41 protein-coding genes (1 of these 41 cut by a window edge) are annotated in these 50079 nt (G+C 55.9%); 25 read left to right on the top strand and 16 right to left on the bottom strand.

The features are described from left to right. Positions 1-737 (top strand): tetratricopeptide repeat protein (locus VPK24_RS16950; RefSeq protein WP_393015139.1); only part of this gene is annotated, 737 nt, incomplete at its 5' end. A 44-nt stretch (positions 738-781) separates the two neighbouring features. Here VPK24_RS16950 and VPK24_RS16945 read toward each other — a convergent pair. Together VPK24_RS16945 and VPK24_RS16940 are read right to left on the bottom strand one after the other, a co-directional pair. Beyond that, complete coding sequence (locus VPK24_RS16945) at positions 782-2746, bottom strand: GAF domain-containing sensor histidine kinase (RefSeq protein ID WP_393015137.1); 1965 nt, start codon at positions 2744-2746, stop codon at positions 782-784. A gap of 795 nt (positions 2747-3541) precedes the next feature. Then, on the bottom strand, positions 3542-7312 hold the full coding sequence (locus tag VPK24_RS16940; RefSeq protein WP_393015135.1) for a GAF domain-containing protein: 3771 nt from the start codon (positions 7310-7312) through the stop codon (positions 3542-3544). Here VPK24_RS16940 and VPK24_RS16935 point away from each other — a divergent pair. Then, complete coding sequence (locus VPK24_RS16935; protein ID WP_393015133.1) at positions 7311-7526, top strand: hypothetical protein; 216 nt, start codon at positions 7311-7313, stop codon at positions 7524-7526. The genes VPK24_RS16940 and VPK24_RS16935 overlap by 2 nt on opposite strands. 565 nt (positions 7527-8091) lie before the next feature. Here the strand turns inward: VPK24_RS16935 and VPK24_RS16930 are convergent. Next, positions 8092-8829: a DUF554 domain-containing protein gene (locus tag VPK24_RS16930; RefSeq protein ID WP_393015131.1), complete on the bottom strand. Its 738-nt coding sequence runs from the start codon at positions 8827-8829 to the stop codon at positions 8092-8094. Between the two features lie 425 nt (positions 8830-9254). On the opposite strand from VPK24_RS16930, the gene psb32 reads away from it, so the two are divergent. The 9 genes from psb32 (at position 9255) to VPK24_RS16885 (ending at position 19172) form a co-directional block, all read left to right on the top strand. Beyond that, on the top strand, positions 9255-9983 hold the full coding sequence (gene psb32 / locus VPK24_RS16925) for a photosystem II repair protein Psb32 (RefSeq protein ID WP_393015129.1): 729 nt from the start codon (positions 9255-9257) through the stop codon (positions 9981-9983). Positions 9984-10622: 639 nt separating this feature from the next. Beyond that, positions 10623-11324, top strand: coding sequence for an aldehyde oxygenase (deformylating) (locus tag VPK24_RS16920; RefSeq protein ID WP_393015128.1), 702 nt, complete (start codon positions 10623-10625; stop codon positions 11322-11324). A gap of 380 nt (positions 11325-11704) precedes the next feature. Further along, positions 11705-12736 (top strand): long-chain acyl-[acyl-carrier-protein] reductase, encoded by a 1032-nt coding sequence (locus tag VPK24_RS16915; protein WP_099535008.1) that lies wholly within the window; start codon positions 11705-11707, stop codon positions 12734-12736. Positions 12737-12834: 98 nt separating this feature from the next. After that, positions 12835-13839 carry an acetyl-CoA carboxylase carboxyltransferase subunit alpha gene (locus VPK24_RS16910; RefSeq protein WP_393015127.1) on the top strand — a complete coding sequence of 335 codons (1005 nt, stop codon included), beginning with the start codon at positions 12835-12837 and terminating at the stop codon, positions 13837-13839. A 233-nt stretch (positions 13840-14072) separates the two neighbouring features. After that, positions 14073-14504, top strand: a complete 432-nt coding sequence (gene psb28, locus VPK24_RS16905; protein WP_393015125.1) for a photosystem II reaction center protein Psb28 — start codon at positions 14073-14075, stop codon at positions 14502-14504. Positions 14505-14735: 231 nt separating this feature from the next. After that, entirely contained in the window at positions 14736-15653 is a 918-nt protein-coding gene (thyD, locus tag VPK24_RS16900; protein ID WP_393015124.1) for a thylakoid membrane protein ThyD, read from the top strand. Between the two features lie 220 nt (positions 15654-15873). Next, positions 15874-16557 (top strand): class I SAM-dependent methyltransferase, encoded by a 684-nt coding sequence (locus VPK24_RS16895; protein ID WP_393015122.1) that lies wholly within the window; start codon positions 15874-15876, stop codon positions 16555-16557. Between the two features lie 85 nt (positions 16558-16642). Then, positions 16643-17635 (top strand): methyltransferase domain-containing protein, encoded by a 993-nt coding sequence (locus VPK24_RS16890; protein WP_393015120.1) that lies wholly within the window; start codon positions 16643-16645, stop codon positions 17633-17635. A 103-nt stretch (positions 17636-17738) separates the two neighbouring features. Beyond that, positions 17739-19172 (top strand): cytochrome P450, encoded by a 1434-nt coding sequence (locus VPK24_RS16885; protein ID WP_393015119.1) that lies wholly within the window; start codon positions 17739-17741, stop codon positions 19170-19172. Positions 19173-19208: 36 nt separating this feature from the next. Here the strand turns inward: VPK24_RS16885 and VPK24_RS16880 are convergent, their stop codons facing one another. Further along, positions 19209-20618 carry an FGGY-family carbohydrate kinase gene (locus VPK24_RS16880; protein WP_393015117.1) on the bottom strand — a complete coding sequence of 470 codons (1410 nt, stop codon included), beginning with the start codon at positions 20616-20618 and terminating at the stop codon, positions 19209-19211. 61 nt (positions 20619-20679) lie between these two features. Between VPK24_RS16880 and VPK24_RS16875 the strand changes: the two genes are divergently transcribed. The 8 genes from VPK24_RS16875 to VPK24_RS16840 all read left to right on the top strand — a co-directional run bounded on the left by VPK24_RS16875 (position 20680) and on the right by VPK24_RS16840 (position 31928). Continuing rightward, positions 20680-22080, top strand: a complete 1401-nt coding sequence (locus tag VPK24_RS16875) for an aldehyde dehydrogenase family protein (RefSeq protein ID WP_393015115.1) — start codon at positions 20680-20682, stop codon at positions 22078-22080. Between the two features lie 219 nt (positions 22081-22299). Beyond that, positions 22300-23880, top strand: a complete 1581-nt coding sequence (gene serA / locus VPK24_RS16870; protein WP_393015113.1) for a phosphoglycerate dehydrogenase — start codon at positions 22300-22302, stop codon at positions 23878-23880. Between the two features lie 849 nt (positions 23881-24729). Then, the gene (locus tag VPK24_RS16865) at positions 24730-26460 is read left to right on the top strand and encodes an ABC transporter ATP-binding protein (protein ID WP_393015111.1); all 1731 of its coding nucleotides are present in this window, start codon (positions 24730-24732) and stop codon (positions 26458-26460) included. A gap of 107 nt (positions 26461-26567) precedes the next feature. Continuing rightward, the gene (gene gpmI / locus VPK24_RS16860) at positions 26568-28166 is read left to right on the top strand and encodes a 2,3-bisphosphoglycerate-independent phosphoglycerate mutase (protein WP_393015110.1); all 1599 of its coding nucleotides are present in this window, start codon (positions 26568-26570) and stop codon (positions 28164-28166) included. An 81-nt stretch (positions 28167-28247) separates the two neighbouring features. After that, positions 28248-28478: a preprotein translocase subunit SecG gene (gene secG, locus VPK24_RS16855; protein ID WP_099534985.1), complete on the top strand. Its 231-nt coding sequence runs from the start codon at positions 28248-28250 to the stop codon at positions 28476-28478. Positions 28479-28491: 13 nt separating this feature from the next. Beyond that, complete coding sequence (locus VPK24_RS16850) at positions 28492-29343, top strand: peptidase (RefSeq protein WP_393015108.1); 852 nt, start codon at positions 28492-28494, stop codon at positions 29341-29343. 76 nt (positions 29344-29419) lie between these two features. Beyond that, positions 29420-29764 (top strand): DMT family protein, encoded by a 345-nt coding sequence (locus tag VPK24_RS16845; protein WP_393015107.1) that lies wholly within the window; start codon positions 29420-29422, stop codon positions 29762-29764. Between the two features lie 76 nt (positions 29765-29840). Next, the gene (locus VPK24_RS16840) at positions 29841-31928 is read left to right on the top strand and encodes a thioredoxin domain-containing protein (protein WP_393015105.1); all 2088 of its coding nucleotides are present in this window, start codon (positions 29841-29843) and stop codon (positions 31926-31928) included. Between the two features lie 60 nt (positions 31929-31988). Here VPK24_RS16840 and VPK24_RS16835 read toward each other — a convergent pair whose 3' ends face one another. From VPK24_RS16835 to VPK24_RS16815, 5 genes are all read right to left on the bottom strand, one after another. After that, a complete protein-coding gene (locus VPK24_RS16835) occupies positions 31989-32486 on the bottom strand; it encodes a DUF937 domain-containing protein (protein WP_393015103.1) in 498 nt (165 codons plus the stop codon). Between the two features lie 174 nt (positions 32487-32660). Beyond that, on the bottom strand, positions 32661-33179 hold the full coding sequence (locus VPK24_RS16830) for a tetratricopeptide repeat protein (RefSeq protein WP_393015102.1): 519 nt from the start codon (positions 33177-33179) through the stop codon (positions 32661-32663). A gap of 265 nt (positions 33180-33444) precedes the next feature. Continuing rightward, positions 33445-33804: a 50S ribosomal protein L20 gene (gene rplT, locus VPK24_RS16825; protein WP_099534980.1), complete on the bottom strand. Its 360-nt coding sequence runs from the start codon at positions 33802-33804 to the stop codon at positions 33445-33447. Between the two features lie 126 nt (positions 33805-33930). Continuing rightward, on the bottom strand, positions 33931-34128 hold the full coding sequence (gene rpmI, locus VPK24_RS16820) for a 50S ribosomal protein L35 (protein WP_099534979.1): 198 nt from the start codon (positions 34126-34128) through the stop codon (positions 33931-33933). 157 nt (positions 34129-34285) lie between these two features. Further along, entirely contained in the window at positions 34286-34519 is a 234-nt protein-coding gene (locus tag VPK24_RS16815) for a DUF3134 domain-containing protein (RefSeq protein WP_234407086.1), read from the bottom strand. 151 nt (positions 34520-34670) lie between these two features. Between VPK24_RS16815 and VPK24_RS16810 the strand changes: the two genes are divergently transcribed. Next, entirely contained in the window at positions 34671-35258 is a 588-nt protein-coding gene (locus VPK24_RS16810) for a PAP/fibrillin family protein (RefSeq protein ID WP_393015099.1), read from the top strand. A 27-nt stretch (positions 35259-35285) separates the two neighbouring features. Here VPK24_RS16810 and VPK24_RS16805 read toward each other — a convergent pair whose 3' ends face one another. After that, positions 35286-36371, bottom strand: coding sequence for an ABC transporter permease (locus VPK24_RS16805; protein WP_099534977.1), 1086 nt, complete (start codon positions 36369-36371; stop codon positions 35286-35288). 136 nt (positions 36372-36507) lie between these two features. Here VPK24_RS16805 and tatC point away from each other — a divergent pair, with 136 nt between their 5' ends. Continuing rightward, positions 36508-37305, top strand: coding sequence for a twin-arginine translocase subunit TatC (gene tatC / locus VPK24_RS16800; protein ID WP_099534976.1), 798 nt, complete (start codon positions 36508-36510; stop codon positions 37303-37305). 111 nt (positions 37306-37416) lie between these two features. Here the strand turns inward: tatC and VPK24_RS16795 are convergent, their stop codons facing one another. The 4 genes from VPK24_RS16795 to VPK24_RS16780 form a co-directional block, all read right to left on the bottom strand. Further along, on the bottom strand, positions 37417-37956 hold the full coding sequence (locus VPK24_RS16795) for a COP23 domain-containing protein (RefSeq protein ID WP_099534975.1): 540 nt from the start codon (positions 37954-37956) through the stop codon (positions 37417-37419). A gap of 496 nt (positions 37957-38452) precedes the next feature. Then, positions 38453-39100, bottom strand: coding sequence for an anti-sigma factor family protein (locus VPK24_RS16790; RefSeq protein ID WP_393015096.1), 648 nt, complete (start codon positions 39098-39100; stop codon positions 38453-38455). 359 nt (positions 39101-39459) lie between these two features. Next, positions 39460-40116 (bottom strand): sigma-70 family RNA polymerase sigma factor, encoded by a 657-nt coding sequence (locus tag VPK24_RS16785; RefSeq protein WP_099534973.1) that lies wholly within the window; start codon positions 40114-40116, stop codon positions 39460-39462. A gap of 193 nt (positions 40117-40309) precedes the next feature. After that, on the bottom strand, positions 40310-40864 hold the full coding sequence (locus tag VPK24_RS16780) for a late competence development ComFB family protein (protein ID WP_393015094.1): 555 nt from the start codon (positions 40862-40864) through the stop codon (positions 40310-40312). Between the two features lie 595 nt (positions 40865-41459). Here VPK24_RS16780 and ftsH2 point away from each other — a divergent pair. The 3 genes from ftsH2 to VPK24_RS16765 all read left to right on the top strand — a co-directional run bounded on the left by ftsH2 (position 41460) and on the right by VPK24_RS16765 (position 46422). Further along, entirely contained in the window at positions 41460-43352 is a 1893-nt protein-coding gene (gene ftsH2, locus VPK24_RS16775; protein ID WP_393015093.1) for an ATP-dependent zinc metalloprotease FtsH2, read from the top strand. Between the two features lie 592 nt (positions 43353-43944). After that, the gene (gene mraY / locus VPK24_RS16770) at positions 43945-45060 is read left to right on the top strand and encodes a phospho-N-acetylmuramoyl-pentapeptide-transferase (protein WP_393015091.1); all 1116 of its coding nucleotides are present in this window, start codon (positions 43945-43947) and stop codon (positions 45058-45060) included. Between the two features lie 399 nt (positions 45061-45459). Further along, positions 45460-46422, top strand: coding sequence for a glycosyltransferase (locus VPK24_RS16765; protein WP_393015221.1), 963 nt, complete (start codon positions 45460-45462; stop codon positions 46420-46422). A gap of 74 nt (positions 46423-46496) precedes the next feature. On the opposite strand, the gene argS is transcribed toward VPK24_RS16765, so the two are convergent. Both argS and VPK24_RS16755 read right to left on the bottom strand, forming a co-directional pair. After that, the gene (gene argS, locus VPK24_RS16760; RefSeq protein ID WP_393015220.1) at positions 46497-48251 is read right to left on the bottom strand and encodes an arginine--tRNA ligase; all 1755 of its coding nucleotides are present in this window, start codon (positions 48249-48251) and stop codon (positions 46497-46499) included. 218 nt (positions 48252-48469) lie between these two features. Beyond that, positions 48470-49000 (bottom strand): pentapeptide repeat-containing protein, encoded by a 531-nt coding sequence (locus VPK24_RS16755; RefSeq protein ID WP_393015089.1) that lies wholly within the window; start codon positions 48998-49000, stop codon positions 48470-48472. A gap of 442 nt (positions 49001-49442) precedes the next feature. Here VPK24_RS16755 and VPK24_RS16750 point away from each other — a divergent pair, with 442 nt between their 5' ends. Continuing rightward, positions 49443-50079, top strand: the 5' portion of a protein-coding gene (locus tag VPK24_RS16750) for a tetratricopeptide repeat protein (RefSeq protein WP_393015087.1). 170 nt of this gene lie beyond the right edge of the window; 637 of the gene's 807 nt are visible here — the first part of the coding sequence; its start codon is at positions 49443-49445; its stop codon lies off the right edge, out of view.

The following is a 50079-nucleotide window of genomic DNA, read 5'->3' as shown; positions in this document are numbered from 1 at the left end:
CCCAAGCCGCCCAAGCCGACCAGCGCGATGCTCCCACCTTGCAAGCCTGGGCGCTGATGGAAAAAGAGCAAGGGCAAATCGAGCGCGCCCGCGAGCTGTTCGCCCAAGCCGCCCAAGCCGACCAGCGCAATGCTCCCACCTTGCAAGCCTGGGCGCTGATGGAAAAAGAGCAAGGGCAAATCGAGCGCGCCCGCGACCTGTTCGAGCGGGCCCTCAAATACGCGCCTAAAAATAGTTTCGTGCTACTGCCCTTGGCGGAACTGGAACTGGAATGCCAACGATTCGCGGAGGCGCGGGCCTATGCCGATCGCGCGATTCGGGCCATTCGTTCCACCCCCAAAACGGAGTTTTATCGCATTCGCGCCCTCTGGATTCGCGGCTCGGCCGCTGCGGGCCAACAGGACATCGAAACCGCCATTGGCGATTGGCAATTCGTCGATCGCTACTTCACCGCCGAAATTCAAAAGCAGCCCCGCAAAGGCATCCTTCAAACACAACGGGTGCGGCTACTGATCGATTGGGGTCAGGTCGATCCGGCCCGCTGGGAAGAAGCCGATCGCCTGATCAGCCAAGCCCAAGCCCAGTGCCCCTACCGCCAGCGGATCTATTGGCAAGACTTAGCGGGGGATTTGGCCTGGGCCAGGGGCGAAAAAACCTTAGCCCGCAAAATTTGGCAATCCATTCTCGCTCACCAAAAGTCGATTCCGGGCCTGGCCGCCAAACTCGATCGCCCCTAGCCGGTTGAATGGGGGATGTGGTTTCTGCACCGCAACCCGTGAGCCTAGATCGGAATTTCCACGGTGAACGTGGTTCCCTCCTGGGCCGTTGAATGGCAACCGAGCGATCCTTGGTGCTGTTCCTGCACAATTTGGTAGCTGATGGCCAAACCCAGCCCCGTGCCCTGGCCGATCGGCTTGGTGGTATAAAACGGCTCAAAAATCTTCGATCGCAGCGCTTCGGGAATGCCCAAGCCGTTGTCCTGGATGGAAATTTGCACCCGATCGGGCTGGCTGAGGCGCGTGGCGATGCGCAATTGGGGCACAAATCCGGCTCCCTCGTGGGCCCAGCGATCGGTCAAGGCATCGATCGCGTTGCTCAACAGATTCATAAACACCTGATTGAGCTGATTGGCATGGCAAGTGACCGGGGGCAAAGGGCCATAGTCCTTGGTCACTTGAATCGCCGGGCGATCGCCCTGATCAATCAATCGGTGATTCAAAATCATCAATGTGTTGTCCAGCCCTTCATGCAAATCCACCGCCTTCATGCTGGACTCATCCAAGCGGGAAAAATTCCGCAGTCCCAACACAATGTTGGTGATCCGTTGGCAACCGGATTGTAAGGAGCCGAGCACTTGCGGTAAATCGGCAATGAGGAAGTCAAAATCCAATTCTGCCAGGCGATCGCGCATGGCCGGCGAAAGATTGGGATATTCCGCTTGATAGGCCTGAATAATGCTCACCAAATCCTGGAAATAGGTTTCCATGTGGTACAAATTCCCCGCAATGAAAGCTGTGGGGTTGTTAATTTCATGAGCAATTCCGGCCACCATTTGCCCCAAACTCGACATCTTTTCCGCTTGGATTAATTGGGCTTGGGCCTGGCGCAATCGTTGAAGGGTGTCTTGAAGCTTGGCGGTGCGCTCTTCCACCTTTTGTTCCAAGGAGAGATTGGCGGCTTGCAAGGCTTCGGCCCGGCGGTGGGCTTCCATGGCGATGCTGGCCAAGCTGGCGGCGGTGTTGATCACCTCCCGGTGATAGGCCGTGGGCTGGCAGGGAAACCGGTGCGACAGGGCAAAGGTTCCCAACACCTCGCCGTTGGCGGCCAAAAAGGGCGACGACCAGCAGGCACGGATGCCGTGGCTGAGGGCAAAGTCTCGAAAGGATGACCAAAGGGGGTTGGTGGCAATGTCCGTGGCAAAGACTGGCTCGCCGCGATAGGCCGCCGTGCCACAGGATCCCGCACATTCGCCAATCATCAGCCCATCAACCCCTCGGGCAAATTCGCTGGGCAGGCTGGGGGCGGCCCCGGCGCGCAGGCATTTTTGCTCCGGATCCAACACCAAAATGGAGCAATAGGCTCCGGGAAGTTCCTGCTCTAGCAGTTCACAGAGTTGATTAAAAACGAATTGCAGCTTGGCTCCTTGGGCGATCGAACCGAGGACACGGCTTTGGGTGTCAATCAATGCTTCCGATCGCCGCCGTTCGATCGCCCCCGCCAGCACATTGGTCACGGCTTGCAGGAAATAAACGTCATCTTCCGAGAACGATCGGGGCTGTTCGTGGTGAATTTCCAGCAGCCCCAGCAGTTGATCGCGTCCCACCACGCCCAGCAGCAAACCGCTTTGGCTGTTGGCGGGCAAGGGAAGGGGAAAGTTCTGTAAATCGTGACCCAAGGGCACATTCGCCGCCAGCAACTGCGATTCCACGCTGAAGAGCGACTGCACCAGGGGCACGTTAGCCACGGTCACTTCCATGGGTTCGTTGGCGGCGGCGGGAATGGTGGCCACGCGCCGCAGGGATTGGCGATCGGACAACACGCGCCAAATGCTGCTGTAGGAGACTTTCAGCACCTCTGTCACCGCCTGCACGGCCCGCTCAAACAGGCGATCGAGCTGATTTTCGAGCAAGGCCCACTGGCTTAAGGCTGTGATCACCATCTGTGCATTGCGATCGCTCAAGCAAGAGTAGGTCGCGCGATCGGGAGCCATCAAAGGAGAGTGGATTGCAGGATTCGCAAAGCTCATAGGGATTAAATGCGGTGGAGTTTCGGTCAGAGTGCTAATGAAAATCTGTATTCACGAAAACGCTAGTTACGAAAACGCTAGTTACGAAAATGCCATCTATAAAAACGCCCAAGAAACCAGTGATTCGCCTCAGGCATTCTTGTGCTCAATCGGAGCTTGAATCCTGTTATAGGATGGCTCAAAAACCGAATTTCAAAAGTCCGCATTGATACTCAATTTGCCCTAGCAGTAGTAGCGCGACAGGCTTAATACATTGGGTCAAAGTTGCGGAGCCAGTCGTGGTAACAAGGGGCTTAAGCATCTTGCTGCTTAACGATCAGGTGGCGGTAACAGCCATATTATTTAACCCAGCGAATTAAGGCAGCCACGCTAGTAGGTTGGGTTGAGCTTTGCAAAATCCAACGCAATCCATGCAATTTTTGCAATCTTTGTGGTTGTTGGATGACCCTGCGGGAAGCAAGCCACGGGCCTCAAACCAACCTACCAGTTGAGCAATTTTGACAATTTTGTCAGTCAGCTAGCCTGATGGGGGACAGAGATGTGGGTGCGGGTCTTGATTGGTGCAAGAAACCGCATGGCGATCGCTCGCAAATCGTGTTGTTTGCGAACTGCGAACTAAGGGTCGGGATTGCCCTGATGGGGGCCTACGGTAGCGGCTAAAGGCGAAAAACTCGGGAATAAGCTCCCAAAAACGCGAAATTCCCGAATGTGAAGGGTTTTCATGACAAATTAGTTACGAAAACGACCTAATTCGGCTTGGTTAGCGAGCGATCGCCTAACGGATTCGGGTGAACCCTAGCGATTGAGTAGCCATTTTTGGATTAATTCCATCAATTGCTTCAGGCGCATGGGCTTGCTGAGGTAATCGTTGGCCCCCGCTTGCAAGCAACGCTCCCGATCGCCCGGCATGGTCAGGGCCGTGAGCGCAATAATTGGCACGTCCGCCAGTTCCTCATCATTGCGAATTTGCCGCATCGCTTCAATGCCATCCACCCCGGGCATTTGGATATCCATCAAGATCAGGTCGGGCCGCTCCAGGGTAGCCAAAGTCACGGCGGCGGCTCCGTCCCGGGCCACCAATAGCCGATAGCCCTTCGTATCCAAATAGGACGACACGGTGACGATGTTCGCTTCGTTGTCTTCCACCAGCAAAATCAAGGGCGCTGATGCGGGCCCCTCCAGCAGCGATGTGGTTTCCGTTACCTCAGCGCCTTGGCCGCTGACCGCTGCTGCTGGTACGGCCTGCGTGAGGGGCAGTGTGAAGAAAAAGCAACTGCCTTGACCCAAGGTGCTGGTGACGTTCACGATGCCTCCGTGAAGGTTCACAATCCGCTTCACCAGGGCCAGGCCCAGGCCGGTTCCTTCGTATTGACGGTTCAAGGCGCTATCCACCTGAATGAAGGGCTGAAAGAGCCGTTTCACGTTTTCTTCGCTGATGCCGATGCCGGTGTCAGTGACGCTGAACCGCAGGGCTTCGTAAAGGTTTTGGCCGTTGGGGTCGGGCTGGTCGATCGAGCCGTCCAGGTTGGCATAGCCCACCTCCAGCAAAATTGAGCCACCTTCTGAGGTGAACTTCACCGCATTATTTAACAGGTTGATCAACACCTGCCGCACTCGCCGTTCATCAATGCGGATGGGCGGAAAGTCCCGGGGCAATTTGGTGCTCAGGCGAATCCGTTTTTCCAAAGCCTGTTGTTTCACAAAGGCCAAACTGGAATCGCAAAGGGGGCGAACTTCCACGTCGTTGTAGACCAATTCCACTCGCCCCGCTTCAATTTTGGCCAGATCCAAAATGTCGTTAATCAGGGACAACAAATGATTGCCGCTGCGGTCAATGATTTGCAGCACTTTGATTTGTTGCTCGGAAACGGGGCCAAACACATCCTCTTGCAGCCCTTCCACAATGCCCAAAATGGCATTGAGCGGGGTTCGTAATTCATGGCTCATATTGGCCAAGAATTCATCCTTGAGGCGGGTGGCTCGGGCTAATTCTTCGTTGTTGAGGGCAAGCTGTTGGTTGCGCTCGGTGAGTTGTGCTTGGGCGGCTTGCCGTTGGGTCAGTTCCTGTTTCAGTCGATCGACCAAGGTAGCTTGCTGAATGGCGATCGCCAATTGGTTAGCAATTTGTTGCAGCAATTGAGCTTCAGATTCTTGCCAAACCCGCTTTTCATGGCAAGCATGAACCACCAAAACTCCCCAGAGTCTGTTGGGTGCGGTGGGGGCAACCCAGCGGTGATCTTCGTGGGAAAAGGCTTCCTGCAAAATCGGAGCCACAATTTTGGATTGAATTTGGCCCTCTTGGGAATATTCCCGCAGGCAATCGGTCCAGCGATCGTCCATCACGTCGGCCACAATTCTGGCCTTGCCTTGCCAATACAATTCCAAAATTTCCGAAGACCAAACTTCATCTTCCCAGTGGCGATCCTTGAGGTGGACTAATCCTTCAAGGACGGCTTCTTCGACAATTGCGCTGCGGCCATCATCAAACAGTTGAAACACAATCACCCGATCGCACTGCATCACCGCTTGCACTTGCTGGGTTACGGTGTTTAAGATTTGGTGCAAATCTAAGGACTGCCGAATGCGTTCGGTAATTTGTGCCAGAACGGTTTGTTCCTGTAACTGGCGGCTGATGCGTAATTCGGCCTGTTGACGCACCTCCAATTCCTGCTGTACTTGGTAATAGAGACTGGACTGTTGAATTGCGATCGCTAATTGATTCGAAAGCCGGTGGGCTAATTCCACCTCATCCGGCAGCCAATGGCGCGGGCGATCGCACTGATGAATGCACAGTAAACCCCACAGTTCTGAACCACAAAGCAGCGGCATCACCAAATTAGCCCGCACTTCAAATTGGGCCAGAATATCGCTGTGGCATTGGGTGAGACCGTTGTTGTAAATGTCATCCACCACAAAATAGCGACCATTGGCATAAAGCTGGGAGTAGTTATCTCCAAAGCAATGGTCATGAATGCGAAGACTGAGGGCGGAAGAATAGGGTGGAATTACCGATTCCGCTACAAAGCAACCATCGTCATAGTCCGTTTGGGGATAGAACTGAAAAATTCCAACCCGATCGGCTTGTAGCACGGCTCGAATTTCATTACAAGCCACATCAAAAATGGTTTGCAAATCCAAAGATTGCCGAATTCGTTCAGCAATCATGAGTGCTAAGTGCTCACTTTCGGCTTGTTTTTTTAAAGTAGCCTCAGCCTGCTTCCGTCTTGTAATTTCCTGGGCTGTTCCCAAAATGCCCAAAATTCGGCCATGAGCATCTTTGAGTGGAATTTTGTTGGTTTCTAACCAAATCGTCGAGCCATCAACTAAGCCATATTCCCGTTCGCAGCGGAGGGTAGCTCTTCCCGATCGCAAAACTTGTCGATCTTCTTCTTGGATCCGTGCCAGGGTTTCTGGATCCCAAGGTAGTTGATCGTCTCCGACTCCAATTAATTCCTCGGCAGAACTTAGACCAATGGTTGTGGCGCTGTAGTTATTAATGCCCTGATATTTCAGGCGTTGATCCTTCCAAAAAACAGCAATTGGAACCGTATCCAAAATGCCTTGCAGGAGCTGTTGGGAGGCGTGGCACTCGCGCTCGGCCTGTTTTTGGGCGCTGATATCACGACAAACGCAAATTAATAATCCATCGTCCGTGACGGTGAGGGATAACCCCTCATCAAAACTACTCCCATCAGACCGTTGGGCAATGGCTTCCCCTTGCCAAGCCCGATCGCGGAGCAAAATTGGAAAAATTTCTCGTTTAAAGCGATCTAATTCTGCCTCGCTATAGAGACTGCGCCAAGACTTTCCCAAGAGCTGTTCTGAGCTGTCATACCCAAACATTTCCAAATGGGATTGGTTGAGGTAAACGTAAGTATCTTCCTTGAGAATGGCGATCCCATCTTTGGCGCATTCAATAGCAGCCAGTTGCTGCTTCAAAATTGCGTTGAGTTGTTGTTGATCGTAAATATCAAGGGAGAGATAGGGATGTGACTCAGTTAATAACTCAGAAGATGCAAAACAGGAAGCTGTCAAGGGCTGAGCACGTTTAGAGATCGGTGGCTGAGAAAGTTCCAGATCTAGCTTGGGTTCTGGTTCAAGCTTTTGTTCGATCGCCTGCTTAACCAAACTGCGATGCAACAGCACAGCGGCCACTGTTTTGCGGAGGGCTAAACTGGTTAGATGCTCTTTCACTAAATAATCCATGGCCCCCAGCTTCAGGGCCTGTTCTGCCAAGGATTCTTGGTGGGCTTGAATTAACACAATCACCGGCAGTGGCAATTGGTGTTTGATGTCCCCGTGGAGACTTTCGAGCACTTGAATGCCCGCGCGATCGATCAAATCTAACAGCACCACATCGGGCCGGTGCGATCGCCACCAATCAATGCCCTGCTCTCGACTTGGCGGAACCAAAATTTCATATTGCCGGTGAAAATCACTTTGCAAGATTGCTTGCAAATAACTGGTATAAACTTTTACTTCGCTCTTGGAAGCCCCAATTAATAAAACTTTTGTCGGTGATTGCATCGGCGGAGTGACAGCGGTGTTGAGGCGTAGTTGGCTCATGGATCAAGATAGCGCGGTAATTCAGGGAGAACGAATTGATTGCACTGATGCTTGCAAAAGCTACACAGAGCAAAATCTTCCCACCCCAACCGAATCGGGCGAATATAATGAAATTCCAAAGGACGTAGAAAAATCAAAAAAAGGGTTAAAACTGCGCACAGCTTGCCCCAATTCGTCATTTTCTGCTTTCAGGGTTTCTTATCCCTATTTCTAGGATAGATGAATTTTGATTGGTAATGGTCTGGAAATGAGAGAGAATCAGGGTTAGATCAGGTATTAATTTACACAAGTATAGTTTTCTTGAATATTCGTTAAAGACTTAATTCTGAAGAGTATGCTCCCTGCGCAGGGGCTGATAATTAAAAATCTTTCTTGATCAATTCCCGCAATCAGGGCTTTGAAAGCACTAATCACAAAAAACTTAATGAGTGAAACAAATCACGCAAACTCAATACTTTCAATAATTCCCAATTTCTAGTAATCCCCAACTTCTAGGCTAACAGGGCGAAAAGGCGTTGTCTACCATGATGAAGATGTTCTGGATTTTCAAAAATATCTGTTTAGAACAATTAGAACTTAAAAAAAGTTGAAATACTTGAAAAAAGCTGAAATTATGGGCTGTCTGATTTCTACTCTTGGTTTTGGCTGTTGTTGACGGTGAGTATTAATACCTCTCGGGAATCGCTGATGCAACCAAAATGGTCCAGCTCTGGAAGGCTCATTTTGGTTGCATGATTGAAAAGCATTTCCCAGTCCCTGTTATGACTTTTTCCACAGGGTTAGCTGATCGTCCGGAGCAGGGCATACATAGCCGGAGCGATCGCCAGGGCCGGCAAGAATGAACCGACCCGAATTTGAGTCACCGCCAACAGGTTCAACCCAATCGCCACAATGGCCAAGCCGCCCACACCAGTGAGGGCCAACACCTGGGGATCGGTGGCTGGGTTGGGCACAAATTGGGTCAGCAAGCCCGCCGCCAGGGACAGGGCCCCTTGATAGATCCCCAGGGGCAACACCGAAAAGGCCACCCCCAACCCGGAGCTACCGGCCAGGGCGATCGCCGCCAGGCCGTCCATGGAGGCCTTGAGAATCAAGATTCGATCGTCGCCGGTGAGGCCGTTGTTCAGGCAGCCCACCAGGGCCATGGGCCCCACGCAGAACAACAAACTGGCTGCCACAAAGCCTTCGGTGAATTGACCGTCGCCCTTGACTTTGCTCTTGAGCCAGTCGCCCCACTGTTGCAAGCGGCGTTCGATCGCCAAGGCTTCTCCCACCAGGCCACCCACCACCAGCGCCACCAGCCCCAACACAATCCCATCGATCGCAATACCCTGAAGTCGGCTCAGGCTTTGGGCCATTTGCAACCCCACCAAAATCACAATTAGCGCCACGCCTTGGGTGACGATTTGCAGCATGTTGGCAGACCAGTAGTTGCGCAACAACAAGCCCAGGCCGCTGCCAACCAAGATGGTGGCAATGTTGATGATGGTTCCGCTGAGGGGATTAAAGGGGGCCATGGGGCGATCGGGGAAGGTTAAGCGAGCAGGTTGAGAAGACGGGGGTGCGAACGCCCCGATCACGCAACACAATCGACCAGCGTAGTAGCATGACATGCTGAATATATTGGGTCAAAGTTGCGGAGCCAGTCGTGGCAACAAGGGGCTTGAGCATCCTGCTGCTTAACGATCAGGTGACGGTAACCGCCATGTAATTTAACCCAGTGAATTAAGGCAGCCATGCTAGTAGGGGCATTTCAGGCGATCGCACGGGGCTGATTTGCGGGCTGATTGGGATTCGTTGGGGAGCCATTAGACCTCATCATTTGAATTATTTGAATTAGTTGAGAGCAATTTGGCCGCGCCAGGGGAAACACCGGCTTTTAAAATGGGCCAGGGAGCCAACTATCAGCGCTACCAATCTTTGTCATAAATTCTGATCATCCATGACCCCACTCAGCTCTTTTAATGCCCCACCCCGTCGCTCACAGCACTCGTTAGTTCGCCGTTTGTGGGCCCTGACTCTGGCGTTGGTGGCCGCCGTTGGCCTTTGGTTCAGCGCCAGCGCGCCTGCCGCCGCCACGGGGGTGTATGACATGCCGCCCTTTGACCCGCAAACTTGGGTGCTCGATCGCGCCGATTTGTTCAGTCGCCTCACTAAAAGTAGTCTTGAAAAGTCCCTGCGTGATGTGGCCCAGTCTACGGGATCAGAAGTTCGGTTTGTGACGTTCCGCCGCTTGGACTATGGCGAAACGATCGATAGCTTTGCCCAAGAATTATTTGAAACCTGGTTTCCGGAAGCCGAAGACCAAGCCAACCAGGTGCTGATGGTGTTGGATGCGGTCACCAACGATGCGGCGATCGAGGTGGGCAGCAACGCCCAAGCAACCCTCACCGCCGACATTGCCACCAGCGTGGCCCAGGAAACCCTGCTGGTACCAATCCGCGATGGCAACTACAACGAAGCGTTCATCGCAGCCAAAGATCGGCTGGCAGTGGTTTTGGCCGGTGAACCGGATCCCGGCCCGCCGGTTGTCGTCAGCAAAATTTCCGTAGAAAGCACCTTCAAAAAAGCTGAGGAAACCGATCGCAATGGTTCCACCATCCTGGTGGTGGTGCTGTTGATTTTGGCCACCGTGATCCCCATGGTCACCTACTTCGCCTACGTGCGCTGAGGCCGAGGTTTTTGGGCCCGTGCTGGCGGAGATGTCTTCAGACCTAGACCTGCGGTTGGCTGGGTGCTTCCGAGTTGCCAGAGTTTCTGGGGCCCTGGCAAAAGCCGTAACCTTGGCTATGGTCGTCTTTCAAGTCATCTCGCGTTGCGGGGGCTGGCCTGGGGCAGTCTAATGGGAGGGGCAAAAATTTCCTGCCCTTCCCCAATCAAGACCAATTTCGCCGAAATTCAGGCACGATTACGGGCACAATTAATAAAACCATTAACACTCTTGATAGTAGTAATTCCTTCCGGTTAGTTCTGCTCATCTTTAGGCTCAGCTCTAGGAAGCTTCCTGACCAATTCAAGGGGCACTGACCCATAGCCCGCCATCAGCCCGAATCAACACAGACCGGCTCGATCAGCCCCCACCCTGGGCCAGATGCTTGCAAAATTCAATCGCTGATTACCCCCCATCCTGACTTCCCTTCCCCCCTGGGAACCTATGGCTAGGGTGATAGAATTTCAAATATTTGTTCGGGACAGCGCCGGAAAGCAGCCGCGCGTAGGTGTTGCAGCTCTCAGTGCAGCCCTCCAGTGATGAGCAACCCGATCTCAGTCAACGTTTTCCGACCGTTACCCACGAGGAGAAAAACTACCTATGCCGCAACTCGAGGCACCCGCTGCGATCGACTACCAAAGTGAAACCTACAAAGATGCCTACAGCCGCATCAATGCGATCGTGATTGAGGGCGAAGACGAAGCCGCCAGCAACTACGTGCGTCTAGCCGAGCTGATGCCCACCCATGCCGAAGAATTGGCTGACCTGGCCAAAATGGAGGCCCGCCACAAAAAAGGCTTCACCGCCTGCGGCAAAAACCTGAACGTGACCCCCGATATGGACTTTGCCAAGAAGTTCTTTTCGGATTTGCACGGCAACTTCCAAAAGGCTGCGGCCGATGGCAACATCGTCACCTGTCTGCTGATCCAAGCGCTGATTATCGAAGCTTTTGCGATCTCGGCTTACAACGTCTACATCCCCCACGCCGATGATTTTGCCCGCAAAATCACGGAAAGCGTGGTCAAGGATGAATATCTGCACCTGAACTTTGGCGAGCAATGGCTTAAGGCGAACTTTGAAAGCGCTAAAGATGAGCTAGAGCGTGCCAACCGCGAAAACCTGGCGATCGTCTGGCGCATGTTAGACGAGGTGGCCGCTGACGCACTGGTGCTGGGGATGGAGAAGGAAGCCTTGATGGAAGACTTCACGATCGCCTACCAAGAAGCGCTGCAAAACATTGGCTTCACCACCCGTGAAACCTTGCGAATGCTGACGGCCGGCTTGGCAGCCGCTGCCGCCTAAGGCGGGGGCGGGCTTGTGGGGTTCCAGTTCACGCTGGGGCCCCCAGCCCAATTCCCGCTGATCGATCGCCTTGGATTCGCGCCCACCGTGGGGCCATGATTTCCCAAGACTGTTGCTGTGCAGTCTCCGACCTCGATCGTGATGATTTGGCGATCGGGGTCATGTTCTTGAACGCAGTCACCCCAGCCCGGCCCGTCCTGACAAGGCTTGCAAAAGGGCAGAACCAGTAAAAGGCCAAATCAGTAGCCAAAGCGGCTGATTCTGGCCCAAACCGCTGCTTTGATGACTCTGTGATGGGCTTGTGCAATGGGTTGGATTCCTGCGCTTCCCTGTTCGTTCCCTTCGCTTCCTTATCCCCCTTCAACCCGTTTAGCAAAGAGATGTTTGGTCTTATCGGTCACTCCCCCAGCTTAGAAAGAACGCACGAAATCGCGCGCGAGTTGGGTCTTCCCGAATGTGCCGATCGGGATTTGGAGTTTTGGTGCAGTGCGCCGCCCCAAGCGGTCGATACCGTGCGGGTGAAGAGCGCCACTGGACAAGAAATCGAAGGTCAGTATATTGACTCGGGATTTTTGCCGGAAATGCTCACCAGCAATCGCGGGAAAACCGCTGTGCGCAAGGTGCTGAATGCGATGGCCCATGCCCAAAAGCTGGGGTTGTCGGTGACGGCGCTGGGGGGCTTTTCCTCGATCGTGTTTGAAAATTTCAATTTGTCTCAAACCCGTTTGGTGCGGAATGTGGAGCTAGATTTTGCTCGCTTCACCACCGGCAACACGCACACGGCTTACATCATCTGCCGCCAAGTGGAAGAGATGGCCAAGCGGTTGAATCTGGAACTGTCCCGAGCGACCGTGGCCGTTTGCGGAGCCACGGGCGATATCGGCAGCGCCGTTTGTCAGTGGCTCAATGCCCGCACAAATATCCAGGACTTGTTGCTGATTGCACGCCAGGAAGATCGCCTGCAAGCGCTGCGGGACGATCTGGGACGCGGCAAAATTTTGTCCTTGGAAGAATCTTTGCCCCTGGCAGACATTATCGTTTGGGTGGCCAGTATGCCCAAGGGTGTGGAAATTGATCCGACAATGCTGAAAAAGCCTTGCCTGATCATCGATGGTGGCTATCCGAAAAACATGGGCACCAAAATTCAAGCGCCGGGTGTGCATGTGTTGAGCGGTGGTATTGTGGAGCACACCCTAGACATTGACTCGCGAATCATGCGGGCGATCGGGATGGTGAATCCGAAGCGCCACATCTTTGCTTGCTTTGGAGAATCGATGCTGTTGGAATTTGAGAAGTGGTATACGAATTTTTCGTGGAACCGCAACCAAATCACCATCGAGAAGATGCTGCAAATCGGAGAAGCTTCGATTAAGCACGGTTTCAAACCCTTGTTGCTCGATCCTGTCGGCTAAAGACCCCATGCGCCACTTTCGGGGGCCCCGTTGCCCACCGGGGCCCCTACCGAAGTTGGCAATCACGACCGTTGCGCGATCGCGCCTGTGCTTGACCTATGGCTACTGCAAATCGAAAACCCCTGTATCTGGACTTTGAAAAGCCGCTCGTGGATCTGCAAGAGCGCATTGAGCGGATCCGTCGCCTCGCGGAGGAGAACGGGGTGGATGTGAGCGATCAAATCCAGCAATTGGAGGAGCGATCGAACCAGTTGCGCCAAGAGGTCTACGGCGGTTTGTCGGCGGTGCAGCGGTTGCAAGTGGCTCGCCATCCCCGCCGCCCCAGCACCTTGGACTACATCAACGCCATGACCGATGATTGGCTGGAGTTGCACGGCGATCGGCGCGGGGGAGATGACCCGGCGATCGTGGGTGGTGTGGCCAGTTTGGACGGAATGCCCGTGGTGATTTTGGGCCACCAAAAAGGCCGCGACACCAAAGACAACGTGGCCCGAAATTTTGGCATGGCAACCCCCGGCGGCTATCGCAAGGCCATGCGCCTGATGGAACATGCCGATCGATTCGGAATGCCGATCATTACCTTTATTGACACGCCCGGTGCTTGGGCGGGGGTCGATGCCGAGCGGCTGGGCCAAGGCGAGGCGATCGCCTATAACCTGCGGGAAATGTTCCGGCTCAATGTGCCCATCCTTTGCACCATCATTGGCGAAGGCGGCTCCGGCGGGGCCCTGGGAATTGGCGTTGGCGACTGGCTGATGATGTTTGAGCACTCGGTCTACACTGTGGCTTCGCCGGAAGCTTGCGCCTCAATTTTGTGGCGAGATGCGGGCAAAGCGGCCCAAGCCGCCGAAGCCTTGAAGATCACGGCGCGTGATCTGAAGGATTTGGGGATTTTGGATGAAATTTTGTCGGAACCCTTGGGCGGGGCCCACTCCAACCCGCTGGAAACGGCCGAAACCCTGAAGCAGGCGATCGTGCGGGCCTTGGAACAACTCCTGAGCCTGTCGCCCCAGGCCCGGCGCGATCGCCGCTATCAGAAATTCCGCAAAATCGGTCAATTCACCGAAGGGCCGATCGAATCGCTGGCAACCTCCGTTTCGTAGCCGTTGCCGTGGGCAGATCCAATTAGGCAAGGGGTTGAGGGCCGATCGCCCAATTGCCTGAAACCCTGATTCCACCGTTGTCAGATCGTGGGGAACAAGGGGCTTAAGCCCCTTGTCGGGGGTGGTTAGGGTATGGCAAATCGACAGTTTTCCCTTGATTGCGGGAAATGAAAATAGACCCTAAACTCCTTGTCTCTATCGGATCATAGAAATGAGCACCCTGTATTTTTCCCGTGGGGATCAGTCTCGCAGGGGCCTTGGAGGTATCTATGAGCGATGCGACCAGCGGCGCGATCGACAGTGCGATCGCCCCATCTATGGAATTTTTTGATGGGGTGGTTGAAGATCCCAGCAACGTGAGCCTGCGACGGGATCCCGCCACGGGTGCAAAGATCGTGATGATGGTTTTTGAGCAACTGAACTGCATTGAGCGCTTTCGGGCCGTGACCAATCGGTTTTCCGGGAGTCTGCGCCTGCGAGATGAGGAAGGTGACATTTTGGTAGAACCTTCCAGCGTGCGGTTTATCTTCGGCGGGCCCGAAGGTGATGATTTTGAACGGTTTGAATGCCAATTTCGGATTGAAATCCCGGAACAGTGGGATCGGTTCATGCGGTTCATGAATCGCTATGCCGATGCCAATGGAATGGGCTATGCCCCTCGCTAGGAGATCGCCATGGCCGGCGATCGGGTGGGTGAATCAACGGCTAATTCATGGGGGCCGATCGACAAATCGACAATGGATCGACAATAGGATGAGTCGATCTTTAGGCATGGATGATGCGTTCTCGGGATCTGAGTCATTCAAGGCTACTCAGCCAAAATCACTCAGATCCGTTGCGCAAATCTATCCATTCAAATCCCGCGTTTCTACCGTTTTTCTGGCGAAGAGTCCCCCATGAAAGTTGCAATCACTGGAGCAACCGGTTTCGTTGGCCGTGCCTTGGTGCAGCGGTTGAATCAGCAAGGGGATTCCCTGGTGCTTTTCAGTCGCGATCGGGCAAGGGCGGAGCGCTGTTTTCCCCGATCGGCCTTTCCCAACCTGTCGATTATGGGCTATGAACCCACGGCCGCTGGCGATTGGCAACAGGCGATCGCGGGGTGCGATGGGGTGGTGAACCTGGCCGGTGCGCCGATCGCGGAAGTCCGCTGGACCACGGCCCGCAAGCAGGAAATTTTAGACAGTCGCCAACTGGGAACTCGGCGGATTGTGGAGGCGATCGCGGCGGCCAATCCCAAACCCGCCGTTTTGGTGAATTCCTCCGCGATCGGGTTCTATGGCCCCAGCGAAACGGCCACCTTCACCGAGGCCAGCTCGGCCGGCCAGGGCTTTTTGGCCCAGGTTTGCCAAGCTTGGGAAGCGGAAGCCCAGGCCGTCACGGCCCAGCAAACCCGGTTGGTGATTTTGCGCACGGGCATTGTGCTGGGAGATGGGGGTGCTTTGGGCAAAATGCTGCCGGTGTTTCGGGCCTTTGCGGGCGGCCCCTTGGGCACGGGTCAACAGTGGTTTTCCTGGATTCACTTGATGGATATGGTGAATCTGATTGAGCGATCGCTCAAGGATCCCAGCTTCAGCGGGGTTTATAACGCCACCGCTCCCAAGCCGGTGCGGATGGGGGAACTGTGCCAGGTGCTGGGCAGTTTGCTGAATCGCCCCTCTTGGTTGCCGGTGCCTGCCTTTGCGCTGGATCTATTGCTGGGGGAAGCGGCTCAGGTGGTGCTGGAAGGTCAATGTGTGCTGCCCGATCGGGCCCAACAGGCGGGCTTCCAGTTTGACTATGGGGATTTGTCGGCGGCCTTGCGCGCGATCGTCTAGGGCTTGTCGGGGCCAGGGGAACCAAAACGGTGGATGCCCCCGCTGCCCGGTGGTGCTTGCCCCTTTCTGGCGCAGAGTCTCCGGCATTTGGATCTCCGGCATTCGCGTCTCCGGCTTTTCTGGCATTGTTTCCATGATGGATATCTATGGATATCCATCGATATCTACTGATATCTCTTGATATCTCTGGCATCCGTAATCTCGCCCGCCCCCCTCTGCCATGTCTCCTCGCACGCTGGATCTGAGCGATCGCCTCTACGACTATTTGTTGGCCGTGTCCCTGCGGGAAGCGCCAATTTTGCAGGAACTGCGTCAGGTGACCGCGCGCCACCCCGCCGCCCAAATGCAAATTGCGCCGGAACAGGGCCAGTTCATGGCCCTGTTGGTGCAACTGATTGGGGCTGAGCGGGCGATCGAGGTGGGAACCTTCACGGGCTACAGCACCCTTTCGGTTGCCTTGGCCATGCCCGATCGGGGGCGGATTGTGGCCTGCGACGTGAGCGCCAACGACACCGCGATCGCCCAGGAATTTTGGCAGCGGGCCGGCGTTGCCCACAAAATCGATCTGCGAATTGCGCCGGCCCTCGAGACGCTCGATCAATTGCTAGCGGACGGTCAGGCAGATTGCTTTGATTTCGCTTTCATTGACGCGGACAAAAAAAATTACCCCAACTATCTCGATCGCTGCCTGGCCCTGGTGCGCCCCGGCGGCCTCATCGCCATTGACAATGTGCTGTGGGCCGGGCGCGTGGCCGATCCTACCAACCAGGAAAACAACACGGAAGCGATTCGCGAATTCAATGCTCGGCTGCACCAAGACCCGCGGGTGGATCTAAGCCTCGTCCCGATCGGGGATGGGATGACCCTCGCTCGCCGCCGTCCCTGCCCAAATCTGGCAAGCTAGACATGGGCCGCCCCTTGGAGGGGTAATCAACAGCCCAACTCGATGATCCTGTCCATTGCTTCATGACCGCTTGGTTGCCTTTGCCATGACCCTGCCCCTATCCCTCCCGATCGTCCTTTGCCTGTTCGTTGGTTTGCCCCTTTTGGGTCTGGCGTTGTATTTGTGGTCTCCTCGGAAGTACCAGTCCGCCAACTCCGTCGCCAACGCCTATGACGAGTGGACCACAGACGGCATTTTGGAATTCTATTGGGGTGAGCATATCCATTTGGGTCACTATGGCTCTCCCCCGCGCCGCAAGGACTTTTTGGCGGCCAAAGCGGATTTTGTCCATGAAATGGTGCGTTGGGGCCAGCTCGATCGCCTGCCAGCCAGCGCAACCCTGCTGGATGTGGGCTGTGGCATTGGCGGCAGCAGTCGCATTCTGGCCAAAGACTATGGTTTCCAGGTCACAGGCATTACGATCAGTCCCCAGCAGGTGGCCCGGGCCCAATCCTTGACCCCGCCGGATGTGGCAGCGCAATTCGCGGTGGATGATGCCATGGCCCTGTCGTTTCCCGATGCCAGCTTTGATGTGGTTTGGTCGATCGAAGCAGGGCCCCACATGCCCGACAAGGCCGTTTTCGCCAAGGAACTGCTGCGAGTGCTCAAACCCGGCGGAATTCTGGTGGTGGCTGACTGGAACCAGCGGGACGATCGGCAAGTGCCCCTCAACGGTTGGGAGCGCCCCGTCATGAAACAACTGCTGGAGCAATGGGCCCACCCGGCCTTCGCCAGCATTGAAGGCTTTGCCGAAGACTTGGCCGCCACGGGTCTCACGGATGGCGATGTGATGACGGCTGACTGGACTCCTGAAACCTTGCCCTCTTGGCTTGACTCCATCTGGCAAGGGGTAGCCAGACCCGCCGGCCTGATCAAGTTTGGTGTTCCGGGCTTGGTGAAGTCTTTGCGGGAAGTGCCCACCTTGCTGCTGATGCGTTTGGCCTTTGGGGCCGGGCTTTGTCGGTTTGGCATGTTCCGAGCGGTGCGGGCGGCGGCTCCGGTTTCGGCTCAACCGGCCACGGCTGCCACCACTCGTTAGGGCAAAAGGCTCGCTCAAGTTGATCGCTCAAGTTGATCGCCCCAATCGATCGCCCAAGTTGATCGCTCAAATCGATCGCCCAATCTGACGTTCCTTGCAAGTCATGCTTTTTCCCAATCCTGTGCCGAGTCCCGCCGGGTGGCAACTGTTTCGCTGGCTGTTTGATCCGCTGACTTTTCTGGATCAATGCACCGATCGATGGGGATCAACGTTTTCCCTGGGACTGGTCACCGGGTTGCGAATGACCCTCGTGGCGGATCCAGAGGCGATCGCGGATGTGTTTTCCCTGGATCCCAACCACGTCGAAAGCGGTTCCATGAATTATCTGCTGGAGCCGCTGGTGGGTCTCAATTCCCTGCTGTTGTTGGATGGTAATCCCCACCGTCGCCATCGCAAGTTGCTGTTGCCGCCGTTCCATGGCGAACGCATGACAGTCTATGGGCGGCTGATTTGTGACTTAACCCGCCAACAGGCGGCGGATTGGGGATCGCAAAAGGTCATTGCTGGGCGCAAGGTAACCCAAGTCATTACGCTGAAAACCATCCTGAAAGCGGTGTTTGGGCTGGTGGACGGCGATCGCTATGGCCAAATCCAAGTTTTGGCAGCCAAAATTCTGGACTTGTTGGGATCGCCCCTCACTTCTAGCCTGTTGTTTTTGCCGTCCTTGCAACGGGATTGGGGGCCCTGGAGTCCTTGGGGCTATTTTCTGAGGTTACGGAATCAGCTTGATGTCTTGCTCTATGGGGAAATTGCCGATCGCCGCGCTGAGCAAGTCCAAGCTCAACAGGACGCTGCTCAACCGAACCCAGCCACCAATCGGGGGCCGAGCGATCGCACCGATATTTTGAGTTTGTTGTTGGCGGCTCGTGATGAAGCGGGCCAGCCCATGAGCGATGAGGAAATTCGCGACGAATTAATGACCCTGCTGCTGGCTGGCCATGAAACCACCGCCACGTCCTTGGCTTGGGCCCTGTGGTGGGTGACGCAGTTTCCGGCCATGGGCGAGCGAATTCGGGCGGAAATTGCCGAACTGGGGCCGGATCCGGAACCGATGGCGATCGCCAAACTGCCCTACCTGAACGCTTTTTGCCAGGAAACTTTGCGCATTTATCCCGTGGCCCTGATCGGCAGTCCGCGCCGCTTGCTGAAGCCCACGACGATCGGGCGCTATGACTATCCCGCTGGGGCCATTGTCTCGCCCAACATTTACAGCGCTCATCGTCGGCCGGATTTGTATCCCAACCCAACCCAGTTCCAACCCGAACGATTTTTGGAGCGATCGTTCACCAATTCGGAATTTTTGACCTTTGGTGGTGGCAACCGAAGCTGCATTGGCATGGCCTTTGCTCAGTTTGAAATGAAACTGGTGTTGGCAACGCTGCTGATGGACTGGTCGGTGGCCTATGCCGGGGTGTTGCCTCCCCGCCCGGCTCGCCGAGGGGTGACCGTGGGGCCCAATGGGCCGCTGCGATTGCGGATGACCCGGCGCGATCGGGTGGCCCCTGCCCCAGCGTCCACACCCCAAACGGTGGCCTAGGGCTAATCAATCGGGCGGTGAATTGTGGGGCCGCGATCAAGCGGGCCCAAGCAAGCCGGCCCAAGCAAGCCAGGCTGTGCCATAGGCCGCTTCGGTCTGCTTCGCCGATCGCACGGGGCAACCTAAATGGCGCGATCGAATGGCCGTCCAAGCATCATTTTTTGCCCCGCCGCCGGCCGTCTGCACCGATTGCAGCGGGCTGGCTCCCAATTGCTGAAGTAACTGATAGCCTTGGGCTTCAATCCGGGCTAGTCCTTCCAAAATGCCCTGCAAAAATGCTGCGGGATCCGCCGGTCGGGGCGTGAGGCGTGGTGGCAGATGGGGATCGCAAATGGGGAAGCGATCGCCCGGTTCCAGCAGGGGGTAATAGTCGAGGGGACTGGGCTGCTGGGGATCAATTTGGGCAGTGAGCCGCTGTAACTCTTGGTCAGAAAAGAAGTGCCGCAACACCCGGCCGCCAGCATTGGAAGCTCCGCCCACCAACCAGCGATCGACGAAGGGGGGGCTAGCAGTCGCGTTGCCACCCCCAGGGGCCAAGTGGTCTATGGCCAAGCGGGCCATTAACGATCGCCCCAGAAAGTGACTATAAACCCCATGAGCGCGATCGGCCACGGGCTGCTCGCTCAGTAATTTGATCGCCAGGGTAGACCCCAAGGACGTGACCGCCTGGCCGGGTTCCTGGACTCCGCTGGCCAAAAATGCCGCAATGCTATCGGTGGTGCCGGTGCAAATTTGGCAATCGATCGGGAAATCCCAGCGATCGGCCCACAGGGGCAAAATGGTTCCGACCGCCTGGCCCGGTTGTGCAATCTTGGGCAGCGATGGCCCAATATCCAAACGGCGCAACCATTGGGGATAGGTTTGGCGGATGGGGTCGCCACCCAACTTCAGTGCGTTGTGATAGTCCGTGATGCCGAATTGACCGTGCAGTTGGGCCCCGAGCCAATCCGCTTGATGGAGCAATTGGGGCGGATCCACCGTGGGCCACTGACCGCCATATTGCGTAGCTCGCCACCATAGCAGCTTGGCTAGGCTGGAGGTGGCACTGTGGGTGACGTGATCTGCCGGGGCGATCGCGGCAATTTGGGGCAAAACGGATTGGCCCCGATCGTCATCGTAGGCGAGAGGATCGCTCAGGGGATGACCCTGGCGATCGCACAGCAGCACGGTTCCCGAAGTGCCATTGATGGCGATCGCCCCCGTTTGTTGCCGCACCGATCGGGGCAAATCCGCCAGCAGAGCCGTCAATTGCGCCAGCCAATCGGCTGCACTCCCCGATTCCGTCCCCGATGTGCGCACCTGTGCCTGGGCCACTACGGCTCCCTGTCGATCGATCACCATGGCTCGGGCCCCGGAGGTTCCAAAGTCAATGCCCATGGCCAACTGATTGCCCCATCGTTGATCGCGGCCCCAATCCATACTCGTGGCTCCTAGTGGGTTAATCAACGGTTAACTGCTAGTGCGTTAAGTTGAAGCTTGATTGCTGCCTTTGCCCAATTTTGCTCCTATGCCTCAGCCGATCGCGCCTTCTGCCACCTCGCCCCAGGAATTGGTGAAAACCCAGCACGACTTTTTTAAGTTGGGCTACACCCGCGATGTGGATTATCGGCTGCGGCGGCTTCAAGATCTGCGTCGGGCCATTGAAGAACAACAGGATCAGCTCCTGCGGGCCTTGCAGGTGGATTTGGGCAAACCTCCCTTTGAAGCGGTGCTGGCGGAGTTGGAATTTTGCCTGCTGGAAATTGACCACGCCCTCAAACATCTGCGGAGTTGGACCAAGCCTCGATCGGTCGGGTTGCCCTTCACCCTCTGGCCCGGTCGAGCCAAGGTGCAGCGGGAGCCGTTGGGCGTGGTGTTGATCATGGGGGCCTGGAACTATCCGGTACAGTTGACCCTGGGGCCGCTGGTGGGGGCGATCGCGGCGGGCAACTGCGCAGTGATTAAGCCCTCAGAGGTTGCCCCCCAAAGCTCCCGGGCGATCGCGGATTTAATTCGCCGGGCCTTTGACCCGATGTATGTGGCGGTGGCGGAAGGGGGAATTCAGGTCAGCCAAGCCCTGTTGGAAGAACCCTTCGATCATATTTTTTATACGGGTGGCCCCACGGTGGCCAAGGTGGTGATGGCCTACGCAGCCCAGCGACTCACACCGGTCACCCTGGAACTGGGGGGCAAAAATCCTTGCATTCTCGATCGCTCGGCCGACTTCCCGATCGCGGCCCGGCGAATCGTTTGGGGCAAATTTTTCAACGCAGGACAAAGCTGCTTGGCTCCTGACTATGTGTTAGTGCCGCGCGATCGGGAAGCGGAGTTTCTGGCGTTGGCCCAAGGAGCCATTGCTGACTTCTTTGGCCCCACCCCCAGCCTCAGCCCGGATTTTGCCCGTATTGCCAATGACTATCACCTAGAACGGCTGTTGCGGTTGATTCCCGGTTCGGGTCAGGTGGTGATCGGCGGAGATGCGGATCCGAGGCAACGCTACTTGGCCCCAACCCTGTTGGCGGCGGTGCAGTGGAGCGATCCCGTGATGCAAGAGGAGATTTTTGGGCCCATTTTGCCGGTGTTGGCCTATGACCACCTGGACGGGGCGATCGCCCAAATCAACGCCCGGCCCCATCCCTTGGCTTGCTATGTGTTTGCCAACGATCGCACCATTAGCCGAGCGATCGGCCGGGAAACCACCTCGGGATCCCTTTGTGTGAACGATCTGTTGGTGCAAGCCACCGTGCCCGATTTGCCCTTCGGCGGCGTGGGAGCCAGCGGCATGGGGCGCTATCACGGCCGGGCTGGGTTTGAGCTATTTTCCTATCAGCGCAGCCACCTGTGGCGATCGGCCCAGCCGGAATTTCCGATGCGCTATCCGCCCTACGACGACAGCAAATTATCCTGGCTGTCGCGATTGCGGTCTTAACCGTTCCTTAAGCCCAAAGAAACATTAGGGGCGATCGTGATCGTGATCACCCCCTGTAGAATAGGATGCTGCAAGTTAGCCCAACCCGCTCCTAAATCACCCAATCGCAGATCCTCAGTGATTTGTCGCGATTTTGGCTGGCAACTTTGGGCCAACCCCTCGCTTCGTCAACCCGCAGCGAACTAGACCTTTCCTATCTGCCAACCGCACACTCGCCCCATGCCGAAGGTACTTGTCTCCGACCCGATCGACAAAGCCGGCCTCGACATTCTGTCGCAAGTGGCCCAAGTCGATGTCCGCACCGGCCTGCCCGAAGATGAGCTGGTGCAAATCATCGGTGAATATGACGCGCTCATGATTCGATCGGGTACCCGCGTCACTGCCCGTGTGATCGAAGCCGGCCAAAGCCTGAAAATTGTTGGCCGCGCTGGGGTCGGAGTCGATAACGTGGATGTGCCCGCCGCCACCCGCCAAGGGGTTGTGGTTGTGAACTCGCCGGAAGGCAACACGATCGCCGCCGCCGAGCACGCCCTGGCCATGATGCTGTCCATGTCGCGCTACATCCCCGCTGCCAACGAATCCACCAAGTCCGGCAACTGGGATCGCAAGAACTTCACGGGCGTGGAAGTTTACAAAAAGACGCTCGGGGTTTTGGGCTTGGGCAAAATTGGCTCCCATGTGGCCTCCTGCGCCAAGGCCATGGGCATGAAGCTGCTGGCCTATGATCCCTTCATTTCCAAGGAACGCGCCGAGCAGTTGGGTTGTCGCTTGGTGGATTTGGACTTGCTGTTCCGTGAGTCGGATTTCATCACCCTGCACATGCCGAAAACGCCGGAAACGGCCAACCTGATTAATGCTGAAGCCCTGGCGAAGATGAAGCCCACGGTGCGGATCATTAACTGCGCCCGGGGCGGCATCATCGACGAGCAAGCGCTCTACGAAGCCCTGAAGGAAAATCGGATTGGCGGCGCGGCCCTCGATGTGTTTGTGGATGAGCCGCTGGGGGATTCGCCCCTGAAGAGCTTGGGTAAAGAAGTGGTGTTGACTCCGCACTTGGGTGCTTCCACGGAGGAGGCCCAGGTGAACGTGGCGATCGACGTGGCGGAGCAAATCCGCGATGTGCTGTTGGGGCTGCCAGCGCGATCGGCCGTGAACATTCCGGGTCTTTATCCCGATGTGATGGAGCAACTGCGGCCCTACCTGAAGTTGGCGGAAACCCTGGGCACTTTGGTGAGCCAACTGGCTGGTGGTCGGGTGGAATCCCTGACGGTGCGCCTGCAAGGGGAATTGGCGGAAAAAGACAGCAAACCCATCACGATCGCAGCCCTGAAAGGCTTGCTATCCCAGGCCCTGAGGGAACGGGTGAACTATGTTAACGCCAGCATTGAAGCCAAGGAGCGGGGCATCCGGGTGATTGAAACTCGCGATTCTTCCGTTCGGGACTACACCGGCTCGCTGCACCTGTCGGCGGTGGGTTCGTTGGGCGAGCACTCGGCCACGGCCACCCTGCTGAGTGACGGGGAAATTCACATCACCGGAATTGACGATTTCCCGATTAACGTCACCCCCACCCGCTACATGCTGCTGACCAAGCACCGGGATATGCCGGGGATCATTGGGAAAATTGGTTCGCTGCTGGGGAGCTTCAATGTGAACATCGCCAGTATGCAGGTGGGCCGCAAGATTGTGCGTGGCGATGCGGTGATGGTGCTGAGCATTGATGATCTGCTGCCCGATGGCTTGCTCGAAGAGATTGTGAAGGTTCCGGGCATCCGCGATGCCTTCACGGTGGTGCTTTAGCGATCGCTCAGATTAGGGTTCAGATTAGGGTTGGGAAACCCAACCCCTACGGCGGTGGAAATGACGACGGATCCTAAGGCCTGTCGTCATTTCCTGAGATCAGACAACAACGGTTGATTTTTCATGCCCCAATCGTCGTAACAAGGGGCTTAAGCCCCTTGTCCCCCACGATCTGACAACGGTGGAAGCAGGGTTTCAGGCGATTTGACGACACGCCCTAGGCTTCTTTGCTGAAAAACTATCCGGAGCTAATGACTGGAGGGCTGAAAACCACTCCATGTAGATGCACCCCGATTGAAACCTCGATTGCTGGCTGGCCCAGCTCGAGGTTTTTTCTTGCGCAAAAATCGGCTGATAACAAAAATCGGCTGATAAGTAGACCGATGGGCTAACCCATGAGTCAGCCTATGAGCAAAATTAATGGTCACTCCCTGACAAAAAAACTAGGCGATCGGGCCTGACCCTGCTACCATACGGCCTAAGTTTTGTTACAAAGACAACAGTTTGCTGGTCGCATCTTTATTGATGCTGCTCACCGAGTCTGGCTGAGTCTAGCTGGATAAAACCTAAAAGGGGTCGGCAATTGGTCGGAGCAACGGCAAAACCGGATAACCGATTAAGCGCGATCCATAACGTTGGCAAGCTGTCCTATACCCATTTGGCTTCGATCGCCCGATCGATCCCAATCATTTCACTGTGGTATGAGCCTCAAGCCGGAACAACTACCGAAGGGAGTTTCACGCTCAAGGCTTTTACGCTTTCGTGCATTGGTCTAAGATTCCCTTCAGTTTGAAGCTCAACCAGTTCAACCACGTTAACGACCAGCAAACCTGAAACCGGGAGGCAAACGTGCTGCGTTTGGAACGCATCCAAAAAATTTACCCAACGGGCCAAGTCCTGCGGGATGTGAGCTGGGAGGTCAAGCCCGGCGATCGGGTTGGGTTAGTTGGTGTGAATGGGGCAGGTAAATCCACCCAACTCAAAATCATCATGGGTGAGATTGAGCCAACGGCCGGGCAAATTATTCGCCCGGCTGATTTGCGCATTGGTTATCTCAACCAAGAGTTTGATGTGGATCCTTGCCGCACGGTGCGCGAAGAACTGTTCTCGGCTTTCACGGAAGCTTGCGAGGTGCAGGATCAAATGCACCAGGTGCAAAACGAGATGGGCGCGGCGGATCCCGATCGCCTAGAAGCCTTGCTGCGCGATCTCGACCACCTACAACGCCGGTTTGAAGCCCTGGATGGCTATGGTCTAGAAGCCCGGGTCGATCGCCTGTTGCCGGAGTTGGGGTTTGAGCCGGACGATGGCGATCGGCTGGTCAGCTCCTTCAGTGGCGGCTGGCAAATGCGGATCTGCTTGGGCAAGGTGATGCTGCAAGAGCCGGATCTGTTGCTGTTGGACGAGCCGACCAACCACTTGGATCTCGAGTCGATCGAGTGGTTAGAAGGCTACCTGAAGCAACTGGGCAAACCGCTGGTGCTGATTTCCCATGACCGAGAATTTCTTGATCGGCTCTGCACCACAATTGTGGAAACCGAGCGCGGTGTATCCACCACCTACTTGGGTAACTATTCCCAGTACCTGGCCCAAAAAGAAGAAAATCGCAGCGCCCTCCAGGCGGCCTATGATCGCCAGCAAAAGGAACTAGACAAGCAACAGGCCTTTGTCGATCGGTTCCGGGCCAGCGCCACCCGCAGCACCCAAGCCAAGAGCCGCGAAAAACAACTGGAAAAAGTGGAGCGCCTCGAAGCTCCCGTGGCCGATGTGCGCACCCTGCGGTTTCGGTTTCCGCCCGCCCCGCGCAGCGGTCGCGAGGTGGTCAAAATTGAAGACCTGACCCACGCTTGGGCCGATAAGATCCTGTTCCTGGGTGCGAACTTGACCGTGGAACGGGGCGATCGGATCGCCTTCCTTGGGCCCAATGGTTGCGGTAAATCCACCCTGTTGCGCATGATCATGGGTCGGGAAGCCCCCACCGAGGGAACTGCCCAAATTGGTCAACACAACGTGATCCCCGGGTATTTTGAGCAAAACCAAGCCGAAGCCCTGGATTTACACAAAACCGTCATTGACACCCTGCGGGACGAAGCCCCAGACTGGAAAGAGGAAGAGGTGCGCAGCCTCTTGGGCCGTTTCCTGTTCAGTGGCGAAGCGGTTCTCAAGAAAGTTGAATCCTTGAGTGGGGGCGAAAAGGCGCGTTTAGCCCTTGCCAAAATGCTCGTTCAGCCCGTTAATCTGCTGATTTTGGACGAGCCAACCAACCACTTGGACATTCCTGCAAAAGAAACCCTCGAATCAGCCCTGACGCAATTCGATGGCACTGCCTTGATCGTGTCGCACGATCGATACTTTATTTCGCAAGTTGCCAACAAAATTGTGGAAGTTCGTGAAGGCGAACTGCGCGTTTATCAGGGCAACTATCGCTACTATCTCGACAAAATTGCCGAGGAACAAGAGCAAGCAAAGTTGGCAGCCATTGCCCAAGAGAAGGCGGACAAAGCAGCCGCCAAGCGCGAGAAAGAGCGCGAAAAGCAACAGGCCAAGCAGGACGCGAAAAAAGCAAACACCGGTTTGTAAATACCTTGTAACGTCTGGGATGCACCACAAACCATCCCAGGCTTATAGGTTAAATCTCGGTGCTATTATGGCGGGAAAATTAAGCAAATATGAAGAGCAATCAGAGTATGGTGGAGTCAACTGTCTCCCCTGTCGTGCTGATCATTCTTGACGGCTGGGGCTACCGCGAAGATCGCAACGGTAATGCGATTGCCGAAGCGAAAACCCCGATCGTTGATAGCCTTTGGGCAGCCTATCCCCACACACTGATCCGCACATCAGGTAAGGCGGTTGGACTGCCCGAGGGGCAAATGGGTAACTCCGAAGTGGGCCACCTGAACATTGGTGCGGGTCGGATTGTGCCCCAAGAGTTGGTTCGTATTTCCGATGCCGTTGAAGACGATTCAATTTTGAGCAATCCTGCCCTGGTCGCCACCTGTCAGCAGGTTAAAGCCAGTGGCGGCAAGCTCCATCTGATTGGCCTTTGTTCCGATGGGGGTGTGCATTCTCATTTGGATCATGTGGCCGGGTTGCTGAAGCTGGCAACGCAACAGGGAATCACGGAAGTCTGTATTCACGCCATCACCGATGGTCGCGACACCCAGCCCAACAGTGGCATTGAGTTTCTGACTCGACTGCAAGGGCTGATTGATGACGCGGGGGTGGGTCAAATCACGACGGTTTCCGGGCGCTACTACGCGATGGATCGCGATCGCCGCTGGGATCGGGTGCAAAAGGCCTACCAGGTGATGGCCACAGAGGGTGAAGTGGATGGGCGATCGCCCGTGCAGATCCTTCAGGACTCTTACGCGGAAAAGGTTTTTGATGAGTTCATTCTGCCGGTGCGGGTAGCTCCGGGGGCCGTGGCGGCCCAAGACGGCGTAATTTTCTTCAATTTCCGTCCCGATCGGGCGCGGCAGCTCACCCAAGCGTTCATGGATCCTCAATTTGATGGGTTTGAGCGCAAACTGGTGCAACCGATCCATTTCGTCACCTTCACCCAATATGATCCCGAGCTACCCGTGGCCGTGGCCTTTGCACCGCAGGATCTGAAAAACATTTTGGGTGAGGTGTTGGCGAATCATCGCCTTCGCCAGTTTCGAGCCGCCGAAACGGAAAAATATGCCCATGTCACCTACTTCTTCAATGGTGGTTTGGAAGACCCCTTTGAAGGGGAAGATCGGGTGCTGATCCCGAGTCCGATGGTGCCAACCTATGATCGCGCGCCGGCCATGTCTGCGGACGCGGTGACCGATGCGGTGGTTTCCGCCATTCAAAAGGAGGTCTACTCCTTGGTGGTGGTGAACTATGCCAATCCGGACATGGTGGGCCATACCGGACAGATGGAAGCGGCCATTCAGGCCATTGAAACGGTCGATCGCTGTTTGGGCCGGGTGTTGACGGCGGTCTCCAAGGTGGGCGGCACGGTGCTGATCACCGCTGACCACGGAAATGCGGAATACATGTTCGATGAGGCGGGTAATCCCTGGACGGCCCACACCACCAACCGTGTCCCATTCATCGTGGTGGAAGGGGAGCGTCGAAAGGTGGTCGGCCATGGCTGTGATGTTCAGTTGCGGGATGATGGTTGCTTGGCGGATATTGCGCCGACGATTCTGCAATTGCTGAATTTGCCCCAGCCCTCTGAAATGACGGGCAAGTCGATCGTAGCTCCGGCGGCCTATGAAGCCAAGTTGAACCGCACGCCGGTTACGGTAGGCGTTTAGACCAACGGAGACCGCTAGGGGGTCGCCATCCGGCCGTAAAATGTTGATTCCGCTATTGCTGGGTACAATCCTGCGTTTCCTATGTTGACCACGATTTTGGAAATAATCTGGGCCCTGTCTGCCCTCGGTTTGGTGGTGTTTGTGCTGTTGCACAGCCCCAAGGGCGACGGTCTCGGCGGCATTGGCGGCCAAGCTCAACTGTTTTCGAGCACCAAGAGCGCGGAAGCCACGCTAAATCGCATTACCTGGACGCTGGCCTTGGTGTTCATGGGTTTGGCGGTGGTGCTGAGTGCTGGCTGGCTGAAGGGTTAGGGGCGATCGCCCAATGGGTGGGGTGTCCCGCAACCGACAACGATGGCAGAGCGCGATGGTCTATGGGGCGATCGCGCTCTGCTGTGTTTTGGGCGGTTGGGTCTGGAGTGGTCTGGGGATTTGGGGGCTAGCCGATCGAGGGGGTGACTCGATCGCCCAAGCAACGGAACCACCGCCGGCCCTGCTCTCCCAACTACCACCGCCCCAGGTACACCCGTTGCCGGCCCGTTTGCAACAGTGGCGCGATCGCCCGGCGGCCCAATCAAGACTTGTTCCGCCGCGTAACGGGGCCGGGGATGACCTTGACCCAAATTCCTTTGGTTCAGATTACTTCGATCAAATTGAACCCTCGATCGTGGGTCACCTAATTTGGTCGCAGTTTCCGATCACCGTTGCCCTTGCCCCCACACCGCCCCGCGCGGCAGCTTGGCGCAAGGCCGTGACCCAGGCGATCGCCGATTGGCAACCCTATTTATCGCTGCAACTGCTGGACGCTGGGGATTCGACCCCGGCCGACATCACCATCGCCCTGGGCAATCCCACCCTGCGCAATGCGGCCGGTTTGCCCCGAGCCGCCAACGCCCGCACCACCTATGAGTTCTATTGGGATCTGCGGGGCGATCGCCCCCGACTGGCCCACCGATTTACGATGCTGTTGCGGGGCGATCGCGCGTTTGCTCAACTGCTGGGCACGGCTCGCCATGAGTTGGGCCATGCCCTGGGGATTTGGGGCCACAGTCCTAATCCCCAAGACGCGCTTTATGCCGCCGCCGTAGCCAATCCGCCCCCCATTTCCGATCGGGATCTGAACACCCTAGTAAAAATCTATGAGCAACCCACCCGCCTCGGTTGGCCATTAAACTAGGGCGATCGCCAGTCAAAATGCGCTCAGTCCTGCTTAGAATCCCATCTCTTCTGAATGGTGTTAAACCCTTCTGGCTATGTGGAACCTCATTGGCTTATTGATGATTTCCAATATTTTTATGACCTTTGCTTGGTATGGTCATTTAAAAGATTTGAAGACTGCACCCCTGTGGATTGCAATTGTCGTAAGTTGGCTGATCGCCTTTCTAGAATATTGTTTTCAAGTACCTGCCAATCGCCTGGGCACGCAATACTTTAATCTACCGCAACTCAAGGTTTTGCAGGAGGTTATTACGATGGTGGTGTTTGCTGGATTTAGCGTTTGGTATATGAAAGTTCCCGTGACACGCAATTACTTTCTAGCTGCTATGTTGCTGGCGGGTGCTGCTTATTTGATTTTTAGTGATCAAACCAAATCTTAAGCAAACAAAATCTTAAAATCGTCGCCACCGAAACTTAACCGTTCAAATTTAGCCAATCCCAGTCGCCTAAATCATCATGCCTAATCGCCTTGCCAGTAGCCAGAGTTTATATCTACAAAAACACGCGAATAATCCCATTGACTGGTGGCCTTGGTGTGAGGAAGCCCTTGCCCAAGCGAAACAAGAAAATAAACCGATTTTTTTGTCCATTGGCTATTCCAGTTGCCATTGGTGCACGGTGATGGAGGGTGAGGCCTTTTCAGATCCAGCGATCGCGGATTACCTGAATGCGAATTTCTTGCCCATTAAGGTCGATCGGGAAGAGCGCCCCGACATCGACAGCATTTATATGCAAGCGCTGCAAATGATGATTACCCAAGGGGGCTGGCCGCTGAATATTTGGCTGGATCCCTACGATTTAGTGCCGTTTTATGGGGGAACCTATTTTCCGGTGGAGCCGCGCTATGGCCGGCCAGGATTTTTGCAATTGTTGCAAGCGCTGCGCGATCACTACGACCAACAGCCGGAGCAAGTGGCCCAAATTAAGGGGCAAATTCTGGCGGCCCTGCAACCAACAGTGGATTTGGCTACGGGGGCCAACTTGTTCGATCGCACCTTGGTTGAGCAAGGTTGGCAGGAAAATGCAGCGGTTTTGGCCGAAGGGCGATCGAGCAATCGGTTTCCAATGATTCCCTATGCGGATTTTGTGTTGCGGGGCTATCGGGTCACCAGTCCCGAGCCTTGGAGCGACCAAATTCCAGAAGCCCTGCGCCCCAGTTTGCAACGGGGGGTCGCCCTGGCCCTGGGCGGCATCAACGACCATGTGGGCGGCGGCTTTCATCGCTACACCGTTGATCCCACCTGGACAGTGCCCCATTTTGAAAAAATGCTCTACGACAATGGGCAAATCGTGGAGTTTTTGGCGAATCTGTGGAGTGCGGGGGCCCAAGATCCCTCCCTACGATCGGGAATTTTTGGGGCGATCGACTGGCTCCGCCGTGAAATGACCAATCCCGATGGTGGCTTCTATGCGGCCCAAGATGCCGACAGCTTCACCGATCCCGCTGCGGCGGAACCGGAAGAAGGTGCATTTTACGTTTGGGGCTGGGATGAGCTGGAATCTTTGTTGGAACCAGAAGCCCTCTCGGCATTGGTGGAACAGTTCACGGTTTCAGTGCCGGGCAACTTTGAGGGTGTGAATGTGTTGCAGCGGCGATCGGGCGGAACCTTGCCGGATAGGGTGACAGAGGTGCTCGATCGCCTGTTCACAGTACGTTACGGCCAGCCCCGCGCCCAGTTGGCCCAATTTCCACCCGCTCGCAACGCCACCGAGGCCAAAACCGTCGCTTGGCCCGGTCGCATTCCCGCTGTCACCGACACCAAAGCGATCACCGCTTGGAATGGTCTGATGATTGCCGGGTTGGCCCGGGTGGCCGCCGTGTTTCAGGACTTGCCCGCCTACCAGCTAGCTGCCGGAGCGGCCCGCTTTTTGCAAACTCATCACGGTTCGGGCGATCGCTTCTATCGGCTGAACTACGACGGACAACCGGCGATCGGGGCCCAAGCGGAAGACTATGCCGAAGTAATCCGCAGCCTGCTGGAACTGCACCAGGCCGCAACGGCCCTGATCGCCACGGGGCAAATTGCTCCCTCAGAGGCGGATCAGTGGCTGGCCTTGGCGACCCAACTTCAGGCGGAATTTGATCAGCACCTGTGGGATGTCGATCATGGCGGATATTTCAACGCGGACGATCGCCCGGATTTAATCATTCGCGAGCGGAGCATCATCGACAACGCCACCCCCGCCGCCAACGGCACAGCCCTGGGCAACTTGGTACGCCTGGCCCTGCTCACGGAAAATTTGACCTATCTCGATCTCGCTGAACAGGGCTTCCGCAGTTTCCATCGTTTCTTAAACGAGCACCCCCGCGCTTGTCCCAGTTTGCTGGCAGCCTTGGATCAGTTCCAGCGGCCCGTGCTGGTGCGGGCCAAGGCGGAAACCCTGGCCCTCTTGGCCCAGCAATATTTGCCAACTACGGTTTTGCGGTTGGATCAGCAATTACCGCAAGGGGCGATCGCCCTGGTTTGCAAAGGGCTAACCTGCCTGCCTGCCGCCACGGATCAAGCTCAACTCTGGTCTTTGCTGAAGCAATGCCAGGGGTAGGCTTGTGGCGGTTCATCCCGGCCAGAGATGCCAGTGCTCCTACAAGCGATCAAACCAGCCCTAGCGACTCAGGTATTTCATCGCCAAGCTCATCAAATCCGACATATCAATATCCCCGTCTCCGTCGCTATCTAAATAGCCACTAAGGAGCGAATTGCCTTGCTCATTGGACTTTAAAAAGTTCAGCATCAGGGGCACTGCCATCGGCAAAATTGGTTCGATCGACCCGGCGGGCAGCCCTGTGCGGGCCTCAATTTCCCCCAGCATTTGTTCCACTTGGGGTTGATTCAGAAACGCCCCGATCGCCGCCGCATTGGGTTCCGTACCGCCCAATTGATCAACCAACGCTTGGGTTTGCTCAAAACCATTGGCCGCCTGGTTAGCCTGCAAGCCCCCTTTCAAATATTTCGCCACACTTCCCATCACTGCTTGGGTGTTCGCCAAGTCCAATCCCCCTTGGCTGCTGATGGCTTGGAAGGTTTGCAACATGGCTCCCAAGTCCCCTGAACCACCGGCCAGAGCAGGATTTTTCAGCAGCGAAGACAACATATCCAACATGGTCGAATCCTCAAGTTTTCCAATCAAGATCGCAAGCAGGCGTTAATTCCCAGGTGTTAATTCCCAGGTGTTAATTCCCAGGCTTTGATTTCCATCAACAGCCGTTGATTAACTCCATCGCGACAAAAACAAACAAGGGCAAGGTCTGCGGAATCCTTGCCCCTGCTGTTGATTTTATGCGCGCTTTTGCAATGACTCCAGACGGCGCTTAGCCACACCATTTTTGGGATCGGCTGCCAAGGCTGCCTCATAGGCTTCCAAGGCTTGCTTCACCAACTGTTTCTTCTCGTAGGCAAATCCCAAGTTATTCCAGGCGGTCACGTAGCCACTGTTGAGCTTGACGGCTTCTTTGTATTGCCGAATGGCCAAGTCAAACTGCTCTTGGGCTATGTAAGCAAATCCCAAGGCGTTGTAAACAATGGCCAAGTTATCGGTGGATTCTTCTTCACCTTTCTTGAGCGATCGCTGGAATTGCTCGATCGCCTGGCCATACATTTTTTTATCCATGTAAATACTGCCCAGTTCATAAAACGCCTGAGCACCTGCTTCCCCGCTGCTGGCGGCTTTTTGCAAGCGGCTGAGGGTACTTTCTAGGCGACGAGTTTTGAACACCTGACGCAGTACAAAAAAGGCCACGATCGATAGCAGCCCCACCAAAATTGAAATATAGACAATACCAACTGAGTCTTCCATAGGGATTAAAGCAAGGGAATTGAAAGGGTGACTCGTTAATTAAAAAAATTGAAATTGCTAGGGCTTGTCGTTGACCAGCGGCTACATCAATAGCACCACATCAATAGTAAAGGGCGCGATCGCCCGCGCCCTCACTATCCAGAAGGATTGATGTTGCTATCACGCCTGAGCACCACTGGCCATCGCCATCATTTTGCTGAACGAAGTGCTGAATTAAGCTGCACCCATCGGCTGAATTGATTCGCAAAACCAAGCGATCGCACCCTTAGCCCGCAGCTTTTGCCTTGGCAGCTTCGGCCACCTTGCCAAACACTTCAGGATCCAGAACAGCCAACTGGGCCAGCATTTTCCGGTTCAACAGAATATCAGCCTTCTTCAGGTTGCCCACCAATTGGCTATAGCTCGTGCCATTGATCCGAGCAGCAGCGTTGATCCGTGCAATCCACAGACGACGAAAATCGCGCTTGCGGCGGCGGCGATCGCGATAGGCGCTCCGCAGGGCCTTCATCACCTGCTGGTTAGCGGTGCGGAACAGACGCGAATGGGAACCACGGAAGCCCTTGGCGAGCTTCAGAATCTTTTTGCGGCGTTTGCGAGCAACATTGCCGCGCTTAACACGTGCCATAGGGGTTGACTTTGCTTGAAACTAAAGCAATACAGAAAAAACAGAGAAAAGCGGGGAAGCGCCGATCGAGATAGCGGCAACTAGCATTGACATGTTCCCCGGGCAAAAGCTGCGAGGATTTCGTCCTTAGAGATAAGGCAACATGAGTTGCACGTTGTCTGCATCGCGCTCGTGCACCAGAGCTGCACCGGCCAAACGACGCTTACGAACAGCGCTCTTCTTTTCTAGAAGGTGGCTACGCAGGGCGCTCCGGCGGGCAAATTTACCGCTACCGGTCTTGCGAAAGCGCTTGGCGGCAGCTTTGCGAGTTTTGAGTTTAGGCATGGACTTACCTCGGGGTTGGGCGCTTGGTTGGCGCGATTTCAAATCCTATCACTGCTAGCCCCATTGCGTAAATGATCGACCTGTGCGGTCAAGGGGGCGCTGGGGACAATGAAGCCTCCGAGGTCGATCGCGCTAATTGGTTGAAGAGTAACAGGGTCTAGGGTTCGTCGCTGGCCATGTCGTCGTCGTCATCCAGCTCGTAGCCCGTTTCTTCGCCCACGAGCATATCGGCGATTTCTTCGTCGCGCTCGTTGTACTCAAAGTCCCGTTCATCGCGATCGCGCAGCCGACCTGATGATTCCAGCCAGTCCAAGATCGAAGCGTTGGTTTGGGCCGGGATCACGCCCGCACGAGCACGGCGCGGTTCTTCACGCAAAGCAGGAGTGTTCATCAATAGTTTAGGGATAGGTTGCTAGCGATATGGTTGATAGGGGATTGTGCCTGTTGGGCTGGAAGCGAACCCTAGTGTTTCCACAAGAGGCCTCCCCTGTCAAGTGTGCCACGATCGCTCCGCCGCGTCCTACTGGATTGTTGAATTCATCATGCTGGGAAAATCAGATTTGCTTGCGGCCCTGGTGGGTCAAAACTTGGGTTTAAAAACCACGACCTCTGACAAGGCGGCTATTTTGGCGCTGATCACGCGGCTGGAGGAGCGCAATCCAACCCCCTGCCCGATCGAGCAGCCGGCCAAGCTCGCGGGCGATTGGCAACTGCTTTACACCACCAGTCGAGAACTATTGGGTATTAATCGCCCCCCGATTGCCAATTTGGGCGCGATTTATCAATGCATTCGCCCCGATCGACAAACAATCTATAACTTGGCGGAACTCAACAACAACTTCCCTTGGCTGGAGGGCTATGTGGCGGTGGCGGCCCGGTTTGAGGCTTTGTCGGCGGTGCGGGTGGCGGTGCGTTTTCAGCGAATTGTGGTGGGTTCCCAGCGGTTAGCGAACTATCGCCAAATTACCGATTGGGTCGATCGGGCTGAACAGGGCGATCAGTTTCGATCGCTGAATTTCACCCTGAACCCTGTCCAGCAACAGGGGTGGTTAGACGTGACCTATTTGGATGATGACTTGCGAATTGGTCGGGGCAATGAAGGGAGTGTGTTTGTGCTGCGGCGAGTCTAGGTTTTTACCCCAAGAGTTAATCAACCGCTATTCACTCAAGCGGCTCGATCGCTCCGTGCTGCGCGGATCCAAAGCATCCCGTAGCCCATCACCCAACAGATTAAAGGACAGCACCGTCAGCACCACCGCGATCGCCGGGGGCCAAACCAACCAAGGCTGCAACGTCAAAATCGAAGCATTGGTTCCCAAAGACAACAGATTGCCCCAGGAAGGATCTGGCTGCTGAATCCCCAGCCCCACCAAGCTCAACACCGATTCCGCCACAATGAAACTCGGCACGGCCAAAGTTGCGGAAATAATCGTGTAAGTGGCCGTTTGGGGCAACACATGTAACACCACAATCCTGAGGGTACCTGCCCCCATGGCTCGGGCCGCCTGCACAAAAGGCCGCTCCTTAATGGACAACACTTGGCCGCGAATCACTCGTGCCAGTCCCGACCAACTGATGAATGATGTGATGGCCACAATCAAGAAGAACCGCTGGGCACTGCTCAGGCCGGGGGGCAAGACGGCAGCCAAAGCCACCAACAGGTAAATGCCCGGAATGGTCATCAGCACTTCCGTGAGCCGCATGATTGTGCTGTCAATCCAGCCGCCAAAGTAGCCGGAAATGCCGCCAACCAACAGCCCGATCGGGAAAGAAATCGCAATTCCCACCAGTCCAATGCTGAGGCTGATGCGGCTGCCATAGACCAAGCGACTGAACTGATCACGCCCTTGCTCATCGGTTCCTAACACATTCCAGCGCCCGGGCCCATCGGTGCCAAATAGATGCCACCGAGCGGGGATCAATCCCCAAAGCCGGTATTCAGGGCCCGTGGTTAGCAGTCGCAGTCGAGAAGGCTGCGATCGATCCACCCGCAAAGGGCGATCGCCCGTCTGCAAATCCGTTGCCCCCAGCGTTGTGGGATAAACATGGGGCCCCAAAAACTGCCCAGCCTGATCTTGCCAATGAATCACCGTGGGTGGCAGCAGGGCCCCTTGCGCTTGGACGCTGTAGGGGTCATAGGGAGCCACAAACTCCGCAAACAGGGCAACGGTGTAAAGCAATCCGAGCACGATCGCGCCCCAGCGTGCCAGCGGACTTCCCTTCAGCTTTTGCCACCATTTCATCGTTACGGAGGCCCCTTAGAATGTTAAGAAATGAATCTGTGCTGACCAATCTTAACTGACCAGCCCCAGCGGGTTTTCCCGGCCGTCCGGCGCTGCCCAGCCTCACCGCCTCGATCGCCCCATTTTTCCTTCCCCTATGACCGCTTCCTCTGACCTCGACCAGCCCCACATCACCCCGCCGGCCATGCCGTCGCCCGAGCCGATCGACCCGATCGACCCCAATGATGAGCTGCCCGATGAAGTGGAAATGTCCCTTTTTGAGCACCTAGAGGAGTTGCGATCGCGCCTCTTTGCGGCCTTGGGGGTGGTGGTGCTGGCGATGGGCGTTTGCTTCGTCTTTGTCCGGCCGATCGTGCGGCTGTTGGAAGCACCGGCCAATGGGGTGAAGTTCCTGCAACTGACACCCGGTGAATTTTTCTTTGTCTCGATCGAGGTCACTGGCTACTCGGGTTTGCTGCTGGCAACCCCCTATATCCTTTACCAGATTATTCAGTTCGTTCTGCCCGGCCTCACCCGGCGCGAGCGGCGGTTAGTGCTGCCCGCCGTTGTGGGATCCAGCGTCCTGTTCATCATGGGCCTAGTGTTTGGTTACCAAGCCCTTGTGCCAGCGGCCCTCAACTTCTTCGTGAGCTATGGCGGCGATGTGGTCGAACAGGCTTGGTCGATCGAGAAATACTTTAAATTTGTGCTGCTTTTGCTCTTCAGCACGGCCCTCACCTTCCAAATACCCGTTTTGCAAGTGATGCTGGGTTTATTGGGAGTGGTTTCCTCGGGGCAAATGCTGGCGGGATGGCGCTACGTGTTGTTGGGCGCGGTGATCCTGGGCGCGGTGCTGACTCCCTCCACTGATCCCCTGACCCAGGGACTCTTGAGCGGCGCAGTCCTTGGCTTGTATTTCAGTGGTGTTGGGGTGTTGCGCTTGCTGGGTCGTTAATCGGGGTGGTTGATCTGGATGGTTGATCATGGCAGGGCATTTCCCCTGCGCCCCATATTGAGGGCCGCCCATCCTGCAAGGAGCCTAAAAAAAGCGACCTAAAAAAGCGACCTAAAAAAGCTGATTCACCAAACTTTCCAAGTTCACATAGGGTTGGCCACCCGATTCTTGTACCGGGTTGCCGCTGCTGAGAACGCGCGTGTTGAACAGTCGCTCCAACACTTCACGGGGATCGTTCGATCGGCGGTTGGTTTGGCTGAGGGTAAAGAGCACATTGTTGCGATTGCAGCCCGATCGCATGTTGCCCACACTACAAACCACCGTGTGGCTATTCACCCGTCCAACGGTTAAGTAGATATTACTGAGGCGATTACCGTTCTCTCGCAGCACGCCGTTCAACCGGCTGGTGACTTCGCCACAACGGCGCTGGGGGGTGTAGCCCGCATCGCTAAATTCTTCACTCGTCCAGGCAATGACCGGAGCTGTGCGCCCATTTCGCTGAACAGCCACTGTGGCGTAATAGCCATTGACCTGTTGGCATTGGAAGGAGGCTAAGGATTTAATGGCACCGGCTCTGGCAGTTTCGGCGGTCATCCAAGGCAGGTTGAGGGCCACCAAACCAGCGATCGCCCATTTCATAGCTGACTTCATCGAAAACTCCTGGGTCTGAAACCCCGTACTTTGAAGATGACTTGGCGTTAAGTTTGACTGTATACCGAGGAATATTCGGGAATTCAAGTCTGTGGAGCGAATGGACAACCGCAACCCTCGCAACCCTTTGAAATCAGGTCAGCACATTGGAATAGCTTACAAAGCGCAATGGCTGCGGTCTATTGCCTGAAAGGGGAGCGAATTTCGGCACTCTCAAGAACAGCGCTCTCAGGAACAGCACTCTCAAGAACAGCACTGCAAGAGCGGCACCGCCTGAACGGTACTTCGTCGATAGTTCCTCAGACGTGCTAACCCCTCAAAAAGCTCCCAGGGATCTCCAACCTGGGGTCTCAAAATCCCAAAGACAGGGGCGCATGGTCACTGATCCTCAGCGCGATCGACGCTTGCGCAAAGCGAGGCAGCAACTTAATCAAAAGAATCGGCAAAACACCACAGGGGCGCAATGCCGATCCGAGAACTGCTCAGTTTGAGCCGCTTATTCGATGATCAGGGCACGATCGACCACCGATCGCGGCGTTTGACCAGTGGGCGAAGCGGCCGGCTCCGTGGGGGCCAGCGTTGGCGATTGGCTAGACAAGGCCAGGGACTGCTCAGGAGTCGATCGATAGCTCGCCATTTGCCAGCTTGGTTCCTGCCAGCCCGTGCTGATGGAAGCCAAGGCCGCCGTCACCACCGCCGCGATCGCGGAGCCACCAACCCATTGCAGGCGCTGTTTCCGGCGATCGAGCTTGGCCAACACGCCTTGCACGGTTTGCTCGATCGGGGCTGCAGCGGGCACCGGAATTTGAGTGATTGATCGGCTCAAACCACCCATCGTTCTAAAAACCTGTTGCACCGCTGAGTCCGTAGCCAACCAGGCCTCAACCTGCTGTCGCTCTTCAGGGGTGACTTCATCATCGAGATAAGCACTGAGCAACTCAAACTGCTCAAGGCCAATGGGAGAACCCGAACCCCAAGATTCCGTAATCGCAGGATCGGAGCCTGGGTCGAGGTAATCCCGCTCTAGGCGATCGCCGTCTAGGTCTTGGTTGAGGCTGCGATCAGAATCCGATGCCGCAACCCGAGACCAGAACGCTTCGGACCAATCAGGGTCTTGTCCATGGGGACGCATTTCAGAAGTCATAGCAGCACCACAGCCCTTAACAAACCAATCACAACAGCACTCGCGACACACCGTTCAATCACAGACGACATTGGAACCTGCTAATTGGTTCCAGCTTTAGTCTAAATCTTTAGGAACCGAGATTTCTACCCTGAAACTTTTTCAATGATCAGTATCCGATCGCTGACTTTCTGATGACTTTGCTCAGGTTTTTCTTGGATATTTGACAAGTTCTCATTGGAACATCCAAGCAACCGAAACTCTGCCGATTTAACCCAATTTTGAGCGTACGGAGTAGCGAACATAACTCCGGATTTCTCCGCAATTCAGATCCCAGATCAACCCATTGGTTCAGCCCACTGGGATCAATCACTCAACACCTAGTGATTGAGATAATTTTGTAGTTGCGTTTGCAAGCGGGCCCGGGCCCGGGCAATTCGCGATTTCACTGTGCCCAATGAAACCCCGGTCATTTCCGCAATTTGCTCGTAGGGCAAATCTTCAATTTCCCGCAGAATGATCGTGGTGCGGAAGGCTTCAGGCAAATCGGCGATCGCCTCTCGCAGCTTCTCGTAGAACTCTTGCGAGGATAGGTTCTCTTCGGGGCTGGGGTCAGGGGAGGCAATTTCCCAATCCAGTTCGCCATCGTCCAGTTGCCGTGTGGCATCTAAGGAGACGGGGGCCCGATCGCGCTTCCGTTTGCGCAATTCGTCATAGAACAAATTGGTGGCAATGCGGCTCAACCATCCCCGGAACTTTTCTGGCTCCTTGAGGCGGTGGAGGTGGCGATAGACCCGCAACCACACCTCCTGCGCGAGGTCTGCCCGATCGGACCAGTCCGGCGCAAGGTGATACAGCACGCGATCCACATGGGGCTGGTAGCGCCGCAGCAGTTCTGAAAAAGCAGCCCGATCGGGCTGCAAGCCTGCTTGGCAACGCAGCACCAAATCAGCGCTTGATAATTTCTGAGGCGGCACAGGCGTTTGGGGCAAGGCGGCCTCGATCTTGGACCAGGGCACGGGCGGGGAGTAGCTCATACGCGCATCTGGGTTGATGGATATCCCATGCTTTCCAGACGCGGGGGTGGTCTTCAGAGTTCCTGGCTTAAGGATTTTGCGATCGCTCGGGTCTAAAATCACCGATTCTGGCGCGAGCGTTGGCGGCTAGCGGCAACCCGTCGCTGGGTTGGAAACCAGCAGCGACGGGCAAAACAAATTGAACAACCGGGGACTAGCGTTTGGTACCACCGGGCACATCAGCCTCGAAAGCCGGGGCCGAAGATTGCAGCAGGGCGCTAACTTGCGAGAGCACATCGCCGCTGGGCTTGCCAAGGGGTTGCCGCTCCGGGAAGAATTCCGGCTTGGATTGGCTGTGAACAATGGCTTCGTTCACCTGGCTGGCAATGAGGTCTTGGAGCTGTTCCTTGGCCCGTTGGCGTTGGTAGTTGGCTCCCTCCTCGGTGGTGGCATAGAGGGGCGGCAAGCGATTGAGGGCATAGGCAGCAATATCGCCCACATCCAAAGCCCGATCGCTGGTGGTTTCAATTTCCGCGACTCGGGTGATGGCCTCTGTGAGCACCAATTCTTCCATGACGTTGATAAATTGCTTGCGCGGCAGCACAACCACTTCACCAGTCAGCAATGCACCCATCAATCGATCGAGAGCCATATACTCCTCGATCGATAACTCGGAAGCTGTATCGCAAATCCGCCCCACTTCCGCTTCCATGGCCGGAGTCAAATAGCCATCGCGTAACGCTTGTTCAACAATTTTTTCGATGCTCATAACTCTGCGTGATACCAGGATTCGAGGTCAGTCGGGGTCAGATTGACGGGACTTATAGACAGGGTAAAGTATGCGCGGAAGCCAGCGACCTAATCCCTCCCTGAAGACGTAATGACGATTTGGAGGTGCGGTGTGATTTTTTGCCGTAGCCACTCACACCGGTCTAGAAACAGTTTGATCTAGAAATCCAATCTAGAGGCAAATGTTTTCCATCACCATTTTTTTAATCACCATTTTTGGAGTGGCCATTCTTTCACAATTTTCCGCTGCTAATTTGACGTTTGCCAACTTAACCCTACGGCCGATGGCTACCTCGCTCCCATTTAACCTTGCTGGTTTCCCCCTCAATCTCAGGGAACGGCAGGAGAGCAACTATCTGCTAGGTAATTGTAACTAGCTCCCCAAGACACCAAACCCAGTCATAGCAGTGGTTTTGGAGCAAGTTTCCCGATCGCCACGGGCCACCACCAGAACCGAACCAAACTGAGTTCGGTTGCTGGCTGCTTAACAGTAAGTTACATTTGGTTAAGACTCGGGATCGCCCGAGCCGCATAACAGGCACATAACAGGCGTTGATTGAGGGGCAACTCATCAGATGAAATTCTCTTGGAGAGTCGCGCTGCTGTGGACGTTGCCCGTCCTGATCGTAGGGTTTTTCCTATGGCAGGGCGCAGTTTCGGGCCCCACAGCAGACATGGGTAAAAACGCGGCGAATACCCGGATGACCTACGGCCGCTTTTTAGAATATTTGGACGCGGGCCGGATTGTTGAAGTTGACCTGTATGAGGGCGGCCGCACGGCGATTGTCGAGGCCGTCGATCCCGAGCTGGATGGTCGTCTTCAGCGTTTGCGGGTTGACTTGCCCGTGGCCGCGCCAGACTTGATTGCCAAGCTGCGCGAAGCCGGGGTGAACCTGGATTCGCACCCGATGCGCAACGATGGGGCCCTCTGGGGTCTCTTAGGGAATTTGGTGTTCCCGATTCTGTTGCTGTCGGGGTTGTTTTTCCTGTTCCGGCGATCGAACAATGTCCCCGGTGGCCCTGGCCAAGCCATGCAATTTGGCAAGTCGCGGGCCCGGTTCCAAATGGAAGCCAAAACCGGCGTGATGTTTGATGACGTGGCCGGCGTGGACGAGGCCAAGGAAGAACTGCAAGAAGTTGTGACCTTCCTGAAGAAGCCGGAACGCTTTACGGCGGTGGGCGCACGAATTCCGAAGGGTGTGCTGTTGGTGGGCCCTCCGGGAACCGGTAAAACCCTGCTGGCTAAGGCGATCGCCGGGGAAGCGGGCGTACCGTTCTTCAGCATCTCCGGTTCGGAATTTGTGGAAATGTTCGTGGGCGTGGGTGCTTCCCGCGTACGCGACCTGTTCAAAAAAGCCAAGGAAAACGCTCCCTGCATCATCTTCATTGATGAAATTGATGCGGTGGGTCGCCAACGGGGCGCGGGGATCGGCGGCGGTAACGATGAGCGTGAACAGACCCTGAACCAAATGCTGACCGAAATGGATGGCTTTGAGGGCAACACGGGGATCATCGTGATCGCAGCCACCAACCGCCCGGATGTGTTGGATTCGGCCCTGCTGCGACCGGGCCGGTTCGATCGCCAAGTGACGGTGGATGCACCGGATGTGAAGGGCCGTGTGGAAATTCTGAATGTCCACGCTCGTAACAAAAAGCTGGCGGATGAAATTTCCCTTGAGGTGATCGCCCGTCGGACTCCTGGCTTTACGGGGGCTGACCTGTCGAACCTGCTGAATGAAGCGGCTATCCTGACGGCTCGTCGCCGCAAGGACGCAATCACGATGCAGGAAATTGACGATGCGGTCGATCGGGTGATTGCCGGGATGGAAGGCACGCCTCTGGTGGATAGCAAGAGCAAGCGCCTGATTGCCTACCATGAGATCGGCCATGCGATCGTGGGGACGCTGATGAAGAACCACGATCCGGTGCAGAAGGTGACCCTGATCCCGCGCGGTCAAGCTCGCGGTCTGACCTGGTTCACCCCCAGCGAAGATCAGATGCTGATTTCGCGATCGCAAATCATGGCTCGGATTTCCGGTGCTTTGGGCGGTCGTGCGGCGGAAGATGTGATCTTCGGTGATGCGGAAGTGACAACCGGGGCCGGCGGCGACCTGCAACAGGTGGCCAACATGGCTCGGCAAATGGTGACCCGCTTTGGGATGTCGGACATTGGCCCGATTTCCCTGGAAACCCAATCTTCGGAAGTCTTTTTGGGTCGCGACTGGTTGACCCGATCGGACTATTCCGAAGAGATCGCAGCCCGGGTGGATGCCCAAGTGCGCTCGATCGTGGATCACTGCTATCTGGAAGCCAAGCGGATCATCCGTGAAAATCGGACGGCGATCGATCGCCTGGTGGATCTGCTGGTGGAAAAGGAAACGATCGATGGTGATGAATTCCGCCAAATTCTGGCCGAATACACCACGATTCCGGACAAGGAGCAGGCCTCAACCCAGTTGGTGTTTTAGGCTAGGCCAACCTTGAGGATGTAAGCCACAATTTCAGTGAAATGACCGGGAGCGATTGACCAACGGGGCAATCGCTCCCGGCTTTTTTGCGGGATTGCCTGCCCGATCGCCCTGAGCAACACCTGGGCGTGATTAACCCACAGGGGTGATTGACTGGGTTGTTCGAGCTGCCGGGATCAGTGGCTCGGGATCAGCGGCTCGGGATCAAAATTCAGCATTGGTAATCGGTCGATCCTGTGCCACAACAATTCTTAATGGATTTTTGATGAGGATTTTGCCAGTCGATCCGGGTTCTGAATTCCAAAGAGCGGATCGCCGATCATCAGGATTCGTGCTTTAATGAGCGCCTAAGGTTGCCCATCCCGTATCTAATCAAACGGGTCATGGTTCTAGCCCCTCAGCGCGGTTTCCTAACATCGTCATTGCCCACGCTGCAGCGCCGCTAACGCCCATCCATTCACGCGATGCCCAGGGTCTACCTCCAGGGAGTCAGGGAATGATGGAAAAAGTTAAATCGGGAATGCGGCACGGATAGAGGCGATGCTTGGACAGATGGTGTGTGTGGTGTGACGAGTGAGTTACTGGTTTTGTTGTGGATGCTAAATTTCCAGTTCAAAAATCCTTTGCACTAACCGGCACGCAGCTATTTTTGCTGCTGACGGGTTGCCTGAGCGCTGCCGCAGTGACAATCGACGGTCTGTCTGGGCGATCGCCCTATGGCCTGGAATCGCTCACCTTGCCGCTGGTGACAGCCGCCGCTGTGACCGCCGCGATCGGGTCTTGGGTAGTGCCCCTGTTGCGCCGCCTCAAAACCGGCCAGGTGATTCGAGAAGATGGCCCCCAATCCCACTTTGTGAAAGCGGGAACCCCCACCATGGGCGGCATCTTCTTTGTGCCCACGGCCGTAGTTCTGACCCTACTGCTAGGAATAGGTTGCGGTTGGTCTGGTTCCCAATGGGCCGACGCACTGGCGGTGGGAGCCTTGACCCTGGCCTATGGCTTCATTGGTTGGATTGATGATTGGCAGGTCTTGCGCCGCAAATCGAATAAAGGCATTACCCCGCGCCAAAAGCTGGCGCTGCAAGTGCTGTTTGGTGGGTTGTTTTGCCTCTGGTTGGGACTGACAAAATCTTGGGATTTAACAACGGTGGCCTTGCCCTTGGGGTTTGCGCTGCCTCTGGGAGTTTTGTTTTTCCCGATCGGCTGGTTCACCCTGGTGGCGGAAAGCAACGCTACAAACCTTACCGACGGCTTGGATGGACTGGCGGGCGGCACTGGGGCGATCGCTCTCTTGAGCTTGGGAGCGATTGCTTACCCCACTTCTCCGTCCCTCGGTCTCTTCTGTGCTTGCCTGTCTGGAGCCTGCCTGGGTTTTTTGGCCTATAACCGCAATCCAGCCCGCGTGTTCATGGGCGATACGGGATCTTTGGCCCTCGGCGGTGCGTTGGCTGCCGTGGCCCTGTTGACCCACTCGCTTTGGAGTTTGGCCATTGTTGGCGGGGTGTTCTTAGCTGAAACCCTTTCGGTGGTGTTGCAGGTGAGCTATTACAAAGCCACCAAAGGCCCGGACGGCAAGGGCAAGCGGCTCTTCAAGATGGCCCCGCTGCATCACCATTTTGAGCTTTCTGGCTGGTCAGAATTGCAAGTGGTTTCCACGTTTTATCTGGTAGCTGCCGCCCTTGGTGCTCTGGGACTCTGGTGGCGTTGATCATCCCCTTCGTTGCAGTTACATATTGATCTGGTTGCTAGCACAATTCCCTACCATCCAAGACTCAAGCCCTCAGAAACGCCTGAAACGATACCTGAAATAACGCCTGAAATTGCGGGGCCCCGGGCCCCGTTTTTTGTGGGGCAATCATCCCGTGGAATGGCAAACTCAACAGTATCCTGAAGGGGGCAAGCTGCCGGGGCTGTGGCGATCGCCTGACCGATCGAGCCGGTGACCTTGATGAATCAGCGAATTGAGTCAGCGAATTGAGTCAGAGCATCAAGCCAATTGGTTAAGCAGCATGATTTTTGGATGTTCCTTGGCGTTCTAGAAAGCATGGACGATTCTGATCTGGATTCGAGGGAACCGGTGAGCGCAACGGGGCGATCGACCGTTGCCATGGAGCCGGAGTCTTGGCCCATGGTGTCCGTGATTGTGCCGATCTATAACGGCGAGGCGGACTTGCCTCCTTTGGTTGATTGCCTGTTGGCCCAGGACTATCCCCCCAGCCAAGTGGAATTTATTCTGGTGGACAATCGCAGCGGCGATCGCTCCTGGGATTGGCTGCAGCGGGCCCAGCAAATGGCTAGCGATCGGGGATGGCAACTGCATCCTCTTCAGGAATTGACGATTCAGTCGTCCTATGCGGCGCGGAACCGGGGAATTCGGGTAGCGCGGGGGGAAATTCTGGTGTTTACGGATGCGGACTGTCGCCCTCAACCGCAATGGCTGCGATCGCTGATTGGAGATTTTGCCGATTCCGCGATCGGGATGGTGGCTGGGGAAATCACGTCCCTGCCGGGCCATACCCTGCTAGAACGCTATGCCGATCGTCAAGAAACCCTCTCGCAAAAACACACGATCGACCACCCCTTCTTGCCCTATGGCCAAACGGCGAACCTGGCGGTGCGGCGAGCAGTTTTCCAGGCGATCGGGCTGTTTCGTCCTTATCTGACCACCGGAGGCGATGCGGATTTGTGCTGGCGGATGCAACAGGCCACAGACTGGGCGATCGCCTTTGCGCCGGAGGCCATTGTGGAGCACCGTCATCGGGCCACCTGGCAGGAATTTGCCAGTCAATGGCGGCGTTATGGCCGCTCCAATCGCTACCTACACCAGTTGCATGGTGTGCCGCTGATGCGTCGTCGATCGGCTCGCCAGGAATTGCGCCGCTGGGTGCGCTGGGGCCTGCGAGAGTTGCCCCTGGCTTTTGGGCGCTGGCTGTTTAAGAGAGGCTCCCTGCTCGATGCCCTATCAACGCCTATTGAACTGTTGGGCAGTCGTGAACGTTGGCGTGGGCAAGTGCGGGCCCAATTACCCGATCGCGCGGACTGGATTGAGCCATTTGAGGCGTTGAAATGAGCTGTTGCTGAACCTTTTGGGTTCGCTTCTGAGATAACCAATTAGCTTGTTAACTTGGCTCGGAATTGATGAGCTTAGATTCGATCGAGCACTGCAATACCCAACAAATTCAACCCCAGCTTCAGGGTGCGCGCCGTGGCATCACAGAGCACTAAGCGGGAAGTGCGATCGGGTTCTGTGGCATTCAAAACCGGGCAGCGATCATAGAATTTATTGAACTTTTTGCTCAATTCAAAAAGATATTCACAGAGGCGATTGGGCATCAATTCCGCTGCGATCGCCTCTAGAACTTCATCCAGTCGCAAAAGATGCTTGAGCAATGCCCATTCGCTCTCGTCACTGAGGATGAGTTCGGTACTGTCCAAGTTCTGAAAATCAATTTCACCCTTGCGGCTAATGCTTTGAATCCGAGCATAGGCATAGAGCATATAGGGTGCTGTGTTGCCCTGAAGCGCCAACATTTTGTCGTAGCTAAAGGCATAGCTACTGGTGCGGTTTTGGGACAAGTCCGCATATTTCACCGCGCTGAGGCCCACAATTTGCGCCACCTGTTCAATGAACTCGGGAGTTTCACTGCGCTCTTCTGACTGCAACCGCTGTTCCACGTCGGCCCGCGATCGATCGATCGCCTCCGCCAACAAATCCTTCAGCTTCGGTGTATCTCCCGATCGGGTCTTCAGCTTTTTGCCGTCCTCACCCAGCACCAAACCAAAGGGCACATGCACCAGCTCCACTCCCGCCGGAACCCAGCCCGCCCGCTCGGCCACCTGAAACACCTGGGCAAAGTGGTTTGCTTGCCCCGAATCGGTGACGTAAATGATTCGATCAGCCCGGTCTTGGGTGGTGCGATAACGAATGGCGGCTAAATCCGTTGTGGCGTAGTTGTAGCCTCCATCGGACTTTTGAACAATCAGGGGCAGCGGGTTCCCGTCCTTATTCACAAAACCGTCCAGGAACACGCAGCGGGCCCCCGCATCCTCCACCAGCAGGCCCGATGTTTCCAGGGCGCTCACCACCTCCGACAGCAGGGGGTTATAGAACGATTCTCCCCGTTCCGTGAGTTGAATATCGAGCAGGTCGTAGATTTTTTGGAATTCTCGCCGGGATTGATCGCAGAGCAATTGCCAGGCGCGGCGGCTGTCGGGATCGCCGCCCTGCAAGCGCACAACCTCTTGGCGCGATCGCTCTTTGAAATCCTCGTCCTCATCAAACCGCTTTTTCGCTTTTTGATAGAACGCCACCAGATCGCCCAGGTCGATCGCATTGGCGTTGGTGAGGGCCTCCGGAGCCACTTCCCGCAGATGGGTAATCAACATCCCAAACTGCGTGCCCCAATCGCCCACATGGTTCAGCCGCAACACGTCGTGGCCCAAAAACTCCAAAACCCGGGCCAGCACATCGCCAATGATCGTGGAGCGCAAATGGCCCACATGCATTTCCTTGGCAATGTTGGGGCTGGAAAAGTCCACCAAAATGCGCTGCGGTTGCGCTACGGGGTCAATGCCCAATCGATCGCTCCCTTGACTCGATCGCAATTGCCCCAACAGGTAGTCGGCCTTGAGGGTCAGGTTAATGAAGCCCGGCCCCGCAATGGTAGGGGAGTCGCAGAAATCCTCGATCGCCAAGGCCGCCACGATCGCGCTGGCTACCTCGCGCGGCGGCTTGCCCCACTGTTTTGCTAAAGATAGAGCCACATTGGCTTGGTAATCCCCGAATTTGGGATTGCTGGCCGGAACCAGCATCGGATCCGTGCCAACCAACTCCGGGCCAAAGGCTTTGACCAGGGCGGTTTCCAGGGCTGAACGAAGGCGGGCGATCGCGTCTTTCACCGGCAAAAAGGGGAACGGTTTCCAGAAAAAAATCTCGCCCACAAGATAAGGCGCGGGGCGTTCGGCCGCGGCCAAACGTGGAGTTCCCCGCGCGCGAAGAGCAAAGGGCAATAGAAAATTTTACTGGAATTAGGGGAGAGCGAGGCCGCCCGCAAGCCGGATTCTGTTGGCTAGGTCAGTTGCGATCGGGTTAGCTAGGACTAATTAGACTGCTGGCCCTAGCGATTCCGGCAGCGCACCCGCTCCAGATCGCCTTCAACGTTGCGGGGAATCCGCCGTAAATCGACACCGGAGCGGTAGAGGGTTGCAGAATCCCAAAGCTTTGCCCCTTCAAGGTTGGCCCCTTCAAAGTTGGTGTTTTCGTCTACGATCGCCCCGCCCAAGTCCACATTGCGCAGATCAGCTCCCCGCAGGTCAGTTCCGCTGAGGTTGGCATCCACAAAATTGGCAAATCGCAGCTTGGTATTGCGTAGGTTGGCACTGGTCAAGTTGGCACAGGTGAAGTAGCTGCCCTCGAAGTTGCTGTCGGAAAGATTGGCCAGTTGCAGTTGGGCCTGACGCAGCCGCGCATTGACCCGACTGATGCCGCTGAGGTTGGCTTCCTGAAGATCGCAACCTTGGCAACTGCGAGCGCTGCCGCTGATGAACTGCTGGGGATCGGTGGTGTTTTGGGCCCAGGCCACGCTGGCCAAGCTCCCTGCCAGCAGGAAGGTGATCGCGGCAGTCCAAGTTTTGTGGGACGTTTTCATGGGTTGACCTCTCAGCAAATCGGCAAGGATGGACAAGGTGTGCGCCTTAGGCAGACATCGGTAAAACGGGTGTAATGGCAGAGAACGATCGCGCTAGGATGCTTATCGGTGTCCCCCAGAGTTCCAACCCATGCGAGTTTTACGCTTGTTCCAGTTGTTGTTGGCCCTGGCTGGCTCGATCGTAACCGGTCATCAATGGGGTTCGAGTCCCGGTCAGTGCCGGGATCACCGCAGGGAACCACAGGGGCGATCGGCGGTGACAGCGATGGGCAACCGGGTGGGTCGCTCTTGGTCAATACAACTCGATCGCCAGTTCGCCCGGATCGCTTGCGGGACAGTATTCAAACCGATATCTCAATTGGTAACCGCCCGTTGGCTTCAAGTCCAGGGAGGAGTTAAGCCAGGAGGGGCTGAACGCTTCAAATGGTGGTGCTTGCAAGCAATGGGGCGAAGTTTGGCGATCGGGCTGATGGGATTGGTGATTTGTGCCAGTTGGGCAATTGTGCCAATGCCGAGTTTTGCCGATGAGTTGCCCCTCGAAGCCCGCGTTCAGGCCGCGCGATCGCTCTTTGACCAAGCTTTTGAGGCCACCAATGGTGGGCAATTTGCCCAGGCTGAGCGTTACTGGACGCAAATTCTGGAACTTTTTCCCGACAATGCGGAAATTTGGAGCAACCGGGGCAATGCCCGCGCCAGCCAAAATCGGCTGCAGGAGGCGATCGCGGACTATAACGAAGCGATTAGCCGTGCTCCCAATGCGCCGGATCCCTACCTGAATCGGGGAGCGGCTCGGGAGAATGCGGGCGATCTGACGGGGGCGATCGCGGACTATGACCATGTGTTGGAATTGGATCCCAATGATGCGGCTGCCTACAACAACCGGGGCAATGCGGAGGCGGGCCTTGGTCAATGGGCCATCGCGGTGGAAGACTATGCCCAGGCGGAGCGCTTGGCTCCCGATTTTGCGATCGCCCGGGTGAACCATGCCCTGGCCTTGTTTCAGTTGGGCGATCGGGCGGAGGCCTTGCGCCTGTTGCGGAATTTGGTGCGGAAATATCCCACCTTTGCGGATGCGCGGG

The sequence above is a fragment of the Limnothrix redekei LRLZ20PSL1 genome, assembly GCF_043235035.1.
Classification (GTDB): Bacteria; Cyanobacteriota; Cyanobacteriia; order CACIAM-69d; family CACIAM-69d; genus CACIAM-69d.
Note: the sequence above shows the minus strand (reverse complement) of the source record. Positions and strands in the feature narration are given on the sequence as shown.

Excerpts from the sequence above, each read along its gene's own strand:
- VPK24_RS16945 (WP_393015137.1), bottom strand. The coding sequence starts at position 2,746 with ATGAGCTTTGCGAATCCTGCAATCCACTCTCCTTTGATGGCTCCCGAT.
- VPK24_RS16935 (WP_393015133.1), top strand. The coding sequence starts at position 7,311 with ATGGATCAAGATAGCGCGGTAATTCAGGGAGAACGAATTGATTGCACT.
- VPK24_RS16940 (WP_393015135.1), bottom strand. The coding sequence starts at position 7,312 with ATGAGCCAACTACGCCTCAACACCGCTGTCACTCCGCCGATGCAATCA.
- VPK24_RS16930 (WP_393015131.1), bottom strand. The coding sequence starts at position 8,829 with ATGGCCCCCTTTAATCCCCTCAGCGGAACCATCATCAACATTGCCACC.
- psb32 (WP_393015129.1), top strand. The coding sequence starts at position 9,255 with ATGACCCCACTCAGCTCTTTTAATGCCCCACCCCGTCGCTCACAGCAC.
- VPK24_RS16920 (WP_393015128.1), top strand. The coding sequence starts at position 10,623 with ATGCCGCAACTCGAGGCACCCGCTGCGATCGACTACCAAAGTGAAACC.
- VPK24_RS16915 (WP_099535008.1), top strand. The coding sequence starts at position 11,705 with ATGTTTGGTCTTATCGGTCACTCCCCCAGCTTAGAAAGAACGCACGAA.
- VPK24_RS16910 (WP_393015127.1), top strand. The coding sequence starts at position 12,835 with ATGGCTACTGCAAATCGAAAACCCCTGTATCTGGACTTTGAAAAGCCG.
- thyD (WP_393015124.1), top strand. The coding sequence starts at position 14,736 with ATGAAAGTTGCAATCACTGGAGCAACCGGTTTCGTTGGCCGTGCCTTG.
- VPK24_RS16895 (WP_393015122.1), top strand. The coding sequence starts at position 15,874 with ATGTCTCCTCGCACGCTGGATCTGAGCGATCGCCTCTACGACTATTTG.
- VPK24_RS16890 (WP_393015120.1), top strand. The coding sequence starts at position 16,643 with ATGACCCTGCCCCTATCCCTCCCGATCGTCCTTTGCCTGTTCGTTGGT.
- VPK24_RS16885 (WP_393015119.1), top strand. The coding sequence starts at position 17,739 with ATGCTTTTTCCCAATCCTGTGCCGAGTCCCGCCGGGTGGCAACTGTTT.
- VPK24_RS16875 (WP_393015115.1), top strand. The coding sequence starts at position 20,680 with ATGCCTCAGCCGATCGCGCCTTCTGCCACCTCGCCCCAGGAATTGGTG.
- serA (WP_393015113.1), top strand. The coding sequence starts at position 22,300 with ATGCCGAAGGTACTTGTCTCCGACCCGATCGACAAAGCCGGCCTCGAC.
- gpmI (WP_393015110.1), top strand. The coding sequence starts at position 26,568 with ATGGTGGAGTCAACTGTCTCCCCTGTCGTGCTGATCATTCTTGACGGC.
- secG (WP_099534985.1), top strand. The coding sequence starts at position 28,248 with ATGTTGACCACGATTTTGGAAATAATCTGGGCCCTGTCTGCCCTCGGT.
- VPK24_RS16850 (WP_393015108.1), top strand. The coding sequence starts at position 28,492 with ATGGGTGGGGTGTCCCGCAACCGACAACGATGGCAGAGCGCGATGGTC.
- VPK24_RS16845 (WP_393015107.1), top strand. The coding sequence starts at position 29,420 with ATGTGGAACCTCATTGGCTTATTGATGATTTCCAATATTTTTATGACC.
- VPK24_RS16840 (WP_393015105.1), top strand. The coding sequence starts at position 29,841 with ATGCCTAATCGCCTTGCCAGTAGCCAGAGTTTATATCTACAAAAACAC.
- VPK24_RS16835 (WP_393015103.1), bottom strand. The coding sequence starts at position 32,486 with ATGTTGGATATGTTGTCTTCGCTGCTGAAAAATCCTGCTCTGGCCGGT.
- VPK24_RS16830 (WP_393015102.1), bottom strand. The coding sequence starts at position 33,179 with ATGGAAGACTCAGTTGGTATTGTCTATATTTCAATTTTGGTGGGGCTG.
- rplT (WP_099534980.1), bottom strand. The coding sequence starts at position 33,804 with ATGGCACGTGTTAAGCGCGGCAATGTTGCTCGCAAACGCCGCAAAAAG.
- rpmI (WP_099534979.1), bottom strand. The coding sequence starts at position 34,128 with ATGCCTAAACTCAAAACTCGCAAAGCTGCCGCCAAGCGCTTTCGCAAG.
- VPK24_RS16815 (WP_234407086.1), bottom strand. The coding sequence starts at position 34,519 with ATGAACACTCCTGCTTTGCGTGAAGAACCGCGCCGTGCTCGTGCGGGC.
- VPK24_RS16810 (WP_393015099.1), top strand. The coding sequence starts at position 34,671 with ATGCTGGGAAAATCAGATTTGCTTGCGGCCCTGGTGGGTCAAAACTTG.
- VPK24_RS16805 (WP_099534977.1), bottom strand. The coding sequence starts at position 36,371 with ATGAAATGGTGGCAAAAGCTGAAGGGAAGTCCGCTGGCACGCTGGGGC.
- tatC (WP_099534976.1), top strand. The coding sequence starts at position 36,508 with ATGACCGCTTCCTCTGACCTCGACCAGCCCCACATCACCCCGCCGGCC.
- VPK24_RS16795 (WP_099534975.1), bottom strand. The coding sequence starts at position 37,956 with ATGAAGTCAGCTATGAAATGGGCGATCGCTGGTTTGGTGGCCCTCAAC.
- VPK24_RS16790 (WP_393015096.1), bottom strand. The coding sequence starts at position 39,100 with ATGACTTCTGAAATGCGTCCCCATGGACAAGACCCTGATTGGTCCGAA.
- VPK24_RS16785 (WP_099534973.1), bottom strand. The coding sequence starts at position 40,116 with ATGAGCTACTCCCCGCCCGTGCCCTGGTCCAAGATCGAGGCCGCCTTG.
- VPK24_RS16780 (WP_393015094.1), bottom strand. The coding sequence starts at position 40,864 with ATGAGCATCGAAAAAATTGTTGAACAAGCGTTACGCGATGGCTATTTG.
- ftsH2 (WP_393015093.1), top strand. The coding sequence starts at position 41,460 with ATGAAATTCTCTTGGAGAGTCGCGCTGCTGTGGACGTTGCCCGTCCTG.
- VPK24_RS16765 (WP_393015221.1), top strand. The coding sequence starts at position 45,460 with ATGGAGCCGGAGTCTTGGCCCATGGTGTCCGTGATTGTGCCGATCTAT.
- VPK24_RS16755 (WP_393015089.1), bottom strand. The coding sequence starts at position 49,000 with ATGAAAACGTCCCACAAAACTTGGACTGCCGCGATCACCTTCCTGCTG.